Origin of the sequence: Azonexus sp. (assembly GCF_049652925.1) — a bacterium.
Taxonomy (GTDB): domain Bacteria; phylum Pseudomonadota; class Gammaproteobacteria; order Burkholderiales; family Rhodocyclaceae; genus Azonexus.
Genome location: NZ_JBASFI010000012.1, coordinates 227,277 through 283,003, shown reverse-complemented (window position 1 = coordinate 283,003; position 55,727 = coordinate 227,277). Strand labels below are relative to the sequence as shown.

Here is a 55,727-nt window from a genome sequence, read left to right as displayed (position 1 = left end):
GAGCGATAAGGCGGCAACACACGTCGCCAACTTTCTGGCAAAGCGCGGCAAAGGCATTGGCCTGCGCCTCGGCGTGCGGACCAGTGGCTGTTCCGGCATGGCGTACAAGCTGGAATTTGTCGACGAGGTGAATCCTGATGACATGGTGTTTGAACACAATGGCGTCAAGGTCATTGTCGACGCCAAGAGCCTGCCTTACCTGGATGGAATGGAACTCGACTTCGCTCGCGAGGGCTTGAACGAAGGTTTCAAGTTCAACAATCCGAACGTCAAAGATCAGTGCGGTTGCGGCGAATCCTTTAACGTCTGATGGATTTCCGAGCCGACCATTTCTCCCTGTTTGGGTTGAATCCGGGCTTCCGGCTCGATATGTCCGACCTGGATTCGCGCTATCGCGATATTCAGGCGCAGGTGCATCCGGATCGGTTCGCTAATGCTGGTGATGCCGACCGTCGTCTCTCGATGCAGTGGGCCACGCATGCCAATGAAGCCTACCAGACGCTGAAAAAGCCGCTGGAGCGAGCTAAATACATGCTTCATCTGGCTGGCCACGACATTCAGGCGGAGAGCAATACCGCCATGCCCACCGATTTTTTGATGGAGCAAATGGAATGGCGCGAAGCGGTGATGGAGGCTCGCGATGGTGGTGACCACCACGAACTGGAGCGACTGCACAACCGGCTGCGCGGCGATATCAACGCCCGTTATGAAGAGCTCGGCAAAATGTTCGATCAGGGCGAGCTTGCGCTGGCCACGGATCGTGTTCGTCGTCTGATGTTCCTGGAAAAACTTTTGTACGAAATCGACGACGCGCTGGCGTCGCTGGAAGAATAAAAATGGCCCTGTTTCAAATTGCCGAGCCTGGTGAGTCGGCCGCCCCTCATGAACACAAACTTGCCATCGGTATCGACCTTGGTACGACCAACTCTTTGGTTGCCACGGTTCGTAGTGGAATGGCTGTCTGCCTTAACGATGAGCAGGGCCGTCCCTTGCTTCCGTCGGTGGTCCGTTACCATGCCGACAACAGCACGGAAGTCGGTTTTGACGCCCAGACCAAGCAGGCAATCGATCCGCGCAACACGATTGTTTCGGTCAAACGCTTCATGGGGCGCGGGTTGAAGGATATTGCCCACGTTGAATCGATGCCTTACGACTTCATCGAAGCGCCGGGCATGGTCAAGGTCAGGACTATTGCCGGCATCAAAAGCCCGGTTGAAGTTTCTGCTGAAGTCCTGAAAAGTCTCAAGGAGCGCGCTGAGACAGCGCTTGGTGGTGATCTGGTCGGGGCGGTGATTACCGTGCCGGCTTATTTTGACGACGCACAGCGCCAGGCCACCAAGGATGCGGCGCGCCTGGCCGGTCTGAATGTTCTGCGCCTGCTCAATGAGCCGACGGCTGCAGCCATCGCCTATGGCCTTGATAACGCTGCCGAAGGCGTCTATGCGGTCTATGACCTCGGCGGTGGTACTTTTGACATCTCCATTCTCAAGCTGACCAAGGGCGTTTTTGAGGTCATGTCCACCGGTGGTGATTCGGCGTTGGGCGGGGATGACTTTGACCACCGCATCTTTTGCTGGGTTATTGAACAAGCCAAGCTGCAGCCTTTGTCGCCGGAAGATGGGCGTCATTTGATGATGCGTTGCCGCGAGGCCAAGGAATACCTGACCAACAACCCGGAAGCGCAGATCACTGTTCGACTGATCTCGGGCGAAATGGTCGATATCAAGCTCGATGTTCCAACCTTCGCGGCGATTGCCCAGACGCTGATCTCGAAGACCCTGCAGCCGGTCAAGAAGGCCCTTCGTGACGCCGGCTTGCGCGTCGAAGACATCAAGGGCGTCGTTATGGTCGGCGGCTCGACGCGCATGCCGCAGGTCCAGAAGGCTGTCGGCGATTTCTTCCGTCAGGATCCGCTGACCAATCTCGATCCGGACAAGGTCGTTGCCCTCGGCGCTGCGACCCAGGCCAACTTGTTGGTTGGCAACAAGACCGGCAAGGACGACTGGCTGCTGCTTGACGTCATTCCGCTATCGCTTGGCCTCGAAACGATGGGCGGCCTGACCGAAAAGGTCATTCCGCGCAATTCCACCATTCCGACGGCACGGGGCCAGGAATTCACGACTTTCAAGGATGGCCAGACGGCGATGGCGATTCACGTTGTGCAAGGTGAGCGGGAACTGGTGAGTGACTGCCGTTCGCTGGCGCGCTTCGAGCTGCGCGGCATTCCGCCGATGGTGGCTGGTGCGGCGCGTATCCGCGTGACGTTTCAGGTCGATGCCGATGGCCTGCTGTCGGTAGCGGCGCGTGAACAGACGACTGGCATCGAGTCCAGCGTTACCGTCAAGCCGTCCTACGGCCTGACGGATGACGAGATCGCCGGCATGCTCAAGGATTCGATGGAACACGCCAAGGACGACGCAATGAGTCGTGCCCTCAAGGAGGCGCAGGTCGAAGCGCAGCGAATGATCGAGGCTACCGAAGCTGCAATGATGGAAGATCCGCATCTGTTGAATGAGGCTGAAAACGCCAAAATCGTCGCGACCATCGCCAAGCTGCGCGAAACCATCGCTGGCGAGAATCGCCGCCTGATCAATATCGCCATGGACGACCTGGGTTTCGAGACGCAGGCCTTTGCTCATCGTCGCATGGACCAAAGCATCAAAAAGGTGTTGGCCGGCCGCAACGTGGACGACATCAAAATGGGAGAAGACGCATGACGCAATTGATCGTCCTGCCACATCTTGAACTTTGCCCGGATGGCGCCGTCATTGAAGCGGAAGAGGGTAAATCGATTTGTGAGAATCTGCTGGCCAACGAGATCGAACTCGATCACGCCTGCGAAATGTCCTGTGCCTGCACCACCTGCCACGTCATCGTGCGCGATGGCTTCGACTCGTTGGAGCCGGCTGAAGACATCGAAGAAGATCTGCTCGACAAGGCTTGGGGGCTGGAACCCAATTCGCGCCTTGGCTGCCAGGCAATCGTACGGTCAACGCCAATAACAGTCGAAATTCCGAAATACAGCATCAACATGGCGAAGGAAGGGCATCGCAAATGAAATGGACCGACATCAACGATATCGCCATCGAACTGACCGATACCCACCCGGACAAGGATCCGCTGACAGTCAATTTCGTCGATCTGCGTGACTGGGTGATGGCTTTGCCCGGCTTCAACGATGACCCCAAACACTGCGGTGAAAAAATTCTCGAAGCGATCCAGCAGGCGTGGATCGACGAGGTCGCGTAATTCTGGCTGTCGAACCGCTATCCATCACTTGTGAGCAATGCTCGGCCTGTTGCTGCCAGCTTGAAGTCATGCTGATGGAAGGAGATGATGTGCCTCGCCGCTTCTCCACTCAGGACGATTGGGGCGGCTGGGTCATGCGACGCCTCGATGACGGCTGGTGCGCAGCGCTTGATCGTGGCACCATGCGCTGCACAATTTATGATCGCCGACCCGATAATTGCCGGGTGTTTGAAATGGGCGACAGCGATTGCCAGCGCGAACGGGAACTTTTCTACGCCCCCGCCTGAGTTTTTCACTAACCAAACGTTGCCACCCATGTCAGAAAAGCAAGCCAACAATCCACTACATGGCCTGACCCTTGAGACGATTCTCAATCGGCTGGTGGCCACGTATGGATGGGCCGAACTCGGTCAGATCATCGACATTCGCTGCTTCAACCTCGATCCTAGCATTGCTTCCAGCCTGAAATTCCTGCGCCGCACGCCTTGGGCGCGGGAAAAGGTTGAGGCGCTCTACGTTTCTACTGAATTTGACCTGCCATGACCTACGAAGAACATCTCGACGAAGTAACGACACTCATCACCGAAAAATACGACATCGCTGACCAAGCAGCGATCAAGATGGTGATGCGCGCCCAGGCTGACGATTTCTTTACCGGCCATGACGATGATGAGTCAATCTGCACGCTGGATCGCGCTCATCTGGATGCCAAGGCAATTTTCAAGAAGTACAAGTAGCCGGAATGCGCTCGACTCGTGGAACCGCCGCCGTCGCTCGCCTGAATCAACGCAGTGCGGGACGGAATTACGTCATGGTGATTACCAGTAACAGCCATTTCGTCTTGCGCGAGCGGGTCGAGGGCGTCGATAAGGATGTTTCGGAGCCACTGGCGCTCGACGAGTTTGTACGCTTTGTAAACGCGCAAGGGCCGCAGGTCGTGCCGCGGGTTACCAAGAACGATGCCGCTTTTGCCCGGCAACTGGTCAAGAAAGTCTGAAGCCGTATGGCTAAGCTGATCCCGGGTTGGCTGGCCCATTACCCGAAAGACAAGCTGGGCGCGGATATCGCTGCCGGCCTCATTGTTACCATCCTCGTCATTCCGCAGAGTCTGGCCTACGCGCTTCTGGCCGGCCTGCCACCGCAACTCGGCTTGTATGTCAGCATCTTCCCGGTGATTGCCTACGCGCTGCTCGGTAGCAGCATGGTGCAGGCGGTCGGGCCGGTGGCCATTACCGCGATCATGACCTATTCAGTCCTGAGTCCGATTGCGCCCCCTGGTTCATCGCTCTACATCATGTTGGCCGCCGCGCTGTCGCTGCTTTCCGGGCTGATGCTGCTGGCCTGCGGTGCGCTACGCCTGGGTTTCTTGTCACAACTGCTCAGCCGGCCGGTGATCAGCGGCTTCATTTCGGGTTCGGCCGTGTTGATCATCATCAGCCAGCTGAAATATCTGACCGGAGTCGTACCGCACGGGTTGAACAGCGGTGACCTGCTGCTTGACCTGCTTGAAAAACTGCCACAGGCGCATTTGCCGACCTTGGTCATCGGGGTGCTCGCCTTCGCCATCCTTGCCGTCGTTCGCCTGGCATTCGCCGGCTGGCTGGTCCGCGCCGGCCTGAGCAAGGCGCGAGCCGCCTTCATTGTGCGCGTGATGCCGCTGGTCGTCGTCATTGTCGGTACGCTGGTCGTTATCGAAGCGGATCTTGACCGTAGCCAGGGCGTTGCCGTAGTCGGCTCGGTGGTGGCGGGCCTGCCCGGCTTCACCTTCTTCGTACCTAGCCTCGACACCGTGCATCGCCTGCTGTTGCCGGCCTTCGTGATGATGCTGATCGGCATGGTGCAGAGCATCACCATGGCCCAGGCGCTGGCCATCAAGCGGCGTGAGCGGATCGATCCGAATGCCGAACTGGTTGGCCTCGGCGCGGCCAATGTCGTGGCGGGGTTTTACGGCGGCATGCCGGTTGGTGGTGGCCTGTCGCGTTCGGCCATAAATGTCGCGGCGGGGGCTCAGACACCTTTGGCCAGCATTCTGTCGGCGCTCGCCATGATCGGCGTCGTGGCTGGTGCTGCGCAGTGGTTCGAGCGCCTGCCGCTGGCTGTACTGGCTGCCAACATCATGATGGCCGCAATCTCGATGATCGACCTGCAGGCGCTCCGCCAGGCCTGGTCCTACGACCGGGCCGATGCGCTGGCCTTGTTGTGCACCGCCGGTGGCGTATTGCTCTTTGGCCTGGAGGCGGGGATCGGCATGGGTATCGTGCTGTCGATGGCGACGTTGTTGTTTCGCACCAGTGTCCCCCATATCGCGGTCGTCGGGCGGATGCCAGGTACCGAGCATTTTCGCAATGTCGCCCGTTACGCGGTCGAGACGCTGCCCGGGGTGCTATTTGTTCGCATAGACGAGCGACTATTCTTCGGCAATCTGGGCGCTGTCGAGCAACGCTTGACTCAGGAACTGGAACGCGTCGCCGATGCCCATGATCTGGTGCTGGTAATGAGCGGCGTCAACCTGCTCGACACGACGGCAGTCGAGGTTTTCGGCGAAATCAATCAGGATCTTGCCGAGCGCGGCATCAAGTTGCATCTGGCCGAGGTCAAAGGCCCGGTTCAGGACAGGCTGATGAAGTCCGCGCTGTGGAGTGCGCTGACTGGCGAGGTATTCCTGTCAGCCAATGCCGCCTACGAAAAGCTGGCGCCACCCGAAGTGTGGTGTCCGGAAATCTAGAAGCCGTTATTATTCGTCGTCGAACAGCTTGAGCAGTGCGTCCAGACCGCCAAAGTTGATCGCCACATCGGCCTTGGCCCGGGTTGCCGGCTTGGCATGAAATGCCACCGACAACCCGGCCTGGGCCATCATCAGAAGGTCGTTGGCACCATCACCGCAGGCAATAACCTGTTCCTTTTTTAACCCCAGTTCGTCAGTCAGGCGAGCGATGTGATGGGCTTTGGCAGAGGCATCGACGATGTCACCGACTACGCGGCCGGTCAACTTGCCGCCGGATATTTCCAGTTCGTTCGACGTGGCAAAATCAAAACCGAGTTCGATGCGCAGTCGCTCGGTGAAATAGGTGAAGCCTCCGGACAGGATAGCCGTACGCAGGCCAGCGTTCTGGCAGGCTTCGAGCAGTTCGCGGGCACCCGGTGAGAGCAGCAGGCGTTCGCCAAAAACACGAGCCAACACGCGGGCATCGAGCCCGGCGAGCAGAGCCAGGCGCCGGCGCAGGCTTTCCCGATAGTCGATTTCGCCACGCATGGCTGCTTCGGTTACGCTTGAAACCTCTGTTTTCTTGCCGGCGAAATCTGCCAGTTCATCGATGCATTCGATAGTGATAAGCGTCGAATCCATGTCGAAGCAGATCAGTCCATAGTCGGAGAGCTTCTTGCCCGTCTCGACAAATGCCCAGTCCAGCTTTTCGGCTTCGATTAACGGAATCAGGGCGTCGAACTCCGCTGCCCGGCTTGCCTCTTTCAGGCGCACGACCTGCGGTGGGCGCGGCTCAACGCCAGATGCACCGGTCGCGGCGACTATGCGCTCAAGCAGAAAAGTGGGGAGGGCGCCGCCCTGGATGATGAGGTTCATGGTTTTATTTCGAATTTGGCCATTTTTTCCGGTTGACCGTGGCAACGTGTCTGCCATCATTTTTCAGCCGGAAATCACTGAAGAACAGGAGCTGACCCCTATTACTTTCGCATCTCGCCATTTATTGGCGGATAGAGCGTCTTGCGCAAATTGAATAGGTAGCTTCCAGTTCCCACCAGGCCGGCGACAACGCCGAGTGTGACCTTGAGCGAATGCTCCATCATCGAGTCAGGGGCGAAGAATATCCACCAGGCGCCGATGAGCAGGCCAATCAGCACGGCACGCAGATAAATCCAGCGACGAACGGATGGATGACAGGCGATCGGTTGTTCAGGTTGGGCGTTCATGTGTGCGTTCAGCCTGCGGATTTGCTCAGGAAAGACGCTCGGGCAACACATCCCGCAGCATGATGGCGGCGTCGCGGATCATTTTTTCAGTGGTCGCCCAATCGACGCAGCCATCGGTGACCGAGCAGCCGTACTTGAGCTGGCTGAGGTCGGCCGGGATGGACTGGTTCCCGGCTTCGATGTTCGATTCGATCATGACACCGACCAGCGATTTGTTGCCCAGGCGGACCTGATTGACGATGTCGGCCATGACCAGCGGTTGCAGTTCGGGCTTCTTGAAGCTGTTGGCGTGCGAGCAGTCGACGACGATGTTGTGCGGTAGCTTGGCCTTGTCGAGCGCCTGTTCGACCATGGCGACGGAAACAGTATCGTAGTTCGGCCGGCCATCGCCACCGCGCAGCACGATGTGACCGTAGCCATTGCCCTTGGTGCGGACGACGGCGACGCGACCCTGATTGGTCAGGCCGAGGAAGGAGTGCGGCTTGGAGGCGGAGAGGATGGCGTTGACGGCGACGCTGAGGTCGCCGCTGGTGCCGTTCTTGAAGCCGACTGGCGTGGACAGGCCGGAGGACATCTCGCGGTGCGTCTGCGATTCGGTGGTGCGGGCGCCAATAGCGGTCCACGTGATGAGGTCGCCGTAGTATTGCGGCGCGTTCGGGTCGAGCGCCTCGGTGCCTGTCGGCATGCCGATTTCGGCAACCTGGAGCAGGAATTCGCGGGCTTTGGCCATGCCGATGTCGATGCGGAAGCTGTCGTCCATGAACGGGTCGTTGATGTAACCCTTCCAGCCGACGGTGGTGCGCGGTTTTTCGAAATAGACGCGCATGATCAGTTGCAGCGTGTCGCCGACTTCTTCCGACAGCGCTTTCAGGCGACGGGCGTAATCGAGGCCGGCTATCGGGTCGTGGATGGAGCAGGGGCCGACCACGACAAACAGGCGATGGTCCTTGCGATCGAGGATGTTGCGCAGCAAATGGCGACCGTGGGTGACCGTCTTGGCGGCTTTCTCGGAAAGCGGCAGGCGGGCGTGGATATCTTCCGGCGTCGGCATTTCGTCGAAGGCGGTGACGTTGATGTTGTCGATGTGATGTGTGGTCATGGTCATTTGCTCAACTGGCGAATCATGTCTTTCACCGCAACGACCTTGTCGTTCAAGGTCGGGCAGTGGCGTAAAAGGGAAAGTTTATCCTGTCCTGCCAGCTTATAGCTGCGGTCTTTTTGAATCAAATTGATTATCTTGATCGGCTCGATTGGCGGATTTTTCGAAAACTCGGGACTGAACTGGATGGTGATCTGGTCGTTGGTCGCGTCGAGCTTCTGGATGAGCAGCGGCTTGACGAGCAGGCGCAGGCGGTGCGTGGCGAGCAGCGATTGGGCTTGGAGCGGCAGTTCGCCGAAGCGGTCGATCAGTTCTTCCTGCAGCGTATCGATTTCCTCGGTTGTTTCACCGTTGGCCAGGCGCTTGTAGAGGGTCAGGCGTTCGTGCACGTCCGGGCAGTAGGCATCGGGCAGCAGGGCCGGGGTACGCAGGTTGATCTCAGTGCCGATTCCCAGCGGCTGGGTCAGATCGACTGCGGCCAGATGCTTGCCCTGCTTGAGGGCAGCGACGGCGCGATTGAGCATGTCCGCGTACATGTTGAAGCCGACCTCCTGCATTTCGCCCGACTGGTTGTCGCCGAGGACTTCGCCGGCACCCCGAATTTCCAGGTCGTGCATGGCGAGGAAGAAGCCGGAACCGAGTTCTTCCATGGCCTGAATGGCTTCGAGACGCATCCTGGCCTGCTTGGTCAGCGCCTTGTCGTCCTGGACCAGCAGGTAGGCGTAGGCCTGGTGGTGCGAACGGCCGACCCGGCCGCGCAACTGGTGCAGCTGGGCGAGACCGAACTTCTCGGAACGGTTGATCAGGATGGTGTTGGCGTGCGGGTTGTCGATGCCGGTTTCGATGATGGTCGTGCACAGCAGCACATTGGCGCGCTGCCCGGTGAAGTCACGCATGACGCGTTCCAGCTCGCGTTCGTTCATCTGGCCGTGGCCGATGACGATGCGCGCTTCGGGCACCAGCTTGGCCAGTTTTTCCTGCATGTTGTTGATGGTGTCGACCTCGTTGTGCAGGAAGTACACCTGGCCTCCGCGCTTGAGTTCGCGCAGGACGGCTTCGCGGATGATGCCGTCGGAGAAGTTGCTGACGAAGGTCTTGATGGCCAGGCGTTTCTGCGGCGCGGTGGCGATCACCGAAAAGTCGCGCAGGCCTTCCATGCTCATCGCCAGCGTGCGCGGGATCGGCGTTGCGGTCAGCGTCAGGACATCGACCTCGGCGCGCATCGACTTGAGCGTTTCCTTCTGGCGTACGCCGAAACGGTGTTCCTCGTCGATGACGACGAGACCGAGGCGCTTGAACTTGACGTCCTTGCCGATCAGCTTGTGCGTGCCGATGATGATGTCGATCTTGCCTTCGGCCAGTTCCTGCAAGGCTTGCGCGCTTTCTTTGGCGGTCTTGAAGCGGGAGATTTCGGCGATCTTGACCGGCCAGTCGGCAAAGCGGTCGGCGAAGGTCTGGTAATGCTGTTCGCAGAGCAGGGTGGTCGGGCAAAGCACGGCGACCTGCTTGCCGCCGGCCACGGCGCAGAAGGCGGCACGCAGGGCGACCTCGGTTTTGCCGAAGCCGACGTCGCCGCAGACGAGGCGGTCCATCGGCTTGCCGGAACGCATGTCGTCGATGACGGCGGCGATGGCGGTCGCCTGATCGTTGGTTTCCTCAAAGCCGAAACCATCGGCGAAAGCCTCGTAATCAGTTTCCTTGAAATCGAAGGCGTGGCCTTCGCGGGCAGCGCGGGCGGCGTAGAGGGCGAGCAGTTCGGCCGCGGTGTCGTGCGCCTGCTCGGCGGCCTTGCGCTTGGCCTTCTCCCACTGGCCGGAGCCTAGCGTATGCAGCGGCGCGCTCTCCGGATCGGACCCGGAGTAGCGGGAAATGACGTGCAATTGGGCGACCGGGACGAACAGCTTGGCTTCATTGGCGTAATGCAGTTCAAGGAATTCCTGCTCGCCAAGGCCGAGATCCATGCGCACCAGGCCCTGATAGCGGCCAATTCCATGGCTTTCATGGACGACCGGATCGCCGACCTTGAGTTCGGTGAGATCTTTGAGCCAGTTGTCGAAGGTGGCTTTCTTCTGCGCTTCGCGCCGGGTGCGCCGCGGCGAACCGGCGAACAACTCGGTCTCGGTGATGAAGGCGAGCTTTTCGAGCGCGAAGCCTGCCTGCAAGGGGCCGATGCCGAGTGCCAATTGCGCCTTGCCGGTGAGGAAGGCCGGCAGATCGGCAATGGCTTCGGGCTTCAGGCCATGCTCGGCGAACATCGATGCCAGGGTTTCGCGGCGGCCTGCCGTTTCGGCGACCAGCAAGACTCGGCCTGAAAAACCGGCGAGATGATTTTTCAGGGCCCCGAGAGGCGCCTCGCTTCTGCGGTCAACGGCAATATTGGGCAGTTTTCCCGAAGCGTTTTCATTTTTGGCCTCAAATGCCAGTCGACCGTAGGATTTGGCCGCCGTGAAGAAGGCTTCGTCCGACAGGAAGAGTTCGTCGGGCGGCAGCAATGGACGGGATTTGTCGCCCTGCAGCATGTTGTAGCGCGAGCGGGTGTCATTCCAGAAGGCGGCGATGGCTGCCGGTGCATCGCCGTGGGTGACGAAGACGGCGTCCTTGGGCAGGTAGTCGAAAATGCTCGCCGTTTCGTCGAAAAACAAGGGCAGGTAGTACTCGATGCCGGCGCTGGCGATGCCGGTCGAAATATCCTTGTAGATGCCCGACTTCGCCGGGTCGCCCTCGAAACGCTCGCGGAAGCACTGGCGGAAGTGGGTACGGCCCTTGTCATCCATCGGGAATTCACGGGCCGGCAACAGGCGGACTTCGGGCACCGGATAGACGGTGCGCTGGGTATCGACGTCGAAGGTCTTGATGCTCTCGATTTCATCGTCGAACAGGTCGAGCCGGTAGGGGAGTTGCGAGCCCATCGGAAAGAGGTCGATCAGCCCGCCACGAATCGAGTATTCACCGGGCGTCACAACTTGCGTGACGTGCGCGTAGCCGGCCAGCGTGACCTGGCTGCGGAATTTCTCGGCGTCGAGTTTTTGCCCCTTCTTGAAGGCGAAGGTATAGGCGGCGAGGAAAGCCGGCGGTGCAATCCGGTAAACCGCCGTCGAAGCCGGCACGAGCAGGATGTCAATTTCGCCCTGGGTGGCGGCCCACAACGTGGCCAGCCGCTCGGAGACGAGATCCTGATGCGGTGAGAAATGGTCGTAGGGAAGCGTTTCCCAGTCGGGCAGCAGACGGACGCGCAGGGCGGAGCCAAACCACGGAATTTCCTCGAGCAGCCGTTGGGCATCGGCGGCGCTGGCAGTGACGACGGCGAGCAGCTTGCCAGGATGACGCGTGGCGATTTCAGCCAGCGCCAGGGCGTCGGCGGAGCCGGCCAGTAGCGGCAGGTCGATGCGGTAGCCAGGCTTGGGCAGGGCAGGAAGGGAGAGCAAATACCGGGGAGTGGACACTCGGGGGAAGGCGGCGTTTCGGGGCAGGAATTATAGCGTTATACGCCCCGGCGATTTCGTGGTGGCGCTTGTATTCATTCGTCTTGTGAATACAATGACGATGCGATAATTCCATGCGGATTTGTTGGCGTCGCTTCGACGCAGTTCCCCCCAGCCCTGAGTTAAGTCAATTTGGAGATCACATGAATACCAATGCAAAACCCCAGCGTTTCCTGCTGCCCGTGCTTGCCGGCTTAAGCTTGATGGTCAACAGTTTGTCGGCCAGTGCGGCGAATGACTATTTTTTGAAATTCGATGGCATTGACGGCAGCAGTGTCGTGAAAGGCCATGAGAAAGCCATTGAGTTCGATTCGTTCAATTGGGGAATCTCGATTACCCGGCCCCAAGGAGGCTCTGGCGCTGGAAAACCGGTCTTCTCGGATTTTTTCTGGACTCAGGATCCGGTCGATACCAGCGTTGGCGGGCTGACGAGCGCACTCTGGAATGGTCAGTCGATCGCGACGGCAATCGTTGATTTCACGACACAGGTTGGCGGGGGAGCAAGTCAGACTTATTTCCGCTTGAGTTTTGAAAACGTATTCATTACGAGTCTCGATTATTCGGCGAGCAACGGCAGCTTTGTTAACCTGGCCGGAAATTTCGCCTACGACAAAGTGACGCTGGATTACTGGTCGCAAGACAAGACCGGGAAATTCGTCAAGACATCAACGGCGTCTTACGATTTGACGAATGGGGCGGGCTCTGCGCCGGCAGTTGCCGCCCTTTTTGCTCAAGGTCTTGCCGGGCCGCAAATTACCGTGGTGCCTGAGCCGGAAAGTTATGCCATGTTCCTGGCTGGCCTAGGGCTTCTGGGGACGGTTGCCCGTCGTCGGGGCGGCGTGAACGCTGTTTGACATCCTGCAAAGCGGCCGGCTTTTGCGAACTCCCTGAGTAACGGGAACTCGCGGTGGGCCGGGGAAATCCGGCCTCTTTTTCCCACTCCAATTTTTATTACATCTGAAAATAATGAGCGATAGCCAAACGAAGCCGGAGCGCCGCCAGCGGCAAGAACGACGCCGGGCAGACAGCGGCCCGCCGGCAGGTATTCATGATCGGCGGATCAATATCGAGCGTCGTCTGTTCAACCTGGGGCTGGATTCCGGCAAGGCTTGGCTGAGCACGCCAACTCCGACCGGACCGTGGAATGCAAAATCTTTAACCACTGACCTCAATTCTTCAGGTGGGAAGTAGTCAATGCCTGCAAACTGTCTTCTTCACTGATCCCGCTGGATTCAGTGAAATAGCCGCACAACGGGCACTTGAAGCCGGGCGGACAGTCATGTTCGCGAGCGCATTCAGCCTGGGTTTCATCGGTCAGAACCATTTGGCGGACGGCTTCGCAACGAGCTAGTGGGGAATCAAAGAAGGACATCGGAGTCTCCCGAATAATTGAGTACATACTCAGTCTAGTCGGGATGTGGCCAAATGCCATCGCCATGACCGGATTCCACGGTCAACCGGAAAAATGCCCCAAAAACCAAGTCGCGGCGAGTGCGGCCGGGTCTTCGCCGATTTTCACAAGCTGCATGGCGTGACCACCGCCAAGATGTGATGTCGCCCGTTGGTAGGCCGTCTTGCCAACCAGGTCATCTGTCTCCAGGAGCAGAAGCAGTGGTGCGACGAGCAGGTCGAGTGCCTGAGCGCCGGCCCGGTCGATCAGGCCGCCATGGCAGGCGACCGCCCTGACCAGCCTATCGCGCTGGGCGGCGGCGCGGATGGCGGCCGGGGCGACGTCTCCACTGGTAAAAATGGCGAGCGGCAAGGCCTCCATGTCGCCGTCCTTGCGGGTCATGTCGAGGATGTCGATCAGGCGCTGGGTCAAGCGCGGCACGTTTTGCGTGGCGTCGGGAAATTGCACCTCTTGGGCCGTCAGCAGTTCCATGGTCAAGGTGGCGCAGCCGAATTCGGCGAACGATGACGAAATGGCCGCATCCTCGGCCGCATGATGGGCGCGGGCGATCACGACCAAGCCGCGCGGGTTGTCGGGCAGATTCAGCTGGCCGTGCAGCGAGCCGTGCGGAGTTTGCAGCGTGATGAAACGGTTCATGCCGAGAGATGGACGGGAATGCGGTTCGGGCCGAAGGCCTTGCCGTCGCGGCCAAGCGTCTTGCTGAAGCGGCCGGCGATGGAGGTCTGGCAATGCGGGCAACGGCCTTCCGGCGTCAGGTCGTAGCGCTGGATGTCGTACCAGTCGCGAACGATCAGCGCAGCGTGGCAACTTGGGCAGAAGGTGGTGCCGCCTTCCGGGTCGTGCACGTTGCCGGTGAAAACGTGGTGCAGGCCGGCGTCAAGTGCAATGCGTCGAGCCTGGATGAGCGTCGCCGGCGGTGTCGGCGGTATGTCACCCATCTTCCAGTCGGGGTGGAAGGCGGAGAAATGCAGCGGTACATCCGGCCCGAGTTCGCGGGCGACCCAGGTGCTCAGTTCATTGATTTCCTGCGCGCTGTCGTTCTGGCCGGGGATGAGCAGGGTGGTGATTTCCAGCCAGCAGTCGGTTTCGTGGTGGATGTAGGCCAGGATGTCGAGCACCGGTTGCAGGTGGCCGACACAGAGCTTGTGATAAAAACTCTCGGTAAACGCTTTGAGATCGACATTGGCAGCATCCATCACGGCGAACAGCTCGCGGGCCGGTTGCGGATGGATGTAGCCGGCGGTGACGGCAACGTTGCGGATGCCCTGTTCGCGGCAGGCGAGCGCGGTGTCGATGGCGTACTCGGCGAAAATGACCGGGTCGTTGTAGGTGTAGGCGACGGCATCGGCGCCGTAGCGGCGGGCGGCTGCCGCGATCATCTGAGGGCTGGCTGCATCCATCAGGCGGTCCATGTCCTTCGACTTGGAAATGTCCCAGTTCTGGCAGAACTTGCAGGCCAGATTGCAGCCGGCGGTACCGAAGGACAGGATGCTGCTGCCCGGGTAAAAGTGGTTGAGCGGCTTTTTCTCGACGGGGTCGATGCAGAAGCCCGAGGAGCGGCCATAGGTCGTCAACTGCATGGCACCGTTAACCATCTGGCGGACAAAGCAGGCGCCGCGCTGGCCTTCGTGCAGTTGGCAGTCACGCGGGCACAGGTCGCACTGGATGCGACCATTGGGCAGGGCGTGCCACCAGCGGCCGGGGAACAAGGATTCGGCTGGATTCATGATATTGATTCCTTCCATTTCTTGACGGTGTAGCGTTCGAGGTGGACATCGGAGCCCCAGTAATTGGCCGGCAGCCCGGCCTTTTGCTTGAGGTGGGCCATGAAGCTGGCCGGACCGGGCAATTGTTCCCAGACCTGCGGCAGGAAAGTCGACCGGCGATGGCCGGCGGTGAAGATCACGCCATCGATCTCAGGGCGAAGCTGGGCCAGGGCATCAGCTTCGCTGGTAAAAAATATCGCCTCGGCCGGTGTCAGCAGCGAGACTTCGACGCGGGTGATCGGCAACTCATCGGCCGTCAGCGGCTCGAATCGGGGGTCGCGAAAGGCGGCGGCGATGGCGTTTTCCTGAACGTCCTGAGCCAGTGGCCGCCAGGCTTCGAGGCTGCCGATGCAGCCACGCAGGGCGTCACGCTGGGTCAGCGTGACGAAGGTGGCGCCGTGTTTGTGCAGTTCCGGGCAGTCGTCGGTCAGGCTTTGCGCCTCGCCAAGGCGGGCGGCGATGGCATTGCGGGCCAGGGTCAGCAGGGTTGTGCCAAGCTCAGACATGATGGTTGGCCTCGGTAAAGGAAAAAGCGGCATAGCCGACGACACGACTTCTGTCACCAGCCGTATCGCCCGAATTGCACAGACCGAGCAGCGTTGGCTTCAGTCCGCGCTGCTGGGCAGCGAGCAGCAGGCCGTTGATCGGATAGGCGCCGCAGGCTTGTTCCGGGTGGATGTGGGTGTCGAACTGCGCGATATGGCGGCAGGTATCGCTATCTACCCGCTGGGCAGTGGCGTAGGGCAGGAAGTGCGACAGGTCGGAACTGACGACGATCAGTGTTTCCGGACCACCCCACAGCAGGTCGAGGACTTCGGCCACAGCCTCCGGCGAGGCGTGACCGACCGCCAGCGGGACCAGCGTGAAATGCTCGAGGACGCGCTGCAGGAAAGGCAGGTGCACCTCCAGCGAATGTTCGAAGGCGTGAACGTGATCGCTGAAAACGATCTGCGGCAGGTCGGCGATGCTGGCGATGGCCTGGGCGTCGAGCCGGATGCTGCCGAGCGGCGTCGAAAACGCCTCGGCCTCGGGCAGGGCAATACCTTCGACGGCAACGCGGTGGGTCGGGCCGAGCAGAATGACCCGACGAATTGTCGTCGCCCACGGGGCCAGCGTGGCGTAGGCCGTGGCCGCTGTCGAACCGGAATAGACGTAGCCGGCGTGGGGCACGATCAGGGCCTTGGGCTGGCCGTCTGGAGGGGCTTTTGCGTCGGCGAGCAGTTCATCGACGGTGTTCGAGAGCGTGTTCGGGTCACCGGGATAAAAGGCGCCGGCGACAGCGGGAGGACGGGTGTTGATCATGGTCGACTCCTCAAATGATCATCAGCCCGGCCAACATGCCGCCACCGATGGCGAACAGGCCGGGCAGGGCATGGCGGGCCAGCTTGCTGCCGCCGATGCTGACGACCAGCCCGATCTTGAAGACCAGGTTGGCAAGCAGCGCCAGTGTGACGGCGAAGACGGCGTCGCCGCTGACTACCTTGTCGAGATTGAACATGCGCAAGGTGGACAGGACGCTGGCGTCGGCATCGGTCAGACCCGAAACGAGCGCTACGATGTACAGGCCGCTGCTGCCGGCAATGTCCTGCAGCCAGGCTGAGGCAAGGACCACGAGGGCGTAGAGCAGACCGAAGGAAATGGCGGTACGCATTTCAGTCGGATTCTTGACTTCCGGCATGGGCAGCGGACCGGCATCGCTGAGCACCTTCCAGCCGTACAACGACATCACCACGCCGGGCACGATGCCGCAGGCGAAAACGATGGCAATCGGGCTTGCCAGGCCGGGGGCTACGACGCTGGCGACCAGCCACAGGCGGATCATCACCATGACGTTGGCGATCAGGATGACGATGGCCGACATGTGGGTCAGGTCGGCATGGTCGCGGGCGTGGCGCGAAAACATCATGGTTGTTGCGGTCGACGAAGCCAGACCGCCGAAAATGCCGAGCAGCGCCGCGCCGTGGCGGGCGCCGACGATGCGCAGCGCCAGATAGCCAGCCAGGGCCAGACCGGAGATCAGCACGACCATGTACCAGACCTGGCGCGGGTTGATCGCGTTGTACGGCCCGAAATCCTCGCTCGGCAAAATGGGCAGGATGACCAGCGAGAGCACGGCGAACTGCAGGATGGAGTTGATGTCCTTGGGCGTCGTCCGTTCGCTGAACTGGCGGAGTTCGGCCTTGAAATAAAGGAGTACGGTCGTCGTGATGGCGAGCATGACGGCCAGCGTCGAATAGCCGAACCAGACGGCGGCGCCCAGCCCGTAGGTGATGATGATGGCCGCTTCGGAGGTGAAGCCGCGATATTGTTCTTCCTGCTGGGCTGAAAAGTTGGAGGCGATCATGCTGCCCGAGATGACAAGCAGTCCTGCGACGAGCAGCCAGGGGCCACCGCTTTTCTCGCCGAGCAGCGCAAAGAGGCATCCGAGCATGGCGACCAGGGCGAAGGTGCGCAGGCCTGCCGAGGCATCCGGACGCCGTTCGCGCTCCATGCCAATGAGCAGCCCGATACCGAGCGCCGTGGCAAAAGCCTCGACGGGTGCAGCCAGTTCCGGGACCACGAAAGTCATACGAATCCTCTTTTGCGATGGTTCTTAAGTAAAATTAAGTCATGCCACGCCATTACGCAATCGTTCCCGCTGCCGGCAGCGGTTCCCGCTTCGGTAGTGAGAAGCCGAAACAGTACCTCGACCTGCTCGGTCGCCCACTGATTTTCCATACTTTGAAGGCTTTGACCGCCTGCCCGGATATCGAACGGGTGTGGGTCGTGCTGGCGCCGGATGACCCGTGGTGGCCGCGTTACGACTGGAGCGAACTCGGTGCCAAGCTCGAAACCGTGCGCTGCGGCGGGGCAACACGGGCGGAGAGCGTGAGCAATGGCCTGCGCGCGGCGGCGATGGTCGCCGCCGACGATGACTGGATTCTCGTACACGATGCGGCGCGGCCCTGCCTGTCGGCAGCCATGCTCGAAGCCCTGTTTGCCGAATTGGCCGACGATCCGGTCGGCGGCATCCTCGCCGTACCGGTTGCCGACACCATCAAGCGGGCCGATGCCGAACAGCGCGTCGCCGCCACCGAGCCGCGCGATGGTTTGTGGCAGGCGCAGACGCCGCAGATGTTTCGCTACGGTCAACTGGAAAAATCCCTCAAAAATGAAATGGCCGTTACCGACGAAGCCGGCGCCATCGAGGCCATGGGCCTCAAGCCGAAGCTGGTGCGCGGCGATACAACCAATCTGAAAGTCACCTATCCGGCCGATCTCGCCTTGGCTGCGATGATACTGAGGACACGCAAATGAATTTCCGCGTCGGGCAGGGCTACGATGTGCACAAGCTGGTCGAAGGCCGCAAACTGATTCTCGGTGGTGTTGAAATTCCGCATGCGACCGGCCTGCTCGGCCATTCCGACGCTGACGCGCTGCTTCACGCCATCACCGATGCATTGCTCGGCGCCGTCGCGCTCGGCGACATCGGTCGCCATTTTCCCGACACCGACCCGCGCTACAAGGGTGCCGACAGCCGCGTCCTGCTCCGCGCTGCCGTTGCCCTGCTGGCTGAATGCGGTTGGCGGCCGGTCAACGTCGATGCGACGCTGATCGCCCAGCAACCCAAGCTCGCCCCACACGCCGCGGCGATGGTCGCCAACGTTGCCGCCGACCTCGGCATTCCGGCCGACTGCGTCAATATCAAGGGCAAGACCAACGAACGCCTCGGCTATCTCGGCCGGGAAGAAGCCATCGAGGCGCAGGCCATTGCGCTGGTTGAACGTGTCGGCTGAGCGCCGAACCCAGAAACAACCCAAACCGGCCACGGCCAGAGTTTTCTTCGCCCTCTGGCCAACGCCGGAAGTGGCCGATCGTCTCGGCGACATCGCCCACGATAGTGCCCTAGCCTTCGGCGGCCGCGCTACCCGCCGCGACACCATTCACCTGACGCTGGCCTTCCTCGGCAACGTTCCGGAAGCGCGTCTGCCTGAGCTGTCAATTGCCGCCGCCAACGTTGGCGGCGAGCCATTCGCCATCAAAGTCGACCAGCTTGGCTTCTGGCCGCACAACCACTTGCTGTGGGCCGGCTGTCAAGCGCCGTCTGCCCAGCTGAATGGGCTTTCCAGCCAGTTGCGCAAGTCACTTGCGCGGGCTGGGTTCAGGGTCGGTGGCGAAGGCCGCGATTTTGCCCCGCACATTACGGTGGTCCGCCGCGTACCGGAGGCTACTGCGCCGTCCGGAAACCGCCCGCTCCCGTCGATTGAACCGCTGACCTGGCGCAACGATCGTTTTGTGCTGGTTCGTTCGACCCTGACCGAGCTCGGCTCGTCCTACCAGATCATCGACGAATTCCCGCTGTCGGCAGGCCTCAGCGCCTGATCGGCAGCACCAGGCGAACGAGCAGGCCGCCGCCGGGGTCGGGGTTGGGCAGCAGATCGAGGTGACCGTCGTGCAGCCTGGCGATTCGCTCGACGATGGCCAGTCCGAGCCCGGTCCCCGTCGCATCGGTGCGGGCATTCTCTAGCCGGGTGAAGGGGCGTTTGAGGCGCTCGATTTCCGTTTCCGGCACACCCGGACCGCGATCACTGATTTCTATGCAAATTTCCCCGTTGACCGTGGCAGCGGTCAGCGTAATCTCGCCGCCGCCGTATTTGACGGCGTTGTCGATCAGGTTGGTGACGGCACGGGTGATCGCCTTCGGCCGCAGCACCGTTTCGGGCAGGGGCTGAATTGCTGAGGTCAGTGCGTGGCCAACGCAGCGCTGGCGTTCGGCCAGGTCGGAGAGCAGGGCGCCGAGATCGGTCGCCACCGCTGCCTCGCCGGATTCCGTCCGGGCGTAGTCCATGAACTGGGAAATCACCGCCTCCATCTGTTCGATGTCGGCCACCACAGCCTGACGGGCGCTGTCGGCGACACTCATTTCGGCTTCCAGACGCAGCCGGGTGAGGGGGGTGCGCAGATCATGCGAGATGCCGGCCAGTACTTCCGATCTGTCCTTTTCATGGCGTTCGAGATCGGCTGCCATGGTGTTGAAGGCGACGGCCAGACGGCTGAGTTCCTCTGCGCCATCCTCGGGCAGCGGCGCTGGCTTCTGGCCGCGACCGACCGTCTCGGCCGACTTGGCCATGGCCTTGAGCGGCCGGCTGATGCGCGAGGCGATCAGCCAGGCCACCGCCAGGGCCAGGGCTACAGCGAGCAGGCCCCAGGCCAGCCAGTGGCTGGCGAAGTCGCGGGCAGCGCGGTCGCGGGGCAGGACCAGCCAGTATTCTTCATCATCGGCATCGTCGAGGCGGAAACTGACCCAGAAGCCGGGAACCCCGTCGACGCTGGCGGCAATCCGTGTGTGATCGCCCAGGCGAGCGTTTAGCTCGCCTTGCACGAGCCGGAAAAAGCGCGAATCGGGCATCGCCTCGATTTTGTCTTCCGGTTCCGCCGGCAGCAGGCGAATGCCTTCGCGCGTCGAGAATTCGGTGAACAGACCCAGACGCTTCGCCGGTGCTGCAGCAAACAGCGAGGCGCGGATCAGGTTGACGGCCGAAGCCGCCAACTGGGCAGTTTCCCGCGCCCGCGGCTCTGCATCGATATGACTAAACAGGCTGAGCCAGCCCGCCGTGGTCAGCAGCACGAGCATGGCGAGCAGCAGGAAGGTGCGCGCCAGCAGCGTGCGTGGCATCAGCACCCGGACTATTCCTTGGCGGCGCCGTCCGGCACGAAGACGTAGCCGAAGCCCCAGACCGTTTGCAGGTAACGCGGCTGGGCCGGATCGGCTTCGATCAGCTTGCGCAGACGAGATACCTGGACGTCGATGGCGCGGTCGAAGGGGCCTTGTTCGCGACCGCGGGCCAGCGTCATGAGTTTGTCGCGTGATAACGGCTGGCGCGGGTGCTGGAGCAGAACCTTGAGGACGGCAAATTCGCCGGTCGTCAGGGCTTGCAGTTCATTGCCACGGGTCAGCGTGCGGGCGGAGAGATCGACTTCGATGTTGCCGAAGGTGATCTTTTCCTGGTCGTCTTCCGGTGCGCCTGGCGGCTTGCTGCCCTGGCGGCGCAAGACGGCGTGGATGCGGGCGAGCAGTTCGCGCGGGTTGAAGGGTTTGGGCAGGTAGTCGTCGGCGCCCATTTCGAGGCCGACGATGCGGTCGATCTCGTCGCCTTTGGCGGTCAGCATGATGATCGGCGTCCGGTCCCCCTGGCCGCGCAGTCGGCGGCAGATGGTCAGGCCATCTTCACCGGGCATCATGAGGTCGAGAACGATCAGATGGTAATGTTCGCGGGCGCGCAGCTTGTCCATCTGCTGGCCGTCGGCAGCAGCCTTGACCTCGAAACCCTGCTCGCCAAGGTAGCGGGTGAGCAGGTCACGCAGGCGGGCGTCGTCGTCGACGACAAGGATGTGTTGGTGTTGTTGTTCGTTCATGCTGGCAAGGATAAGGGCGGACAGTGAATGGAACGCGGTAAATGGTAACAAGCTTTTGCAGGGGTCGGCCGGGAAACATATTCTTACATTTTGAAGCGTTTGCCCTGCGTCGCCAGATGGACAATGGTGACATCTGAAATCCGTGTCGTACTGAGTGCCATGAAACGTCTTCTCGCCCTTTCGCTGTTGCTGCTGAGCCTCCTTGGCTCGGCCGGTGGCGTCTGGGCGCAGCAAGGCAACTGGCGCGACCTGCCGCCGGAAGACCGGCGCCAGCTGCGCCAGCAGATGCGCGAACACTGGCAGCAGGAACGCGAAATACGTCGCGAGGAAGGCGCACCGCGCTGGCGCGATGTGCCGCCGGAAGACCGCCGCCGCCTGCGCGACGAAATGCGCGAGCAGCGCACGTGGCAGGATCAGCGTGAGCAACGCGGCTGGGGCGAGCAACGCGAACGTCGGGGCGAGGGCCGGGGCTGGCGCCGAGATTGAGTCCCGAGCCGGCGGCGCCTCCGGTAAAATGCCGGCCCATGCTGATCCTCGCTCTCGAAACTTCAACTGAACTTGGCTCCTGCGCGCTCTGGCGCGACGGCGTGGTGGCTGAACGCACCTGCCCGGTGGGCAAGTCGCACTCCGAAACGCTGTTGCCGCTGGTCCGCGAACTGCTGGCCGAAGCCGGCGTGAAGGTCGGACAACTTGACGTGATTGCCTTCGGTGTTGGCCCCGGCGCCTTTACCGGGCTGCGCGTTGCCTGCGGTGCGGCGCAGGGCCTGGCGGTGGCGACCAATCGGCCGCTGATTCCAGTAACCAGTCTCGAGACGATGGCGGCGCTGGCCGGCGCCGAGCGCGTGCTGGCCTTGCTTGATGCGCGGATGGGTGAGGTTTATTCGGGTAGCTATCAACTTATCGACGGTACTTATCGCTTGCTTGGCGAAATTCGCGTCTCGGCGCCGGATGCCGTGTCGCTGCCCACCGAGCCGGGCTGGATCGCCTGCGGCAATGCCATCGCCGCCTATCCTGTCCTTGCTGAGCGCCTGAGCGCGGCCGGCATCGCCGTACAAGCGGATATCTTGCCGACGGCTGCCACGGTGGCCCGCCTGGCAGCACCGCGCGCCGCCCGTGGCGAAGGCATCGATGCCGCGCTGGCTGTGCCGCTCTACATCCGCGACAAGGTCGCCAAGACGGTGGCAGAACGACTCAGCGAAGGCGGGCGGGCTTAAACCTTGAAACCTCAATTGAGCGCCTTGAACATTCCGCCCGAGTTTTTTCCGATGAACGAGCGTGATCTTGATGCGGTGGCGGCCCTCGAAGCCACGCTGCAAACCTTTCCGTGGTCGCGCGGCAATTTCGCTGATTCGCTGACGGCCGGCTACAGCGTCTGGGTGCTGCGTGTGGGCGGCGAGCTGATTGGTTTTTCGGTGGTCATGCGCGTCATCGATGAGGCGCACCTGCTGACCATTGGCGTCTGCAAGCGTTACCAGGGGCAGGGCTACGGCGCGCGGATGCTGCGCCATGCCATGGAGTGCGCCCGGCTCGGTGGCGCCAGCAAGCTGTTTCTCGAAGTCCGCCCCTCCAACGAGCGGGCCGTCGAGCTCTATCGCCATTTCGGATTCCACCAGATCGGCCTGCGCAAAGGCTATTATCCGGCAGTGATCGGGCGCGAAGATGCGCTGATTTTTGACAAGGAATTGGCATGAGTCTTGGCCGCGAGCAGATGCTGGTGGAGATGGGCATTACGCCGATCTGGGTGTTGCGCGATACAGCGCCAGGCGCTCCGGCTGTGGAGGTGCGTGAGGAGGCCGTGGCGGAACCGGAAGCCAGTAGGCTGGCACCGGTACAGACTCCTGCCGTCGCGCCCGAACCAGCCCCGGCAGCCAGGCCGGCGCCCTCTGTTGCACTGCATCGGATGGCGCCGGTCGACAACTTGAACTGGCCGGAGTTGGCCAAACAGGTCGCCGAATGCCGTGCTTGCCAACTCTGTGAGCAACGGAAACAGGCTGTGCTTGGTGTCGGCGATCTCAATCCGGACTGGCTGTTTATCGGCGAAGGTCCGGGGGCCGAGGAGGACGTCAAGGGAGAACCTTTTGTCGGCCAGGCCGGCAAGCTGCTTGATGCCATGCTCGCCTCGCTCGATATCGCGCGCGGCGACCGGGTTTATATCTCCAATGCGGTCAAATGCCGGCCACCTGGCAACCGGACGCCGGAGGCTGCCGAAATGGCCGCCTGCTGGCCGTATCTGGAACGCCAGATCGCGCTGCTCAAGCCGAAGATCATTGTGTTGCTCGGCAAGGCGGCCGTCCATGCCGTGCTGCACGACGACAAGTCACTGGCCTCGCTGCGTGGCAAGCGTTACGAATACGCGGGGATTCCAATGGTGGTGACCTATCACCCGGCTTATCTGCTGCGCAATTTGCCGGACAAGGCCAAGGCCTGGGAAGATTTGCTCTTCGCCCGTCGCCTGCTGCGCGAGGCGGCTGCGCCCGAACTGCCGTTTTAGGCGGTTTCCGCGGATTTCATTTTTGGCCGTTTTTTCCGGTTGACCGTAGCAAACCAGCCAACTGGTCTCAGTGAAACGGCGAATCGTCCAGATGCTGGACGTCGTCCTGCTGTTTCTGGTTCTCGATGTGGCGCAGCCGGATGACGTACATGAGGCCGCTGACGAACAGCCCGAACAGGGTGACCACCCAGTAGATCGACAGATCCATCTTGACCATCAAGTAGTACAGCCCGGTCATGATCAGGATCGAGATGTTTTCGTTGAAATTCTGCACGGCAATCGAGTGGCCGGCGCCCATCAGGATGTGGCCGCGGTGCTGGAGCAGGGCGTTCATCGGCACGACGAAGAAGCCGGACAGGCCGCCGATCAGGATGAGCAGCGGCACGGCCAGCCATATTTCATGAACGAAGTTCATGACCAGCACGATGAGGCCCATGGCGATGCCGAGCGGGATGACGCGCACCGACTTGCGCAGGGTGATGTACTTGGCGGCGGCAATAGCGCCAATCGCCACGCCGACGGCGACGACGCCCTGGAGCATCGAGGCCTTGGACAGGCCAAGGCCAAGCGCGGTTTCCGACCATTTGATGACGATGAATTGCAGCGTTGCGCCAGCGCCCCAGAACAGCGTGGTGACGGCCAGCGAGATCTGGCCGAGACGGTCGCGCCAGAGCAGCGACAGGCAATGATTGAATTCGTGGATTAGGAAGATCGGGTTCTTTTTGAGCGCCTTGTGGTCGACGCCGGTGTCGGGAATGTAAAGATTGAACACGGCGGCCAGAATGTAGAGCACGGCAACGACCGACAGTGCCATTTCGCCAATGCTGTCGACGCCGGTGTCGATGACCGGGAAGTCGAAGGACAGAAGGTGCTGGGCTATCTCCGGGCGGATCAGGGTGCCGCCGATGACGACGCCGAGGATGATGGCGCCGACCGTCAATCCTTCGATCCAGCCGTTGGCGACGACGAGCAGGCGGTGCGGCAGGTATTCGGTCAGGATGCCGTACTTGGCGGGCGAATAGGCGGCGGCGCCAAGCCCGACGACGGCATAGGCGAGCAGCGGATGGGCGCCGAAGAACATCATGCTGCAGCCGATGATCTTGATGCCGTTGCTGATCAGCATGACCCGGCCCTTGGGCATCGAGTCGGCAAAGGCGCCAACGAAGGCGGCGAGCACGACGTAGGAAACGGTGAAGAAGGTCTTGAGCAGCGGTTCGTATTCCGACGGCGCCTGCATCTCGCGCAGCGCGGCGATGGCGGCAATCAGCAGGGCGTTGTCGGCCAGCGCGGAAAAAAACTGCGCGGCCATGATGATGTAGAAGCCGAACGGCACGAAATATTTGTCTCTTATATGACTTTGGGCGAGGTTTATACCACGCTGAGAATTCGGCGCAAGGCTTGCGCGATCGTCGCCGTTATGCATCGTTGCGCTAGCCCCGGTCAAATCATTCAAGCCTATGTAGAGCCGGTTAAGGCTTGATGACAGTCGGTCAATGTCGAATGCGCAGCTGCTATTTCGACACTTCCACGGTCAACTGGAAATTTGGCCCGAAATTGAAGTTGTCCGCCGGAAGCGCGGCGGAATGTGATTGAATATCGGCCGCACCCCTCCAGGAGAGAAATCATGGCTGACCGGCGCTTGCAGGTCTTTCATGCCGTCGCAAAACATCTGAGCTTTACGCGGGCGGCCGACGCCTTGTTCATGACGCAGCCGGCCGTTACCTTCCAGATCAAGCAACTGGAAGAGCAGTACGGCACGCGCCTGTTCGAGCGGCGGCACGGCGGCATTTCGCTGACGCCGGCCGGCGAATTGGTGCTCTCCTACGCTGAAAGGATCCTCGCGCTGTCGGATGAAATCGAGACACGGCTGTCCGAAATGACCGGCGAAATGCGCGGCCCCTTGCTTGTCGGGGCTAGTACGACCATCGCCGAGTTCATGTTGCCGCGCGTTCTGGGCGAATTCAACGCGGCCTACCCGCAGGTCCGCGCCCGGCTCATTGTCGCCAACTCGGAAAGCATCGAGAGCCAGGTCGCCGAACATACCCTTGACGTCGGGCTGATCGAAGTGCCGGCCAAGCTCCCCAGCCTGACCAGCCAGATCTGCTGCGAAGACGAATTGCTGGTCATTTGCGCGCCCGACTACCCGCTGGCCGGCATGGAATCGGTGACGCCGAAAGCGCTCGCCGACTATGAATATATTTCGCGCGAGCCGGGCTCGGGCACGCGGGAAATCACCGACGCCTATTTCCTCGCGCACAAGGTGCCGCCGGCCAGCCTCAAGACGCAGATGGAACTGGGCAGTCCGGAGTCGCTGAAAGGCGTCGTGTCGACCGGCCTCGGTTTCGCCATCGTGCCGAAAGCCGTTGTTGCCAAGGAAATCCAGCTTGGCGAACTGCTTGCCATCCGGCTCGATCCACCGCTCAAACGCAGTCTCTACCTGGTTTTTCAACAAGATCGCTTCCAGTCGCGGCTGACCGGAACCTTCATTGAATTTACCCGAACCAAACTGAAAGAAATGGCTTCATGAAAACCTCGCGTCCCATTCGTGCGCGCATCGCGCCGACGGCGATCCTAAATAACTACCGCCTGGCCAAAAGTCATGCCCCGCAGGCCAAAGCCTGGGCTGTCGTCAAGGCCAACGCCTACGGCCACGGTCAATGGCGGGCTGTCGAAGCGCTGCGCAGCGAAGCCGACGGCTTTGCCCTGCTTGAATGCGAAAATGCCGTTGCCCTGCGCGAAGCCGGCGTCACCCAGCCCATCCTGCTCCTCGAAGGCGTGTTCAGCGCCCGTGATGTGCGGGCCGTCATCGAGCACCGGCTGACCTGCGTCGTTCATTGCCTCGAACAACTCGAACTGCTCGTGCGCAATGGCCAGTTTACGGCACCCGTCTCGCTATATCTGAAGCTCAATACCGGCATGAACCGGCTGGGTTTCACGCCGCAAACGCTGAGCAATGCCTGGGAAATCCTCCAGCAACTGCCGCAGGTGGACGTCACGCTGATGACCCATTTCGCCGAAGCCGATGGCGAGCGCGGTGTCACTGAGCAACTTGAGCGCTTTCGCCGGATGGCTGGTGACTGGTCAGGCCCGGTCAGTCTAGCCAACTCGGCTGCCATCCTGAGCCATCCGACAACGCACGGCGACTGGGTGCGGCCGGGCATCATGCTCTATGGTGCCAGCCCGTTTGCCGGGGTCAGCGCCGAGTCGCTCGGTTTGCAGCCGGCCATGACGCTGGAAAGCGCCATCATCGGCGTCCAGGATCTGGTGGCCGGCGACCGCGTCGGTTACGGCGGCACTTTCACGGCCGACAAGCCGATGCGCGTCGGCGTCATCGCCTGCGGCTATGCCGACGGCTATCCACGCCACGCGCCAAGCGGCACGCCGATTGCCGTCATGGGGAAACGCACGAAAACGGTCGGCCGGGTTTCGATGGACATGATGGCCTGCGACCTGAGCGAGATTCCCGAAGCCGGCATCGGCGCCCCGGTCACCTTGTGGGGCGAGGGCATCGCCGGCAACGTGCCGGCCGATGAAGTGGCCACTGCTGCCGGCACCATCGCCTACGAACTGTTCTGCGCCGTGGCGCCCCGCGTCCCGGTCAGCCTGGACGAGACTGCTACGGTCAACCGGAAATAATGGCCAAAATCAAAACAATTTATAGCTGCACGGAGTGCGGCGCCACGAGCCCCAAATGGCAGGGCCAGTGCCCGGGGTGCAATGACTGGAATACGCTGGTCGAAACCGTCGCTGAAAAGGCGCCGACCAACAGCCGTTTCGAATCGCTGGCGCCAACCGTCAGGCTGCAGAACCTCTCGGAAATCGAGGCGCGCGAAGTTGAACGGATCGCCACCGGCGTCGGCGAATTCGACCGGGCACTCGGCGGCGGGCTGGTCAATGGCGCCGTCGTGCTGATCGGCGGCGACCCAGGCATCGGCAAGAGCACGCTGCTCCTGCAGGCCTTGGCTCACCTGTCGGTCGACAAAAAGGTGCTCTACGTCAGCGGGGAGGAATCCGGCGAGCAGGTGGCCCTGCGCGCCCGGCGCCTTGGCCTCGACACCCGGCGCCTGCAACTGATGGCCGAGATCAATCTCGAACGCATCCTGGCCACGCTGCAGGCCGAAAAGCCAGTCGTTGCGGTCATCGACTCGATTCAGACGCTGTGGTCCGACCAGCTTTCCAGCGCTCCCGGTTCGGTCGCCCAGGTCCGCGAATGCGCCGCACAACTGACCCGGCTGGCCAAGCAGGCCGGCATCACGGTCATCCTCGTTGGTCACGTGACGAAGGAGGGCGCCCTGGCCGGGCCGCGCGTGCTCGAACACATCGTCGATACCGTGCTCTATTTCGAGGGCGACACGCATTCGAGTTTCCGGCTCGTGCGCGCCGTCAAGAACCGCTTTGGCGCAGTCAATGAAATTGGCGTTTTTGCCATGACGGAAACCGGTCTCAAAGGCGTCAGCAATCCGTCGGCGCTGTTCCTGTCACAGCACGGACAGGACGTCGCCGGATCCTGCGTGATGGTGACGCAGGAAGGCACGCGGCCACTGCTCGTCGAAATTCAGGCGCTGGTCGATACCTCTCACGGCAACCCGCGGCGGCTCACGGTCGGCCTCGATCCGCAACGTCTGGCCATGCTGCTGGCGGTGCTGCACCGCCATGCCGGCATCGTCTGCTTCGATCAGGACGTTTTCGTCAATGCCGTCGGTGGCGTCAAGATTACCGAACCGGCGGCCGATCTTGCCGTGTTGTTATCAATAACATCATCATTAAAAAACAAACCGTTACCGTCGAAACTTATAGTGTTTGGTGAGGTTGGTCTGGCAGGCGAAATCCGCCCGGCACCACGCGGGCAGGAGCGTTTGAAGGAAGCCGCCAAGCTCGGCTTCACCCGGGCGCTCATACCAGAAGCGAACCGCCCCAAGCAGGCGATTTCCGGCATGGAAGTCATCTCTGTCAAACGCGTCGAAGAGGCGGTGGCGCGGATTCGCGAGATGGAATAAGCTGCCTGGATAATTCTTTCGGGCCATATGTTCAATCTTTCGCGTTACTTCTCGACGGTCAGCTTCATCCTCATCGTGCTGGCGGCCGGTTTGCTCGGCCCCCTCTACCAGAAGCTCTCGCTGCAGCAAATGCAGGATCTGGCGGAGGGACGCAATGTCGCCATGGCGCAGGTGTTCCAGAATTCGCTACGCGATTCGCTGGATGCGCTGATGAGTGACTCGGTCGGCCGCGACGTCGAATCTCTCACGCAATCCGAAGAGGCTCGCCGGCTCCACGCCAGCGTCCTTGAATTGATGCGCGATACCTCGGTCGTTCGGGTCAAGATTTACAACCGCATCGGCAGCACGGTGTTTTCGACCGATACCGGGCAAATCGGCGAGAGTCGCCTCGACAACCCCGGTTTCCGGGCTGCAATCAGCGGCACAATTGCCAGCGAGCTTTCGCACCGCGACAGCATGAACAGCCTCGACGGGACGCTGTCCGAGGTCGATGTCCTGTCGAGCCATATCCCCATCCGCGGCAAGGACCATTCGGTCGAGGGGGTTTTCGAGCTGTACCAGAACGTCTCGCCGTTCGTCAGCCAATTGCATCGCAACATGTGGCTGGTTACCGGCGGCGTGGCGCTGGTTTTTGCAGCGCTCTACCTCATGCAGTTTCTCGTCGTCCGCCGCGCCCAGGGTATCCTAGAGGATCAGGAGGGGCGTATTGCAGCCGCCCGCGACACGCTCGAAATTCAGGTTGCGGCCCGCACCGACGAACTCAAGCGAACCAACACCCAGCTCGAAGGCGAGATCGTCGAGCGGCGGCAGGCGCAGAGCAAACTCAACTATCTGGCTTACCACGATCCGTTGACGGGGCTGTCCAACCGGCGCAGCTTCATCGAGCGGCTGGAGGAAAGCCTGCGCGAATCGGCCCGGCGCAGCGAGAGGCTGGCCGTACTCTTCATCGATCTCGACCAGTTCAAGCAGGTCAATGATTCGCTCGGCCACGGCGTTGGTGACGAATTGCTGGTCTCGGTCGCGGCACGGCTGTCCGAGCATGTCCGCCTGATCGACATGCTGGCCCGCCTTGGCGGCGATGAATTCATCTGCCTGATGGAGGGCGTGCGCAACGAAGACGAGGTTGAAATACTCGCCCGCGAAATCATCGGCGCCTTCGAATTCCCTTTCAAACTGGAAGACCATGAGCTGTTCCTGACGGCTTCGGTCGGTATCTGCCTTTCACCAGGAGATGGCGACAGCGTGCTTGATCTGCTGCGCAATGCCGACACGGCGATGTATCGGGCCAAGGCACTAGGGCGTGGCAATTTTCATTTTTATACACCGGAAATGACGCGAGATGCGCAGGAACGGATCCGCATGGAAAACCTGTTGCGGCGGGCGCTCGACAACGGCGAACTGTCGGTGCATCTGCAACCCCAGGTTGAAACAAAAAGCGGCCGGCTGGTCGGCGCCGAAGCCCTGGTTCGCTGGAACAGCCCCGAGCTCGGCCTGGTCATGCCGATGCGCTTCATTCCTCTGGCCGAAGATTCGGGGCTGATCGTCGGGCTTGGCAACTGGGTGCTGCGCGAAACCTGCCGGCAGGTCATGCAATGGCGCAAGAGCGGATTCGACTTGCCGCAGGTTTCGGTCAATCTGTCCGCCAAACAACTGGAACGTCCCGAGTTCATCGACGTTCTCGGTCAAATTCTCGACGAAACCGGCATGGACGCTACCAGCCTCAAACTCGAACTGACCGAGTCGGTGGTCATGGCCGTTGGCGATGCCTTTGACTTGCTCGCCCGTCTGCGTGACCTCGGCATCAGCCTGTCGCTCGACGATTTTGGGACCGGCTATTCGTCGCTCAGTTATCTGAAATTGTTGCCGGTTCAGCAATTGAAAATTGATAAATCCTTCATCGACGGCATTGGCAAGAACTCGGGCGACGAGGCGATCATCAGGACGATCATGGAATTAGCGCGCAGCCTTGATTTCGAAGTGGTTGCCGAAGGTGTTGAGACGGTCGGGCAGTCCGAGTTTCTGGCCGGACTCGGCTGTGAACAACTGCAAGGCCATTTGCACGGGAAAGCCGTGCCGGCCCCGGAGTTCCGTACCCGCTGGTCTGTACGTCCATGATCGCCGCCCACGCCTGGCGCACGCTCGGCCGCGAGTTGCGCTCCGGCGAACTGCGCCTGCTCTTCGCGGCGCTGGCCATTGCCGTTGCTGCGGTCACCGCCGTCGGCTTCTTTGCCGACCGGGTCCGTCTGGCGCTGGAGCGCGAGGCGCAGCAGATGATGGGCGGCGACCTGATTCTCATCGCCGATCACGCCTTGCCTGAAGCCTATGCTGCCGAAGCCCGCCGACGTGGCCTCAATCTGGCCGAAACGCGGGTTTTTCCGAGCATGGTCATCGGCCCCGAACAGGCGCAACTGGCCGATATCAAGGCGGTCAGCCCGGGATATCCGCTGCGCGGCCGGGTTGAAACCAGCCAGCGGGCAGGCGAGGAGGGTGCTCCCGCCGAAGGAGGTCCGGCCGTTGGATCTGTTTGGCTGGACGAACGGCTCTCGGCGGCGCTTCAGGTCGTCCCGGGCGGATCGGTGACGGTCGGCGCGCAAAAGCTGCAAGTGGCCGCGATTCTGACCCGCGAGCCGGATCGGGGCGTCAATTTCTTCAGTCTGGCGCCGCGGCTCATGATGCATGCCGACGACCTGCCGGCTACTGGCCTGATCCAGCCCGGCGCGCGCATCCGCTACAGCCTGCTGGCGGCTGGCGAGGCCAAGGCTGTGGCCGGTTACCAAGGCTGGCTTACGCAACGTCTTGAGCGTGGCGAACGGCTCGAAGACACGCGTAACGCACGGCCGGAAATTCGTGGCGCGCTGGACAGGGCCGAGCGATTTTTGGGCCTGTCGACGGTGTTGACCGTGGTGCTGGCGGCCGTCGCCACGGCCATGGCTGCACGGCGTTACATGCAGCGCCATCTCGACGCCTGCGCCGTCATGCGCTGCCTGGGCATGACACAGGGTGGATTGCTTCGCCTGCATGGCTGGCTGTTTCTCTGGCTGGCCTTGCTGGCCGCTGTTGTCGGCAGCATTGTCGGCTATGCGGCGCATTTCGTGCTGATTCACTGGCTCTCGGCCTTGCTCGTGCTCGACCTTCCGGCCCCCGGCTGGTTGCCGCTGCTTGGCGGGCTGGGCGTGGCCGGCGTCTTGCTCTTCGGATTCGCTTTCCCGCCGCTCATGCAACTGGCCAGCGTGCCGACCCTGCGCGTCATGCGTCGCGAACTCGGTCCGCCACAGGCGTCGTCGCTCGGCGGCTACGCCCTTGGGCTGGTCCTGCTGGCCGGCCTGATCATCTGGGTGGCTGGCGATATCCGGCTCGGCGCCTATGCCGTCGGCGGCTTTGTCGTTGCCCTCGGCAGCTTCTGGGTCATCGCCCGGTTGATCATTGCCGCCATCGCCCGCCTGCGTGGCGGCGCCGGTTTCGGCTGGCGCCAGGGGCTGGCCAGCCTGACCCGCCATGCGTCGTCGAGTGCGGTGCAAATCGTCGCCCTGGCAATCGGCTTGATGGCGATGCTGCTGCTGACCGTGATTCGCGCCGAATTGCTCGATGCCTGGCAACAATCGGTGCCGGCAGATGCCCCCAACCGTTTCGTCATCAATATCCAGCCCGACCAGCGCCAGCCCGTAGCCGACATGCTGCGCGCCAGCGGCATCGAGGCCGAACTGCTGCCGATGATTCGCGCCCGCCTGATCCGGATTGGCGGCAAGGAAGTCAGCCCGGCCAGCTTTCCCGAAGACGAACGCGCCCAGCGCCTGATCGAACGGGAATTCAACCTGTCATGGCGCAGCGATCTGCCTGCTGGCAACCGGGTTACCGCCGGCCGCTGGTTCGCGCCGGATGAAGCCGGGCAGGGCCTGGCCTCGGTTGAAGAGGGGTTGGCCAAGACGCTGGGCATACAGCTCGGTGACGAGCTGGTATTCATGGCCGCCGGCGTGGAAAAACGCGTGAAGACGAGCAGCCTGCGCAAACTTTCCTGGGATTCGATGCGCGTCAATTTCTTCGTTCTGACGCCGCCCGGCGTCATTGAAGACGCACCAGCCAGCTACATCACCAGTTTCCATCTGCCGGCCGAACGGGCCGATGCCGCGTCCGAATTGGTCCGGCGTTTCCCCGGGCTGACGATGATCGATGTCGGCGCCATCCTGCGCCAGTTGCAGGGTGTCATCGGCCAGGTGGCCGGCGCCGTCCAGTTCGTTTTCGTGTTTGCCTTGCTGGCCGGCGGCATCGTTCTCTATTCGGCCTTGCTCACCAGCTTCGACGAACGGCGCTACGAACTGGCCGTGATGCGCTCGCTCGGCGCCCAACGGGCGCAACTGCGCCAAGCCATGCTCGTTGAATTGGGCGTCATCGGCAGCGTGGCTGGGTTGATGGCGGCCATCGGCGCCATGCTGCTCGGGCGCATTGTCGGCCAGCAGGCGTTTCAACTGGATCTGTCATTCGGCCTCTGGTTGCCGGTGCTATCGACTGTCGGCGGTGGCTTGCTGGCGGTGCTCATCGGCTGGCTGGCGGTGCGCCAGTTGATCGCCACGCCGCCCTTGCTGGCCTTGCGCAACGGCGCCTAAAACTCGATTTCGGTGATGTTGCGCTGCCCCAGCCGCTGGTAGCGGATGGCTTTGCCCATGCCGTGGATCAAACCAAGGCCCTGGCCGCCGACTTCCACGGTCAACCGGAAATTTTGCCCAAATTCGGAATTGTCGAAAGGCGGCGCATCGTCTTCGTAGCGCAGGGTCAGGATGCCGTCGTTGCGGCCCATAGCGAGGCTAACCTTGTGCTCGCTGTCTCCGTGGTGGCCGTGGGTGATCGTGTTGGTGAACAGCTCTTCGACAACCAGTTGCAGGCGCAGGGTATCGTCGGCGGTAGCGCCCAGCCCAGCCGCCCGTTCAGCCACGCTGGCCATCAGCCCGGGAAGCTCGTCATAGCGCGCGCTGACGGAAATGTCCGTAAAATATGCTGTCATTGAATCATCAAGGTTTTCGCCATGATTAAAGCACATTGGGCTGCGCTTTGTGCGCTGCTCGCCCTGTTGTCCGGTTCGCCCGCCTTTGCTGCCGACCCGGCCGGCATGGTCAAGGTCGCCAAGGGTCAGGTCAGTGTCGAACGCGACGGCAAGAAACTGCCGGCTACCGTCGGCACCCTGATCGAAGTCGCCGATCGCGTGCGCACCGGCGCCGATGGTTCGGTCGGCGTCACGCTGCGCGACAACACCCTGTTGTCGGCTGGCCCGAATTCGCTGATTGTCATCGACAAGTTCGCCTTCGACAACGCGACGCAGGACGGCATCATGTCGATCCGCATCCGCAAGGGAACGCTGTCCGTTGCCTCGGGCAAGATCGCCAAGCGGACGCCGGAATCGGTTGATTTCCATACGCCTACCTCGGTTCTCGGCGTGCGCGGCACCGAGTTCGTTATTGAAGTCGAAGGTGGCCGCGATGAATAAGCCGACTGTTTCTCTCATATTGGTGGCGCTGCTGAGCTTGGCCGGCTGCGCCAGCGAGCGCGTCGTCCTGCTTCCGTCGGCCGATGGCCGGGCCAGCGCCGTTGTAATCCGTGACACCAGTGGCGAGATAGTTCTCGACAAACCCTACGCGGCGACCAAGCGAAGTCTGGATGCCAACAAGGCTTATCAATCGTCACCGGAAGAGGTCAAGGAGCGCTTCGCCCAAGCCTTGGCTGCGCAACCGCCACGGCCTAGCAGCTATGTCCTCTATTTCGAAGCTGGCGGCAATGTCCTGACGCCGGAGTCGCAGGCGGCGCTGGCAACTATCCGCAAGGAAATCGCCGAACGCCCGGCCTCCGAAGTCATGGTCATCGGCCATACCGACCGCGTTGGCAGTGTCGATGGCAATGACCGTTTGTCGAAAACCCGGGCCGAAAGCCTGCGTGACCAGCTGATCGAATCGGGTGTGCCTGCCGACAAGCTGTCAGCCGTCGGTCGCGGTGAGCGCGATCCGCTGGTACCGACCGAAGACGAAGTCGACGAGCCGAAAAACCGGCGGGTCGAAATCAGCGTTCGCTAGCTGCCCAAGCTGCCTGGCCGTGCCACTGCAGCAATAACAAGGTCAGGTCATCCGCTGCTGGATGACCTGCCTCGAAGGTGCGCACGGCATCACGTACTGCAGTAGTGGCGATTTGCAGCTCGGCCCGGGCGTGGTCCTGAATCACCGATTGCAAACGCCCGATGCCAAACATGCCGGCACTGCTGCCGGCTTCGGTGACACCATCGGTAAACAGGCAGATCCGGTCACCTGGCTGCAACTGCAGTTCTGCGGCCACGTAAGGGTAGTCACCGATGGCACAAAGCGGCGGCCCGGCAGTTTCCGTATCGATCCGCGACAGTTGGTCGGCGCGTTGCAGGATGGGCGCATCGTGGCCGGCGCAAACGTATTCCATGCGACCCGAGGCGACATCCAGCACGGCGATGAAGGCCGTGACGAAGAGGAATTCTGCATTCTCGCGACTCAGCTCGAATTCAAGTTCGCGGACGGCCAGCCCAAGATCGGCCTGGCGACGCGTCAGCGTACCGGTCAGTGTCTTCGAGATTGCCATGAACAGGCTGGCCGGCACGCCCTTGCCGGAAACATCGCCGATTGCCACGCAGAGCCGTTGGTCGTCGAGCATGAAACAGTCGTAATAGTCGCCGCCGACGGCCTGGGCGGGTTCGAGGATGGCGGCAATGGAAAATCGCCGCTCTCCAGCGAAAATTGTCGCCGGGTCCGGCAACAGCCCCATCTGGATGCGTCGGGCGGCATCGATTTCACCGGCCACCCTGGCTGCCTCTTCGCGGCTGCGCTGCAGTTGCGATTCTGCTTCTCGCCGCCGGCTGTCAGCAGCAACCAGCGTATTGCCCAGGAGCAGGATGAATACCGGCGCGAGCAGCAGTATCTGGCTAACGCTATCGAACAACCAGCGGCCAGTGAAAAAGGCCAGATAGCCACCGGCAACCAGCAGCAGGCTACAGACGGTGAAACTGAGCACGGCGTAGCGCGGCCGGAGTACAGGAATTGTCACGATGAGGAGCAGGCCACACAGCAGCAGCGTGGTGGTTTCGAGGTGTGTCATCCAGTCCGGACGTTGCAGGGCTGTGCCACTGAGCAGACTTTCGATGACCTGGGCATGGATGTCGATGCCGGGCAGGCTTTCGCCAAGCGGCGTGATGATCCGGTCCTGCAGCCCGGTACTGTTGAAACCGACGATGACGAAGCGGTCGTCGAATATTTCCCGGGGATGCACGCCGGCCAGCACATCGGCGGCTGATAGATAGTAGTTGGCGTTGGCGCGACCGAAATGGAGCAGGACTTCACCGTTAGGCTGTGTCGGCAGTCGATAGTCGCCGATGCGGATTGCCGTCATGCCGCGGCCTCCACTTTCGGGTACGACGGCGCCGCCACCGAGGGCCAGACGGACCATTTCAAGCGGTAGCGAAAGAAAGGGCAACTGGTTGATTGTGGCTATCGTTGGCACGCGGCGCAGTACACCGCGCTCGGAGTTCGCCTGCAATTGAGCCGGGCTGGCATTGATCAGGCCTTCGCCGGCCGCCGATTTTTCGATCAAGGGACGACTGGTCAGCGCCCCGGCGTATTGAGGAAGATGGCGGTCGAGGCTGGTGCCCGGATTGAATTCCGGTAGCGGTCGGGCTGGTTGTGTCGAACCGGGCAGTGCCTTGCTCAGGCCGACGACGGCGAGGGCGGTTGGATGGCCGCTCAAGGCGCGGGCGAGTTCGCGGTCCGGATCGGGCAGCGTAGCCAGGATTTCCGGAGGCAGGTCGGGCATTCGTGCCGACAGGACCTCGGGGCTATAGCGGTCGCGCTCGGCAAAAACGATATCGATGCCCAGCGCCAGCGGCTTGCCGGTTTGGATTTTGTTTACCAGTTGGGCGACCAGGTCGCGCGACCACGGCCACTGGCCATATTTCACCAGACTCTGGCTGTCGATGCCGACAACGATGACCGGCTCGCTGGTGCGGGCCCGTGGCATCTGTCGCTGATACTGATCGAACAGGGCGTCGCGAACGTTGAGCAGTGGCGTACGGTCGATGCCGTTCAGCACCAAGGCGCCAATAATCAGCAACAGCAGGGGAAAGGCCCGGCCACGTCCGGCCTGGATCGCCGCGAGGAGCAGTCCGGCCGGGTGCTTCACAGGTCGATAGTCAGGCCGTCGTAGGCGGAAATGATCTCGAGCGGCGCCCGGCTGCCCCGGGTGATCAGCTCGAGCCGCCGCGTTTCGGCGACCAGACGGGAAAGCTGCTTGTCGTCATGGACCGGCTCGTGGTGAAACAGGACCAGCCGCTTGACGGCGGCCGCCTGACAGAGCTCAACGCCGACGATGTTGCTCGAATGGCCCCAGTCGGCCTTGACCGATACGGCCTCGGCCAGCGAATACATGGCATCGAAAATGACCAGGTCGGCCTTGCGGAAAAAATGAGTGAACTCGGCGTGTTCGTCAGGGTTTTCCAGCTTGTGTTCGGAGTCGGTCGAATAGACGACCGTGCGATCCAGACTTTCAAAGCGATAGCCGTAGGAGTCGCCGGCATGCATCTGGCGCTTGGGCGTCACGTTTATGCCCGAGATATAACGCGTCTCATCGGGCTTCATGACGTCGAATTCGATCTTGGCGCCGGCCATCGCGTAATCGACGGGGAAGTTGGGCGACTGCATCTGCAGGCGGACGGCCTGCTCAAGATTCGCATGGCAACCGTGGACAACAATGCGGTTGCCCGGGATGTACATGGGCGCGAAATACGGGAAGCCCATGAGGTGATCCCAATGCAAATGGGAAATGAAGATGTGGTAGGTCTGCGGATTGGGGACGCCGAAGCGGGCAATCTTTGCCTGACCGAGCGGCCGGGCGCCGCTGCCCATGTCGCAGATGAAATGATCGTTGCTGTCGCCAACGATCTCGACGCACGATGAATTGCCTCCAAAGGTGCCGGCCACGGAAAAGGGCAGCTTGTCGACGAATTCGTCGAGGGCCGTGCGGGTCTTGAAGTTTTTGCCGTTGGCGGCGGTCAGGGCGGCGACGATTTTTTCCCGGACATCGCGATGCGACAGCGAAACCGGCAGCGAACCGCGGGTTCCCCAGAAAACAACTTGATTCATGAGCCGAGAACCTTGCAGGCGCTGTCGACGCTCACGTAGCACGGCACAATCAGGTTGAAACGGCTGATGGCGAATACTTCCTGAACCATGGGCTGCAGGGCGGCAATGGCGAACACGCCTTTTTGTGCCTTGGAGCGACGCGAGGCCATCATCAGCACGCGCAAGCCGGCACTGCTGATGTAGTCCACCCCGGAGAAGTCGAGGAGGACGGATGGGCGCCCCTGGACGCATTGATCAAGCAGGGGATCGAGTGCTTTTGTGAACTCTTCGCTCGTTGTGTGGTCTATTCGTCCGCTGACGGAAACGATCAGGACACCGGCCTGTTCGCGGGTGGGAAGATTCATCATCGCGTAGGGGGAGGGCTCTTGGACAAAGGGCAAGTATGCCATGGCCCCCGGCGCTCTCAGGTAAAATATTGCATGGATTCAAATCAGCAAAACACCCGCCCGCTCTTCGGTTATCGCAAATTCTGGGCACATCGTTTCGGGCCCGCCCCCTTCTTGCCTATGTCGCGCGCCGAGATGGATACTTTGGGCTGGGATTCGTGCGACATCATCCTCGTCACCGGCGACGCCTACATCGACCATCCGAGCTTCGGCATGGCCTTGATCGGGCGTCTGCTCGAGGCGCAGGGCTTTCGCGTTGGCATTCTTTGCCAGCCGGACTGGAATTCTGCGGTCGACTTCAAAAAACTGGGAAAACCGAATCTTTTCTTCGGCGTCACGGCCGGCAATATGGATTCGATGGTCAATCGCTATACGGCTGACCGCAAGATCCGCTCTGACGACGCTTACACGCCGAACGGCGAGCCGAACAAGCGGCCGGACCGGGCGGTGACCGTCTATGCCCAGCGTTGCCGCGAGGCTTTCCCCGGCTGCAACGTCATTGTCGGCTCAATCGAGGCCAGCCTGCGGCGCATCGCGCATTTCGATTACTGGTCGGACAAGGTTCGCCGCTCGGTGCTGCCGGACTCCAAGGCCGACATGTTGTTCTTCGGCAATGCCGAGCGGGCCATCGTCGAACTGGCGCACCGTGTAGCCAAGGGCGAGAAGATCAGCGAAATCCGCGATCTGCGCGGCACGGCCTTCATGGCCCCGTCAGGCTGGTTGCCGTCTGATGACTGGGATGTCATGGATTCGACCTCGGTCGACACGCCGGGCCCGCTGATCAAGCACATCGACCCTTACGCCATGGAGGGCGATTCCAAAAATGGCCAAAATTCCCGGTCGACCGTGGAAGAGGGGGCACCAACGAACGCCCAGCCGATCCGCATCGTTTCGCGCACCGAACGGCTGGCGGCACGCCAGGATAGGCGCGCCCATACCGTCGTTCGGCTGCCGTCCTATGAGCAGGTCAAGGACGATCCGGTGCTCTACGCCCACGCCTCGCGCACCTTCCACCTCGAATCCAATCCCGGCAATGCCCGGGCGCTGGTTCAGGCCCATGGCGAACGCGATGTCTGGCTGAATCCGCCACCGACTCCGCTAACGACGGAAGAGCTCGATCAGGTGTACGAGTTACCCTACGCCCGTCGGCCGCACCCGAGTTACGGCGAAGCCAAGATTCCGGCCTGGGAAATGATCCGTTTCTCGGTCAATATCATGCGCGGCTGTTTTGGCGGCTGCACCTTCTGCTCGATCACCGAGCACGAAGGGCGCATTATCCAGAGCCGTTCCGAAGACTCGGTGATCCGCGAAATCGAAGAAATGCGCGACAAGACGCCGGGCTTCACTGGCATTGTCTCCGACCTCGGCGGGCCGACCGCCAACATGTTCCACCTGACCTGCAAGGACCCGAAGATCGAGTCAGCCTGCCGCCGACTGTCCTGCGTCTATCCGGATATCTGCGAGAACATGAATACCGATCACAGCAAGCTCATTTCGCTGTATCGCAAGGCGCGTTCGCTGAAGGGCGTCAAGAAAGTGCTGATCGGCTCTGGCCTGCGCTATGACCTGGCAGTACGCTCACCCGAATACATCAAGGAACTGGTCACCCACCACGTTGGCGGCTACCTGAAGATTGCGCCGGAACACACCGAGGAACGGCCGCTCTCCAAAATGATGAAACCGGGCATCGGCTCCTACGACCGCTTCAAGCAGCTGTTCGACCGTTTCTCCCGCGAGGCGGGCAAGGAGCAGTACCTGATCCCGTATTTCATTGCCGCTCACCCGGGGACTGAGGACGAGGACATGCTCAACCTGGCGTTGTGGCTGAAAAAGAACAATTTCCGCCTTGATCAGGTGCAGACCTTCATCCCGACGCCGATGGCCATGGCAACAACGATGTATCACAGTGAGCGCAACCCGTTGCGCAAGGTGACGCGTAGCAGCGAACAGGTTGGGACCGTGCGCAACGGCCGCCAGCGCAAGTTGCACAAAGCCTTCCTGCGCTACCACGACCCGGCCAACTGGCCGCTGTTGCGAGAAGCGCTCAAGGAAATGGGGCGGGCCGATCTGATCGGCAATGGCAAAAAACAGTTGATTCCAGCCTGGCAGCCGGCTGGTACGGGCGGTGTGCCGGCTGTATCCACCGGGAATATTCGGCGGACCGGGCCGGCGCCGCGCTCCAGCGTGCAGCGGCAACAAGGCCCCAGGAAAAAATAGTATTCATTGTGGGTTTGACGGGGCTGCGGGAAGTGGTGATACTCTAAAAAAAGCCGCATTTTCCGTAGCTTCGAAAGGCCTTTAGCCCGTTCCTTTTGTCACAAGAACGAGGGGTCTCGACAGCTTGTGCGGCATCAAGACAGGATGGCCGGAGCAGACATGTACAGAGGACGAGACCACGAGAGGGGCGGTTGCCACGGTCGACGGATGACCGATCGGCGGCCAGGTTTCGCCCAGCGCCTTGATCTTCATCTGCTCGACGGAGCTCCGCATCGCCTGTCATGGGAGGATCAGCGGGCGCAATACTGGACGCGCTTGCTGTTCTGCATCCTGGCGCTGATGTATTTCAACTTTGGTGGCGAAGCTCAGGTTCGTTCATGGGCAAGCCTGCCCGTCGTCAATGTCGTGATGACGATTTATGGCATGGAGATCCTGTTTTTCATGTGGCATGCAACGCGTGTGCCGCACGCTCCGTGGCGCCAGCGACTGACCATGTGGGTCGACATTGCTGCTGCTTCGTTCGCCGCGTTGGCCGATTCGACGCTGAGCTCACCTGGTTTCCTTGTTTTCCTGATGGTCATCCTTGGCAATGGCATGCGTTACGGTCTCAGGCTTTTTGGCGAAGCTGTCATCGGCAGCCTGGGGGCTTCGATCCTCATTGTCTGGCTGCGCTTGCCCGATTACCTCGCCATTTTCTCGGTCAGCGCCATCTTTTTCCTAGTGTTCTTTGCCATTGTCGTTCTCTACTCCTATTCGCTGACAGCCAAGATCGAACGGGCTCGCCAGAAGCTCTCGCATGAGAGAAATGTCGATGCGCTGACCGGCATGCTGAACCGGCGAGCATTGATCGAACGAGCTTCCCAGCTTTTCCAGTCCCCTGCGGCGCATGGCGGCAGGATTGTCGTTCTGTTTGCTGATCTGGATGGTTTCAAGAGCGTAAACGATACGCACGGGCACCATGTCGGCGATAAAGTACTGGTTGCCGTGGCCGAACGTATTCTTGACAACGTTCGCGATATCGATCTGGTAGCGCGCTATGGAGGTGATGAGTTCCTGCTCGTCCTGCCACGCACCACGCAGGAGGGCGGTGAAATCGTCGCTCAGCGCGTGCGCCAGCAAATCAACGACTGGGCAAGGCAGAACAATATCGATTTCAACGTTTCGATTGGCGTTGGCAACTACCCGGAACATGGCAGCGATCTGGAGTCCGTCATCGCCTCGGTCGATAAGGCGATGTACCGCAGCAAGTCTGAATATGGACGAGGCGGCATTCTGCATGCCGAAAGCGCAGGCATCTCGTCCTGAGCTCGGCTCTCGGCAATTGTCCTGGCCTCCGTTACACTTGCCAGCTTTCTTACGAACTACTGCGAGTTGATTGATGACCGACCAGGCCACTACGCCCACGACCTATGAAAAAATCGGTGGCGAAGCCACTGTTGCCAAGCTGACTGCACGGTTCTACGAATTGATGGACACCGTTTCCCATTTTGCAGAACTGCGGGCCATGCATCCGGCCGATCTTTCCGGTTCCCGGGACAAACTCTTCATGTTCCTTTCCGGCTGGTTCGGCGGCCCGGATCTGTTTGTCGAGAATTTCGGCCATCCAAAGCTGCGCGCGCGCCACATGCCCTTCGCCATCGGCACAAAAGAGCGCGATCAGTGGGTGGCCTGCATGGTGCTGGCGATGGAAGATGTCGGTCTGAGCGAGGACGTACGCAAGGTGTTGCTGACCAATTTCTTCAATACAGCCGACTTTATGCGCAATAAAGAAGGATAAAAACTCGGCTGGGGATGTTGCGGCGCACCATCGGTGATAGAATCACGCCTTTGATTTTTCAGGCCTTCCCATGTCCGCTCGTCCGATCCGCAACATCGCCATCATCGCGCACGTTGACCACGGTAAAACCACCCTGGTTGACCAGCTGCTCCGCCAGTCCGGCACCTTCGCCGCTCACCAGCAACTGGTCGAGTGCGTCATGGACTCCAACGACTTGGAAAAAGAGCGTGGCATCACGATTCTTTCCAAGAACACTGCGGTCGAGTACGAAGGCGTTCACATCAACATCGTCGACACCCCGGGTCACGCGGACTTCGGTGGTGAAGTCGAGCGCGTGCTGGGTATGGTCGATGGCGTGGTCCTGCTGGTCGATGCCGCTGAAGGCCCGATGCCGCAGACCCGTTTCGTCACCAAGAAGGCACTGGCCCTTGGCCTGCGTCCGATCGTGCTGGTCAACAAGGTTGACCGCGATGGCGCCGATCCTGATCAGGCCGTCAATCTGACCTTCGACCTGTTCGATAAGCTCGGCGCTACCGACGAACAACTCGATTTTCCGATCGTTTACGCTTCCGGCCTCAACGGCTGGGCGGCCATGGAGCTGGATCAGCCCCGCGAAAACATGATTCCGCTGTTCGACACGATTCTGCGTCACGTGCCGGCTCCGGATACCGACACCGAAGCGCCCCTGCAACTGCAGATTACTGCCCTTGATTACTCGTCCTACGTCGGTCGTATCGGCGTTGGCAAGATCAATCGCGGCAAGGTCAAGACCGGTCAGAACGTGCTGGTCATGTTCGGTACGGAAGAAGAAGCGGCCGAACACGAGCGCACCCCGATCAAGGCCAAGATTGGCCAGGTTTTCGGCTACAAGGGCCTGAACAAGATCGAGCTCGAAGAAGGCCACGCTGGCGACATCGTCCAGATCACCGGTATTGAAGATCTGGTTCTGGGCTGTACCGTCACCGATCCGGAACAGCCGGAATCGCTGCCGCTGCTCAAGATTGACGAGCCGACTCTGTCCATGCAATTCATGGTCAATACCAGCCCGCTGGCCGGTACTGAAGGCAAGTTCGTCACCAGCCGCCAGATCCGTGATCGTCTGCATAAAGAACTGCTGACCAACATGGCGCTGCGTGTCCATGATACCGGTAACGGCGATGTGTTCGACGTGGCTGGCCGTGGCGAACTGCACCTCGGCATCCTGCTCGAGAACATGCGTCGCGAAGGTTATGAACTGGCTGTTGGTCGCCCTCGTGTCGTCAAGAAGACCATCAACGGTGTCGAGTGCGAGCCGTATGAGCTGCTGACGGTTGACGTCGAAGAAGACACCCAGGGTGGCGTCATGGAAAGCCTCGGCATGCGCCGTGGCGACCTGCAGGACATGGTGCCGGATGGTCGCGGTCGCGTCCGTATCGAATACCGCATCCCGGCCCGTGGCCTGATCGGTTTCCAGGGCGAATTCATGAACCTGACCCGCGGCAACGGCCTGATGAGCCACGTCTTCGACGAATACGCCCCGGTCAAGGACGGTACGGTTGCGGAACGTCGCAACGGCGTTCTGATCTCCCAGGACAACGGCGAAGCCGTCGCCTACGCGCTGTGGAAGCTGCAGGATCGCGGCCGCATGTTCGTGGTGCCGGGCGACAAGCTATATGAAGGCATGATCATCGGCATTCACAGCCGTGAAAACGACCTCGTGGTCAATCCGATCAAGGGCAAGCAACTGACCAACGTTCGCGCTTCTGGTACCGACGAAGCCGTTCGTCTGGTGCCGGCCGTCCAGCTCAGCCTGGAAGCAGCCGTCGAGTTCATCGAAGAAGACGAACTGGTCGAACTGACGCCGAAGTCGATTCGTCTGCGCAAGCGTTACCTGACCGAAATTGAGCGCAAGCGTGCGGTGCGCGGTCTGTAAGGATGTAGCATGAGTTTCTGCCAACCCTGTCGTACTTGGGTCGGACAGCACAAAAAGGCGGCCCGTTGGGTCGCCTTTTTGCTTTTGTTGTCGCTTTTCTTTACGCTACTAGGCCAATTTACGACACCGATTAGCGCCATCGGTTTCTGCAAGGTTTACCCGTAAATTCCACGGTCAACCGGAAAAAAACGGCCAAAATTGAAATCAGCCGCCGGTCATCGACATGAAGCGGACGACCTGCGGTGCATCCATCTGCTGGGTAAAGTCGTGCCCGTAGGGCTTGATGCCCATGCTGTCGATGATGGCCTGGCGCAAGGCAGCATCATCGTTTCCGGAACGTAATGTCGGCAGCAGATTGGCTGCGTCGTTCTGGCCGAGACAAGGATAAAGCTCGCCCTTGGCGGTAATCCGGACACGGTTGCAGCTGTCGCAGAAGTTGTGGCTGTGCGGAGAAATGAAACCGATACGTGATTCGCTACCGGGAATGCGCCAATAGCGCGCCGGCCCTCCAGAGTCCTCGGAGGAAGGAGTCAGCTCAAAATGGTGCGACAGATTTTCCCGGGTTTCCTCGGACGAAATGTAGGTGTTGCTTCGCCCGTGTATCTCGCCCAGCGGCATTTCCTCGATAAAGGAAATATCCAGTTCATTTTTGATGGCGAAGCTGACCAGATCGACAAACTCATCGTCGTTGGTGCCGCGCATCATCACGACATTCAGCTTGGTGCGCCGAAATCCAGCTTGTCGGGCCGCCTCGATGCCGCGCAGAACCTTGGACAGATCGCCGATTCGGGTGATCTTCCTGAAGCGTTCCGGATTCAAGGTGTCGAGACTGATGTTGATGCGCTTGACGCCCGCTGCTCGCAAGGGAGTGGCAAAGCGGTCAAGTTGCGAGCCGTTGGTGGTCAGCACCAGATTTTCCAGACCGGGCAGGGCGCCAAGGCGTTCGATCAACCACATGGCATCCTTGCGCACGAGCGGCTCACCACCGGTGATCCGCAGCTTGGTGACGCCCAGGCCGACGAACACCGAAGCAACGCGCAAACACTCTTCAAGACTCATCACCGAATGGCGTGGCAGAAATGTCATTTCCTCGGCCATGCAATACGTACACCGGAAATCGCAGCGGTCGGTAATGGACAGGCGAACGTAGGAAATACGCCGCCCGTATTTATCGAGCAGGGTGCCTTCCTGATACCCCATTGCAGTGGGGTCGATGCGTGGCGTGAAGTCGGCAAGGCCGACAGGTGTTACTTCCTGCCGAAGTGTTTCATTTTGCATGGCGGATGATTCATGATGGCCTACAAGGAGTAGAGCTACTGTCAGGACGGCAATTATCGATGGGTGACTGTCCTCGAACAAGTAGAGACATCAAAAATCCAGAAAGTTTCTTGCCGCGAGAAATTGATCGGTCTGGCTACCGGTTTCAGCTCTCCGGAGTGGTCAGGAAACCGCTCGCTTCGGAGATGCCATGAGGATGATGCTATGATCTCCGCTTCAACATTGCGCGATATGGCAATAAACACTCGGAGAGCTTGAAAATGACACAACAAAACAAAAAGCCCAACCAATTTGGCTGGGCTTTCTGATGTGTTTTTCTGGCTCCCCGACCTGGGCTCGAACCAGGGACCTACGGATTAACAGTCCGGCGCTCTACCAACTGAGCTATCGAGGAACAGAGAGGCGCATTATAGGAGTAGAATCCTCTGCTGTCAAGCATCTTGTCGTTTTTTAAGAAGAATAATCAGGTTTATGGATTCCAATTTGGTTTATGCAAAAACGCCGATTGGCGATGAGGCGGTTCGCCAGAGCACACGCGTTGTCCAGCGCAATCTGCGTATGGTTTTGGTGCAGGTCGACGGAAAAATGAGCGTTGAGGAGTTGACCGCAAAAATCGGAAATCCCCGGCTGGTTCAATCAGCATTGCGTGAACTTGAAGAGGGCGGCTATATCGCGCCGACAATTGCTGCTGTGTCGGTATGGGAAGAAAGCAAAAAGGCGGCTAGACAGGAGGCCGCGCAGGAACAGATATCGCCGATTCCTCCGATGTCGCAGTTCTCGACTTTTGGGCCCAAGTCACTAGGCCCTGAGTCGAAGAGGGGCGAGAGCGCGGCGAGCAATTTTTCCTCATTCGGCAAGCCCATTCTTCCTTCACCAACCCAGCCTGAAAGTGAGGTTGTTCAGCCTGTTGTTGCTGAAAGCCGCGATCCGGAATTTCGTCCGTACCGGCAAGGCATGTCAGCAGGTCGCAAGGCGCTTTTGACGGTTGTAGCGATCCTCTCACTTCTGCTCGCTACGGTTGTTTTTTATCCCTATGAGCAGTTCAAGCCGGCTATCGAGGCGTCAGCGATGCGGATGCTCAATGCCACGGTAAAAATTGACCAGGTTGGCATAGCGCTTTTCCCTAGTCCTTCGCTAAAACTGACGGGGGTAAATATCGGTGAATCGGCGGGAGGAAGGATTGCCGAAATCCGAATTTCATCGCCTCTTTCACTACTGGGCAGCCCACCATATCACGTGGCAAAAGTTGAAGTCTCGGGGGCCACATTGCCTGCCAACCATCTCCTGGCATTCCCAATGTTCATGGGGGAAGTGGCTGGCAGTCAGGGGATGATCATTAAAAAATTGGTCATCGACCATTTGCAACTGGGGTTGGGTGACAGCCTTGTTTTCAGCGATCTTTTTGGCGAGCTTGCATTTCGCCCTGATGGAGCCCTTGAAAAAGCTACGTTTGAGACAGTCGACCGCAGCATGCTCGTCTATGCCCAACCAGGGGAGCAGGGACTGGCCCTGAGCATCGAAGGGCGGGCCTGGACGCCGGCGGGAACAGCGGTTTCATTCGCATCTCTGCAAGCCAAAGGGCTATTGCAGCAGAACAAGTTGCTGATTCAGAACATCGATACAACTTTCCTGGGTGGCATTCTGCGAGGAAACTGGCTTCTAGACTGGAGCAACGGCTTGTCAATGGCGGGCGATGGCACCTTGAGCCGGCTCGATAGCCGCAAGGTTAGCGGCGCTTTTGCGCCTTCCCTGAAAGTCGACGGTGATATGAGCGGGACGATACGTCTGCGTTCCAATGCACGTGACTGGGATGGTCTGTGGGGCAATGTTGAGGCAGTGTTGAGCACGGAAATCACCCGCGGCACTTTGCATGGCGTAGACCTTGGCGAGGCGGTTCGGCGTAGTGGGGTGTCCGAGGTGCGTGCAGGCTCAACCAAATTCGACCGGTTGCGGTCGACGGTTAACATCACACCGAAGCAGGTTGTCGGTCGCGATGTCAGGATGGATGCGGGCATGGTGACCGCGGTTGGTCAGTTCACTTCCGGACGTAACGGGCAGGTCGATGGCAATATGGCTGTCACCATGCAGACATCAGTATCCAGCCAAAATGCGTCAGTTCATGTTTTTGGCACGCTGCCTGACCTGAGCGCGACAACCCGAAAATAAAAAAGGCGGAACCGGAGTTCCGCCCTTCTAGAGTTTGGCTGCCTAAGCAGTCAGGCCTTGGTGACTGCCGCAATTGCCTTGGCGACGTAATCCAGATTCTTGGTATTCAGCGCAGCCAGACAAATACGTCCTGTTGATACGGCGTAGATACCGAACTCTTCACGCATGCGATCAACCTGGGCAACGGTCAGACCGGTGTAGGAGAACATGCCGCGCTGCTGGGCAACGAACGAGAAATCCTGCGCGACGCCTTGGGCCTTGATGGCATCGACCAGGCCGGTACGCATGGCGCGGATGCGGTCACGCATCCCAGCCAGTTCAGTTTCCCACATCTGGCGCAGCTCTGCCGAGGCAAGCACGCCAGCAACCAGTGCGCCACCGTGGGTCGGCGGGTTGGAGTAGTTGGTACGGATAACGCGCTTGACTTGCGACATGACACGGGCAGATTCGTCCTTGCCGGCGGTGACGATGGACAGCGCACCGACGCGCTCGCCATACAGCGAGAAGTTCTTGGAGAACGAGCTGGAGGCGAAGAATTGCAGGCCGGAGGCTGAGAATGCACGGACTGCCACTGCGTCGGCATCGATGCCGTCGGCAAAGCCCTGGTAGGCCATGTCGAGGAACGGAACGAGGCCGCGATCCTGACAGATGGCGACGATTTCGGCCCACTGCGCATCCGACAGATCAGCGCCGGTCGGGTTGTGGCAGCAGGCATGCAGCAGGATGATCGAGCCGGCAGCAAGGCCATTCAGGCAGGCTTTCATGCCGGCAAAATTGACGCCACGCGTTGCCGCATCGTAGTACGGGTAATTTTCAACCACAAAACCAGCTGATTCGAACAGGGCGCGGTGATTTTCCCAGGAAGGGTCGCTGATATAAACCTTGGCATCCGGGTTCAGACGCTTCAGATAGTCGGCACCGATTTTCAGTGCACCGGTGCCACCAAGGGCTTGAGCGGTGATAACCTGACCGTTGGCGATCAATGCTGAGTCCTTGCCGAGCAGCAGGTTCTGTACAGCGGTGTTATAGGCTGGATTGCCTTCGATCGGCTGATAACCACGCGGCAAGGCTGCTTTGACGCGGGTATCCTCGGCGGCCTTGACAGCGGCTAGCAGCGGAATCTTGCCGTTATCGTCAAAATACACGCCAACACCGAGATTGACCTTGGTGGTGCGCGCATCGGCATTGTAGGCTTCATTCAGACCGAGGATAGGATCGCGCGGGGCCATTTCCACCGCAGCGAAGATCGAAGAGGACATAGGAACTCCGTGAAATAATACAAACAATATTCGCGCAGCCGATTTGCCGTGCGACGAAAAACCTAAGAATTTTAGCATGAGCGAAACCAACAACATCACTCCGGTTGCCTGCTTTGATGGCAGTCCCTTTCGATTGCACCAACCTTTCCCTCCTGCTGGTGACCAGCCGGAGGCAATCCGGCTGCTCGTAGAGGGACTGGAGGATGGGCTGTCATTCCAGACCTTGCTCGGTGTCACGGGTTCCGGCAAGACTTACACGATGGCCAACGTCATCGCGCGCACGGGTCGTCCAGCATTGGTGCTGGCACCGAACAAGACGCTGGCTGCCCAGTTGTATTCCGAGTTCAAGGAGTTTTTTCCCGAGAATGCAGTTGAGTACTTCGTCTCCTACTACGACTACTATCAGCCGGAAGCCTATGTACCATCACGCGACTTGTTCATCGAAAAGGATAGTTCAATCAACGAGCACATTGAACAGATGCGCTTGTCCGCTACCAAGAGCCTGATCGAACGGCGAGATGTCGTCATCGTCGCCACCGTTTCCTGCATTTACGGCATTGGTGATCGCGACGAATACCACAACATGATCCTGACCATGCGCGTTGGCGACAGGCTTGATCAGCGTGCCATCGTCAAGCGACTGACCGACATGCAGTACGAGCGTAACGAGATGGACTTCCATCGAGGCACCTTTCGCGTTCGCGGCGACATTATCGACATCTTCCCGGCGGAACATGCCGAACACGCCATTCGCGTTTCGTTGTTCGATGACGAGGTCGAAGCGTTGCAGTTTTTTGACCCCTTAACCGGTCATCTGCTGCACAAGGCGCTTCGCTTCACGGTTTTTCCTGCATCGCATTACGTGACACCGCGTGGAACTGTTCTGCGTGCCATTGAAGCGATCAAGGATGAACTGCGCGAACGCATCGACTTTTTTTCCCGCAACAACAAGTTGGTAGAGGCACAACGCATCGAGCAGCGCACCCGATTTGATCTGGAAATGCTTGATCAGATTGGTTTCTGCAAGGGGATCGAGAATTACTCGCGACATTTTTCCGGGCGCAAGGCGGGTGAGTCGCCACCGACGCTGATTGATTATCTGCCGGCCGATGCGCTGATGTTTATCGATGAGTCGCATGTCAGCATTGGGCAAGTTGGCGGGATGTACAAGGGTGACCGCTCGCGCAAGGAAAATCTGGTTGATTATGGTTTCCGCCTCCCGTCAGCGCTCGATAACCGTCCGTTACAGTTCAATGAGTTCGAGGCGCATATGCGCCAGACCATCTTCGTTTCGGCCACGCCTGCCGATTACGAGCAACAGCACGCTGGGCAGGTAGTTGAGCAGGTGGCTCGGCCTACTGGCTTGATAGATCCCGAGGTAATCGTTCGGCCGGCATCGACGCAGGTTGACGATCTACTGGAGGAGATTGGCAAACGGGTTGCGGTAGGCGAACGGGTGCTGGTCACGACGCTGACCAAACGCATGTCCGAGGACTTGACGGATTTCCTTGCGGATAACAGCATCAAGGTTCGCTATCTGCACTCCGACATCGATACTGTCGAGCGGGTCGAAATTATTCGCGACCTGCGCCTGGGTGAGTTCGATGTTCTCGTCGGGATCAATCTGCTGCGTGAAGGGCTGGATATTCCGGAGGTTTCTCTGGTTGCCATCCTCGATGCCGACAAGGAAGGGTTTTTGCGTTCAGAGCGATCATTAATTCAGACAATCGGCCGCGCTGCACGCCATATCCATGGCACAGCGATCCTCTATGCTGATACGATTACACGGTCAATGCAGTACGCCATTGCCGAAACAGGGCGGCGGCGGGAGAAGCAAATCGGCTTCAACCTGGAGCACGGGATTACCCCACGCGGCGTGTCCAAGAAGATCAAGGACATCATCGATGGGGTTTATGATGCGGAATCGGCCCAAAACGAACAGAAGGCCGCTCAGCAGTTGGCCGTATACGAGGCCATGGATGAAAAGACGGTGGCCAGGGAAATCAAGCGGCTCGAGAAATCGATGCTGGAGTGCGCGAGAAACCTGGAATTCGAAAAAGCGGCGGCAGCCCGCGACGAACTTTTCCGGCTCAGGGAGCGGGTGTTCGGTGCGGCGCAACACGACCCTGACGGAGAGACAATATGAGCTATCGCGTGCTACTTGTCTGCATGGGCAACATTTGCAGATCACCGACAGCTGAAGTGGTTTTTAGATATTTTATAAAAATCAATAATTTGGGTAGTAAAGTTGAAGTTGATTCTGCTGGAACGCACGGCTATCATGTTGGCGAAGCTCCCGACTCCCGGACGCAGCGGGCTGCGTCTGCACGGGGTTACAACCTTTCCCAGCTACGTGCTCGAAAGGTTGCTCGGCAGGATCTCGACTATTTCGATCTCATCCTGGCCATGGACAAGAGCAATTTGGATAGCCTGATGCGCATGGCTACACCGGAGCAACAGAAGCGCATCGGATTATTCATGGATTACTCCCAGAATTTCGACGATGACGAAGTGCCTGATCCTTACTATGGCTTGGGCCATGGCTTTGACCTCGTCCTGGACATGGTCGAGGATGCTTCACTGGGTCTGGTCGAGGAAATAAAAAAGAAACTAGAAGATTCCTGAACCGTTGCCAAGAACAAGAAGGGGCTCCCGTGGGAGCCCCTTCTTCGTTACGTCATTGACGTATTATTTGCCAGTTTCAACCAATACGAGCGGCTCGTTTTCGGTTTGCTCGGTGACGGACCGTTGTTTGCGCGGACGTCCCAGTTTGACCGGAGGCTCAGCTTCGGCAATGGCGACAGCAGGAGCGGTGGTCTGAACCAGAACCAATCCGCTTTCAGCCAAAGCCGAAGTAAGGTCAACCGGTTCAGGAGCAACAATGGTTGACTGGACAGAGGCGGTTTCGGCGATTTGCGGAGTGTTGTCCGCAATGGCTTCGACAGCCGCAGCTTCAATTACTGAAGCCTGAACCGATGCAGGTTCCGGTTCGGCTTGCGCAGGTGCGATAACAGAGTCAGGAACTGCAATTTCAGACTCAATCATTGCCGGAGTTGACTCGATTGCCGGAGCGATTGCCTGTACCGCGGCGACTGCTTCGGCTGCAGGGATGACAACGATCACCGGCTCCTGGCTGGCTTGTTCTACATTTTCCCGAATAGGGGTAACTACCTCGCCAGTTTCAACAACGGGTGTCACAGTTTCTGCTTCGGGGCGACGCTCACCACGACCGCGACCGCCACGACGTCCCCGACGACGATTTCCTTGGTCTTCACTGCCATTGGCCTCTTGTGCTTCATTGCCGACCAGCGGGGCGACGGATGCAGACAGGTCTGCTCCAGGTGCCTGTTGCGCTAACTTGTTCTCTACGGCTTCTGCTTGCGGACGCTCGCCACGACCCTTGCGTTCACCACGCGGACGGCGTTCCTGACGTTCGGGGTTGCCTGCGGTCGACTCGTCTGAAGGTGCCTTTTCTGCATTGCGCTCATTGCGGTTGCCGCGATCCTTATTCCGTTCGCCGCGCTCTCCACGTTCTTCTTCGCGCTTGTTCCCGTTACGGCCGCCGCGGCGGCCATCGCGGTCTCGACGACCATCACCGCGACCTTCGCGGGGCTTCTTCGCCGGTTCGGGAGCGACAACTGTTTCGACAGGCTTTGCTGGAGTGCGGAACCACGAAAAAAGCTTGGAGAAAATGCCTGCTTCCCGCTCGATTGGGGCCGCAACCGGCGTGTCGGTTTTCTCCGGGAGGTTAGGCGCGGGCTGGTCGGGCGAAATACCCTTGATTGCCGCTTCCTGTCGGGGTTTGACTACCTCTTGCTGAGTTGCCTGTTTAATGGCTTCCTCAAGAGGCATGTCGACCATCCTGTAGGACGGCTCGCGGATGTCATCCTGATTCAGGTCGTCGTGGCGCAGGCGGGTGATGGTATGGGCCGGCGTTTCGAGATGGATGTTCGGGATGAGCAGGATGGTGACCTTGTGGCGCAACTCGATGGCTTGGATATCCGGGCGCTTTTCGTTGAGCAGGAAAGTGGCGACATCAACCGGAACCTGAACATGAACGGCGCCAGTGTTTTCCTTCATCGACTCCTCTTCGAGGATGCGCAGAATGTGCAGCGCAGCCGATTCGGTCGAGCGGATGTGACCTGTCCCGGTGCAGCGCGGGCAGGGGATGTAGCTGGTTTCTGCCAAGGCCGGACGCAGGCGCTGACGGGAGAGTTCCATTAGGCCGAAGCGGCTGATCTTGCCCATCTGAACGCGGGCGCGGTCGAAACGCAGGCCGTCGCGCAGACGGTTTTCGACATCGCGCTGGTTCTTCTGGCTTTCCATGTCGATGAAGTCGATGACGATCAGGCCGCCAAGGTCGCGCAAGCGCAGTTGGCGGGCCAGTTCGTCAGCCGCTTCCTGGTTGGTCTTGAGTGCGGTTTCTTCGATATCGGCCCCCTTGGTCGAGCGACCGGAGTTTACGTCGACAGCGACCAGTGCTTCTGTGTGGTCAATGACGATGGCTCCACCGGACGGCAGATTGACCTGACGAGCGAAGGCTGTTTCGATCTGGTGTTCGATCTGGAAGCGCGAGAACAGTGGCACGTCATCACGGTAGCGTTTGACGCGATTGACGTTGCCCGGCATGACGGTACCCATGAAGGCGCGGGCTTGCTCGTATACTTCGTCGGTGTCGATGAGGATCTCGCCGATATCGGGCTGGAAGTAGTCGCGGATGGCGCGAATGACCAGACTGCCTTCAAGGTAGATCAGGAAAGCGCCGCTTTGCTGCTGGGCGGCACCGTCGATGGCGGTCCACAGTTGCAATAGGTAGTTCAAGTCCCATTGCAGTTCTTCGGCCTGGCGGCCAATAGCAGCAGTACGGGCGATCAGGCTCATGCCGTTGGGCACTTCGAGCTGGTCCATGACGTCACGTAGTTCAGCGCGTTCGTCACCATCGACGCGACGGGACACGCCGCCGCCACGCGGATTGTTCGGCATTAGTACAAGATAGCGGCCGGCCAGCGAAACGTAGGTGGTCAGGGCGGCGCCCTTGTTGCCACGTTCGTCCTTGTCGACCTGGACGATCAGCTCCTGGCCTTCCTTCAGCGCATCCTGGATTCGGGCGCGGCCGGCTTCTGTGCCAGGCAGAAAGAAGGCGCGGGAGACTTCCTTGAAGGGAAGAAAACCGTGGCGATCAGCACCGTAGTCGACGAAGCAGGCTTCGAGCGACGGTTCGATGCGGGTAATTACACCCTTGTAGATGTTGCTTTTGCGTTGTTCCTTGGCGGCGGATTCAATGTCGAGATCAATCAGTTTCTGACCATCGACAATGGCGACACGGAGTTCTTCCGCCTGTGTCGCATTGAATAGCATGCGTTTCATTATTTTCGGGCTCCAGCGCACAGCAGCACGCTGCAACGAAACGCCCGGGCAGGCAGCGACAGTTTCAGTTATCGGGTTGCGTCATGAGTGATGGTTGGCAAAGGCGATGGTGAATGTGCTGATCAACAAACGGCCGCGTGCTTTTTATTGAAATGCGCGACCTGAAAATTCCTGCAACGGGCAATCCGTGCGTGCTTACAGTGGGCTTATCCATTAACATCACTACTTTTGGTGAGTGAACTTAACCAGTCGTTTTACGTTGGTCTGGCCTGGGCAGTTGGCACAGGTGAGACTTTCGAGCCTGCCGCCTGGCGGTCGCGCTTTTAGCGCGAGGGCATAAACGGTCTGATGGTTCGGCATCTCTTGCAAACCGAGACGTAGAACGCAGGCAGTATATTAGAAAATGACCGGGGTAGGTAACAATTCAGTCACGCACGCAGTGATCGGCGAAGAAGAAGAGGGGCAGCGCCTCGACAACTTTTTGATTCGACGTTGCAAGGGGGTTCCGAAGAGTCATATCTACCGGATTTTGCGGAGCGGAGAAGTACGGGTGAATAGCGGCCGGGTTGATGCAACCTATCGCCTTTGCACCGGCGACAACGTACGAATTCCGCCGATCCGCATTGCCGAGCGGCCGCAGAATGAGGTCGACGAAGCGGCCAAGGAACGTGTCGATCTGCCGATTATCTATGAAGACGAGGCGATGCTTGTCATAGACAAGCCGGAAGGTATTGCCGTTCATGGTGGTAGCGGTGTCAGTTTTGGTGTGATCGAAGCTTTGCGTCGGCAGCGACCGCAAGCCAAGTTCCTCGAACTGGCGCACCGACTCGATCGAGAAACCTCCGGCGTGCTGCTCGTTGGCAAGAAGCGACTGGCCTTGACTGCGTTGCACGACATGTTCCGCGAACATGGTGCGGGGGCTGACAAGCGCTACCTGGTTCTGGTCAAGGGGCGCTGGATGAATGCCACCCAGCACGTGAAATTGCCTCTCCACAAGTATCTGACTGAGGGGGGGGAGCGCCGTGTTTCAGTTAACCCCGAGGGCAAGGCTTCACACACTATCTTCCGCTTGCTGGCTCGCTGGTCGGATATGAGCCTGCTCGAAGCGCAACTGAAAACCGGGCGCACGCACCAGATTCGCGTTCATCTGGCGCATCTCGGTTTTCCCATTCTTGGCGACGAGAAATATGGTGATTTCGCGTTGAACAAGAATCTCAAACGCGATGGCCTGAAGCGCATGGCATTGCATGCCTGGCGGATGGCTTTTCGCCACCCGTTGACGGCTGCGCCAGTCGAATGCATAGCACCGTTGCCGGATAGCTTCGGTAGCTACATTGCTACGGTCAACCGGAAAAAAGACCCAGAATTCAAATCCGATAATCTGGAAGAAATACTGAATAAACGATGAAATAT

The 55,727-nt window shown here is 60.1% G+C and carries 54 protein-coding genes and 1 tRNA gene (2 of these 55 cut by a window edge); 35 read left to right on the top strand and 20 right to left on the bottom strand.

Annotated elements, in window-relative coordinates; genetic code table 11:
* The 10 genes from iscA to WBK19_RS05445 all read left to right on the top strand — a co-directional run.
* Window positions 1–310, top strand: partial view of an iron-sulfur cluster assembly protein IscA gene (iscA, locus tag WBK19_RS05490; protein WP_226405457.1) — the 3' portion only. Its footprint begins 14 nt before the window's first position; only the last 310 of its 324 coding nucleotides appear in the window; its start codon lies off the left edge, out of view; its stop codon occupies window positions 308–310.
* A complete protein-coding gene (hscB, locus tag WBK19_RS05485; RefSeq protein WP_511287701.1) occupies window positions 310–834 on the top strand; it encodes a Fe-S protein assembly co-chaperone HscB in 525 nt (174 codons plus the stop codon). The genes iscA and hscB overlap by 1 nt, the downstream gene beginning before the upstream one ends.
* A 2-nt stretch (window positions 835–836) precedes the next feature.
* Window positions 837–2,717 carry a Fe-S protein assembly chaperone HscA gene (gene hscA / locus WBK19_RS05480; RefSeq protein ID WP_511287699.1) on the top strand — a complete coding sequence of 627 codons (1,881 nt, stop codon included), beginning with the start codon at window positions 837–839 and terminating at the stop codon, window positions 2,715–2,717.
* The gene (fdx, locus tag WBK19_RS05475) at window positions 2,714–3,058 is read left to right on the top strand and encodes an ISC system 2Fe-2S type ferredoxin (protein ID WP_226405460.1); all 345 of its coding nucleotides are present in this window, start codon (window positions 2,714–2,716) and stop codon (window positions 3,056–3,058) included. Before hscA ends, fdx begins: the two co-directional genes overlap by 4 nt.
* Complete coding sequence (gene iscX / locus WBK19_RS05470; protein ID WP_511287697.1) at window positions 3,055–3,249, top strand: Fe-S cluster assembly protein IscX; 195 nt, start codon at window positions 3,055–3,057, stop codon at window positions 3,247–3,249. The genes fdx and iscX overlap by 4 nt, the downstream gene beginning before the upstream one ends.
* Window positions 3,228–3,536 (top strand): YkgJ family cysteine cluster protein, encoded by a 309-nt coding sequence (locus WBK19_RS05465; RefSeq protein WP_511287695.1) that lies wholly within the window; start codon window positions 3,228–3,230, stop codon window positions 3,534–3,536. The genes iscX and WBK19_RS05465 overlap by 22 nt, the downstream gene beginning before the upstream one ends.
* A 28-nt stretch (window positions 3,537–3,564) precedes the next feature.
* Complete coding sequence (locus tag WBK19_RS05460) at window positions 3,565–3,792, top strand: VF530 family protein (RefSeq protein ID WP_511287693.1); 228 nt, start codon at window positions 3,565–3,567, stop codon at window positions 3,790–3,792.
* Entirely contained in the window at window positions 3,789–3,986 is a 198-nt protein-coding gene (locus WBK19_RS05455; RefSeq protein ID WP_511287691.1) for a hypothetical protein, read from the top strand. The genes WBK19_RS05460 and WBK19_RS05455 overlap by 4 nt, the downstream gene beginning before the upstream one ends.
* A 74-nt stretch (window positions 3,987–4,060) precedes the next feature.
* On the top strand, window positions 4,061–4,246 hold the full coding sequence (locus tag WBK19_RS05450; protein WP_511287689.1) for a hypothetical protein: 186 nt from the start codon (window positions 4,061–4,063) through the stop codon (window positions 4,244–4,246).
* Between the two features lie 6 nt (window positions 4,247–4,252).
* Complete coding sequence (locus WBK19_RS05445) at window positions 4,253–5,974, top strand: SulP family inorganic anion transporter (RefSeq protein ID WP_511287688.1); 1,722 nt, start codon at window positions 4,253–4,255, stop codon at window positions 5,972–5,974.
* 9 nt (window positions 5,975–5,983) lie between these two features.
* Here WBK19_RS05445 and serB read toward each other — a convergent pair whose 3' ends face one another.
* From serB to mfd, 4 genes are all read right to left on the bottom strand, one after another.
* The gene (gene serB, locus WBK19_RS05440) at window positions 5,984–6,829 is read right to left on the bottom strand and encodes a phosphoserine phosphatase SerB (RefSeq protein ID WP_511287686.1); all 846 of its coding nucleotides are present in this window, start codon (window positions 6,827–6,829) and stop codon (window positions 5,984–5,986) included.
* A gap of 101 nt (window positions 6,830–6,930) precedes the next feature.
* Window positions 6,931–7,176 (bottom strand): hypothetical protein, encoded by a 246-nt coding sequence (locus WBK19_RS05435; RefSeq protein ID WP_511287684.1) that lies wholly within the window; start codon window positions 7,174–7,176, stop codon window positions 6,931–6,933.
* Window positions 7,177–7,201: 25 nt separating this feature from the next.
* Window positions 7,202–8,275, bottom strand: coding sequence for a 3-deoxy-7-phosphoheptulonate synthase (locus tag WBK19_RS05430; RefSeq protein WP_511287682.1), 1,074 nt, complete (start codon window positions 8,273–8,275; stop codon window positions 7,202–7,204).
* 2 nt (window positions 8,276–8,277) lie between these two features.
* Window positions 8,278–11,718 carry a transcription-repair coupling factor gene (gene mfd / locus WBK19_RS05425; protein WP_511287680.1) on the bottom strand — a complete coding sequence of 1,147 codons (3,441 nt, stop codon included), beginning with the start codon at window positions 11,716–11,718 and terminating at the stop codon, window positions 8,278–8,280.
* 182 nt (window positions 11,719–11,900) lie between these two features.
* Here mfd and WBK19_RS05420 point away from each other — a divergent pair, with 182 nt between their 5' ends.
* Complete coding sequence (locus tag WBK19_RS05420; protein WP_511287678.1) at window positions 11,901–12,611, top strand: Hcp family type VI secretion system effector; 711 nt, start codon at window positions 11,901–11,903, stop codon at window positions 12,609–12,611.
* 112 nt (window positions 12,612–12,723) lie between these two features.
* Window positions 12,724–12,948 carry a hypothetical protein gene (locus WBK19_RS05415; protein ID WP_511287676.1) on the top strand — a complete coding sequence of 75 codons (225 nt, stop codon included), beginning with the start codon at window positions 12,724–12,726 and terminating at the stop codon, window positions 12,946–12,948.
* A 262-nt stretch (window positions 12,949–13,210) separates the two neighbouring features.
* Here the strand turns inward: WBK19_RS05415 and WBK19_RS05410 are convergent, their stop codons facing one another.
* Genes WBK19_RS05410 through WBK19_RS05390 form a run of 5 tightly spaced genes read right to left on the bottom strand, consistent with a single transcriptional unit; the run spans window position 13,211 to window position 17,503 of the window.
* A complete protein-coding gene (locus WBK19_RS05410) occupies window positions 13,211–13,804 on the bottom strand; it encodes a hypothetical protein (protein ID WP_511287675.1) in 594 nt (197 codons plus the stop codon).
* Complete coding sequence (amrS, locus tag WBK19_RS05405; RefSeq protein WP_511287673.1) at window positions 13,801–14,895, bottom strand: AmmeMemoRadiSam system radical SAM enzyme; 1,095 nt, start codon at window positions 14,893–14,895, stop codon at window positions 13,801–13,803. The genes WBK19_RS05410 and amrS overlap by 4 nt, the downstream gene beginning before the upstream one ends.
* Window positions 14,892–15,440, bottom strand: a complete 549-nt coding sequence (gene amrA / locus WBK19_RS05400) for an AmmeMemoRadiSam system protein A (protein ID WP_511287671.1) — start codon at window positions 15,438–15,440, stop codon at window positions 14,892–14,894. Before amrA ends, amrS begins: the two co-directional genes overlap by 4 nt.
* A complete protein-coding gene (gene amrB / locus WBK19_RS05395) occupies window positions 15,433–16,236 on the bottom strand; it encodes an AmmeMemoRadiSam system protein B (protein ID WP_511287669.1) in 804 nt (267 codons plus the stop codon). The genes amrA and amrB overlap by 8 nt, the downstream gene beginning before the upstream one ends.
* 10 nt (window positions 16,237–16,246) lie before the next feature.
* Window positions 16,247–17,503, bottom strand: a complete 1,257-nt coding sequence (locus WBK19_RS05390; RefSeq protein WP_511287667.1) for an MgtC/SapB family protein — start codon at window positions 17,501–17,503, stop codon at window positions 16,247–16,249.
* A gap of 41 nt (window positions 17,504–17,544) precedes the next feature.
* Between WBK19_RS05390 and ispD the strand changes: the two genes are divergently transcribed.
* Genes ispD through thpR form a run of 3 tightly spaced genes read left to right on the top strand, consistent with a single transcriptional unit; the run spans window position 17,545 to window position 19,296 of the window.
* Window positions 17,545–18,231, top strand: a complete 687-nt coding sequence (gene ispD / locus WBK19_RS05385) for a 2-C-methyl-D-erythritol 4-phosphate cytidylyltransferase (protein WP_511287665.1) — start codon at window positions 17,545–17,547, stop codon at window positions 18,229–18,231.
* On the top strand, window positions 18,228–18,710 hold the full coding sequence (gene ispF / locus WBK19_RS05380) for a 2-C-methyl-D-erythritol 2,4-cyclodiphosphate synthase (protein WP_511287663.1): 483 nt from the start codon (window positions 18,228–18,230) through the stop codon (window positions 18,708–18,710). Before ispD ends, ispF begins: the two co-directional genes overlap by 4 nt.
* Complete coding sequence (thpR, locus tag WBK19_RS05375; protein WP_511287661.1) at window positions 18,685–19,296, top strand: RNA 2',3'-cyclic phosphodiesterase; 612 nt, start codon at window positions 18,685–18,687, stop codon at window positions 19,294–19,296. Before ispF ends, thpR begins: the two co-directional genes overlap by 26 nt.
* Here the strand turns inward: thpR and WBK19_RS05370 are convergent.
* Window positions 19,286–20,590 carry an ATP-binding protein gene (locus WBK19_RS05370; protein WP_511287785.1) on the bottom strand — a complete coding sequence of 435 codons (1,305 nt, stop codon included), beginning with the start codon at window positions 20,588–20,590 and terminating at the stop codon, window positions 19,286–19,288. The genes thpR and WBK19_RS05370 overlap by 11 nt on opposite strands.
* Before the next feature lie 11 nt (window positions 20,591–20,601).
* Window positions 20,602–21,330, bottom strand: a complete 729-nt coding sequence (ompR, locus tag WBK19_RS05365) for an osmolarity response regulator transcription factor OmpR (protein ID WP_511287659.1) — start codon at window positions 21,328–21,330, stop codon at window positions 20,602–20,604.
* Between the two features lie 159 nt (window positions 21,331–21,489).
* On the opposite strand from ompR, the gene WBK19_RS05360 reads away from it, so the two are divergent.
* From WBK19_RS05360 to WBK19_RS05345, 4 genes are read left to right on the top strand one after another with little or no spacing between them, the layout of a single operon-like run.
* Window positions 21,490–21,816 carry a hypothetical protein gene (locus WBK19_RS05360; RefSeq protein ID WP_511287657.1) on the top strand — a complete coding sequence of 109 codons (327 nt, stop codon included), beginning with the start codon at window positions 21,490–21,492 and terminating at the stop codon, window positions 21,814–21,816.
* Window positions 21,817–21,854: 38 nt separating this feature from the next.
* On the top strand, window positions 21,855–22,544 hold the full coding sequence (gene tsaB, locus WBK19_RS05355) for a tRNA (adenosine(37)-N6)-threonylcarbamoyltransferase complex dimerization subunit type 1 TsaB (RefSeq protein ID WP_511287655.1): 690 nt from the start codon (window positions 21,855–21,857) through the stop codon (window positions 22,542–22,544).
* A 15-nt stretch (window positions 22,545–22,559) separates the two neighbouring features.
* Entirely contained in the window at window positions 22,560–23,021 is a 462-nt protein-coding gene (gene rimI / locus WBK19_RS05350; protein WP_511287653.1) for a ribosomal protein S18-alanine N-acetyltransferase, read from the top strand.
* Entirely contained in the window at window positions 23,018–23,821 is an 804-nt protein-coding gene (locus tag WBK19_RS05345; RefSeq protein ID WP_511287651.1) for a uracil-DNA glycosylase, read from the top strand. Before rimI ends, WBK19_RS05345 begins: the two co-directional genes overlap by 4 nt.
* Before the next feature lie 67 nt (window positions 23,822–23,888).
* Here WBK19_RS05345 and lplT read toward each other — a convergent pair whose 3' ends face one another.
* Complete coding sequence (gene lplT, locus WBK19_RS05340; protein ID WP_511287649.1) at window positions 23,889–25,154, bottom strand: lysophospholipid transporter LplT; 1,266 nt, start codon at window positions 25,152–25,154, stop codon at window positions 23,889–23,891.
* 291 nt (window positions 25,155–25,445) lie between these two features.
* Between lplT and WBK19_RS05335 the strand changes: the two genes are divergently transcribed.
* The 5 genes from WBK19_RS05335 to WBK19_RS05315 are packed head-to-tail and all read left to right on the top strand — an operon-like array spanning window position 25,446 to window position 33,419.
* Window positions 25,446–26,348, top strand: coding sequence for a LysR family transcriptional regulator (locus tag WBK19_RS05335; protein ID WP_511287647.1), 903 nt, complete (start codon window positions 25,446–25,448; stop codon window positions 26,346–26,348).
* Window positions 26,345–27,457: an alanine racemase gene (alr, locus tag WBK19_RS05330; protein ID WP_511287645.1), complete on the top strand. Its 1,113-nt coding sequence runs from the start codon at window positions 26,345–26,347 to the stop codon at window positions 27,455–27,457. Before WBK19_RS05335 ends, alr begins: the two co-directional genes overlap by 4 nt.
* On the top strand, window positions 27,457–28,818 hold the full coding sequence (gene radA / locus WBK19_RS05325) for a DNA repair protein RadA (protein WP_511287643.1): 1,362 nt from the start codon (window positions 27,457–27,459) through the stop codon (window positions 28,816–28,818). The genes alr and radA overlap by 1 nt, the downstream gene beginning before the upstream one ends.
* A gap of 27 nt (window positions 28,819–28,845) precedes the next feature.
* Window positions 28,846–30,933: a putative bifunctional diguanylate cyclase/phosphodiesterase gene (locus WBK19_RS05320; protein ID WP_511287641.1), complete on the top strand. Its 2,088-nt coding sequence runs from the start codon at window positions 28,846–28,848 to the stop codon at window positions 30,931–30,933.
* On the top strand, window positions 30,930–33,419 hold the full coding sequence (locus WBK19_RS05315; RefSeq protein WP_511287639.1) for an ABC transporter permease: 2,490 nt from the start codon (window positions 30,930–30,932) through the stop codon (window positions 33,417–33,419). Before WBK19_RS05320 ends, WBK19_RS05315 begins: the two co-directional genes overlap by 4 nt.
* Here the strand turns inward: WBK19_RS05315 and WBK19_RS05310 are convergent.
* Window positions 33,416–33,814 (bottom strand): ATP-binding protein, encoded by a 399-nt coding sequence (locus tag WBK19_RS05310; protein WP_511287637.1) that lies wholly within the window; start codon window positions 33,812–33,814, stop codon window positions 33,416–33,418. The two genes, WBK19_RS05315 and WBK19_RS05310, sit on opposite strands and share 4 nt — an antisense overlap.
* 21 nt (window positions 33,815–33,835) lie before the next feature.
* Here WBK19_RS05310 and WBK19_RS05305 point away from each other — a divergent pair, with 21 nt between their 5' ends.
* Together WBK19_RS05305 and WBK19_RS05300 are read left to right on the top strand one after the other, a co-directional pair.
* A complete protein-coding gene (locus WBK19_RS05305; RefSeq protein ID WP_511287635.1) occupies window positions 33,836–34,294 on the top strand; it encodes a FecR family protein in 459 nt (152 codons plus the stop codon).
* Window positions 34,287–34,874 (top strand): OmpA family protein, encoded by a 588-nt coding sequence (locus tag WBK19_RS05300; protein ID WP_511287633.1) that lies wholly within the window; start codon window positions 34,287–34,289, stop codon window positions 34,872–34,874. Before WBK19_RS05305 ends, WBK19_RS05300 begins: the two co-directional genes overlap by 8 nt.
* On the opposite strand, the gene WBK19_RS05295 is transcribed toward WBK19_RS05300, so the two are convergent.
* From WBK19_RS05295 to WBK19_RS05285, 3 genes are read right to left on the bottom strand one after another with little or no spacing between them, the layout of a single operon-like run.
* A complete protein-coding gene (locus tag WBK19_RS05295) occupies window positions 34,861–36,993 on the bottom strand; it encodes a CHASE2 domain-containing protein (protein WP_511287631.1) in 2,133 nt (710 codons plus the stop codon). The two genes, WBK19_RS05300 and WBK19_RS05295, sit on opposite strands and share 14 nt — an antisense overlap.
* The gene (locus tag WBK19_RS05290; protein ID WP_511287629.1) at window positions 36,990–37,952 is read right to left on the bottom strand and encodes an MBL fold metallo-hydrolase; all 963 of its coding nucleotides are present in this window, start codon (window positions 37,950–37,952) and stop codon (window positions 36,990–36,992) included. Before WBK19_RS05290 ends, WBK19_RS05295 begins: the two co-directional genes overlap by 4 nt.
* Window positions 37,949–38,299 carry an STAS domain-containing protein gene (locus WBK19_RS05285; RefSeq protein WP_511287627.1) on the bottom strand — a complete coding sequence of 117 codons (351 nt, stop codon included), beginning with the start codon at window positions 38,297–38,299 and terminating at the stop codon, window positions 37,949–37,951. The genes WBK19_RS05290 and WBK19_RS05285 overlap by 4 nt, the downstream gene beginning before the upstream one ends.
* A 72-nt stretch (window positions 38,300–38,371) precedes the next feature.
* Here WBK19_RS05285 and WBK19_RS05280 point away from each other — a divergent pair, with 72 nt between their 5' ends.
* The 4 genes from WBK19_RS05280 (at window position 38,372) to typA (ending at window position 44,244) form a co-directional block, all read left to right on the top strand.
* Window positions 38,372–40,555 carry a YgiQ family radical SAM protein gene (locus tag WBK19_RS05280; RefSeq protein ID WP_511287625.1) on the top strand — a complete coding sequence of 728 codons (2,184 nt, stop codon included), beginning with the start codon at window positions 38,372–38,374 and terminating at the stop codon, window positions 40,553–40,555.
* Between the two features lie 159 nt (window positions 40,556–40,714).
* Window positions 40,715–41,860 carry a GGDEF domain-containing protein gene (locus tag WBK19_RS05275; RefSeq protein WP_511287623.1) on the top strand — a complete coding sequence of 382 codons (1,146 nt, stop codon included), beginning with the start codon at window positions 40,715–40,717 and terminating at the stop codon, window positions 41,858–41,860.
* 73 nt (window positions 41,861–41,933) lie between these two features.
* Window positions 41,934–42,332, top strand: a complete 399-nt coding sequence (locus WBK19_RS05270; protein WP_511287621.1) for a group II truncated hemoglobin — start codon at window positions 41,934–41,936, stop codon at window positions 42,330–42,332.
* 70 nt (window positions 42,333–42,402) lie between these two features.
* Window positions 42,403–44,244 carry a translational GTPase TypA gene (gene typA, locus WBK19_RS05265; RefSeq protein WP_511287619.1) on the top strand — a complete coding sequence of 614 codons (1,842 nt, stop codon included), beginning with the start codon at window positions 42,403–42,405 and terminating at the stop codon, window positions 44,242–44,244.
* A 204-nt stretch (window positions 44,245–44,448) separates the two neighbouring features.
* On the opposite strand, the gene moaA is transcribed toward typA, so the two are convergent.
* Both moaA and WBK19_RS05255 read right to left on the bottom strand, forming a co-directional pair.
* The gene (gene moaA / locus WBK19_RS05260) at window positions 44,449–45,522 is read right to left on the bottom strand and encodes a GTP 3',8-cyclase MoaA (protein WP_511287617.1); all 1,074 of its coding nucleotides are present in this window, start codon (window positions 45,520–45,522) and stop codon (window positions 44,449–44,451) included.
* 318 nt (window positions 45,523–45,840) lie between these two features.
* Window positions 45,841–45,916, bottom strand: a tRNA-Asn gene (locus WBK19_RS05255).
* A 77-nt stretch (window positions 45,917–45,993) separates the two neighbouring features.
* Here WBK19_RS05255 and WBK19_RS05250 point away from each other — a divergent pair.
* Window positions 45,994–47,688, top strand: a complete 1,695-nt coding sequence (locus WBK19_RS05250; protein ID WP_511287615.1) for a hypothetical protein — start codon at window positions 45,994–45,996, stop codon at window positions 47,686–47,688.
* 50 nt (window positions 47,689–47,738) lie between these two features.
* Here WBK19_RS05250 and WBK19_RS05245 read toward each other — a convergent pair whose 3' ends face one another.
* Entirely contained in the window at window positions 47,739–48,947 is a 1,209-nt protein-coding gene (locus WBK19_RS05245) for an amino acid aminotransferase (RefSeq protein ID WP_511287613.1), read from the bottom strand.
* Window positions 48,948–49,023: 76 nt separating this feature from the next.
* Between WBK19_RS05245 and uvrB the strand changes: the two genes are divergently transcribed.
* Both uvrB and WBK19_RS05235 read left to right on the top strand, forming a co-directional pair.
* Window positions 49,024–51,093 carry an excinuclease ABC subunit UvrB gene (uvrB, locus tag WBK19_RS05240; protein ID WP_511287611.1) on the top strand — a complete coding sequence of 690 codons (2,070 nt, stop codon included), beginning with the start codon at window positions 49,024–49,026 and terminating at the stop codon, window positions 51,091–51,093.
* Window positions 51,090–51,572 (top strand): low molecular weight protein-tyrosine-phosphatase, encoded by a 483-nt coding sequence (locus tag WBK19_RS05235; RefSeq protein WP_511287609.1) that lies wholly within the window; start codon window positions 51,090–51,092, stop codon window positions 51,570–51,572. The genes uvrB and WBK19_RS05235 overlap by 4 nt, the downstream gene beginning before the upstream one ends.
* Before the next feature lie 63 nt (window positions 51,573–51,635).
* Here the strand turns inward: WBK19_RS05235 and WBK19_RS05230 are convergent, their stop codons facing one another.
* Entirely contained in the window at window positions 51,636–54,314 is a 2,679-nt protein-coding gene (locus WBK19_RS05230) for an Rne/Rng family ribonuclease (RefSeq protein ID WP_511287607.1), read from the bottom strand.
* 403 nt (window positions 54,315–54,717) lie between these two features.
* On the opposite strand from WBK19_RS05230, the gene WBK19_RS05225 reads away from it, so the two are divergent.
* Together WBK19_RS05225 and WBK19_RS05220 are read left to right on the top strand one after the other, a co-directional pair.
* Window positions 54,718–55,722, top strand: coding sequence for an RluA family pseudouridine synthase (locus tag WBK19_RS05225; protein WP_511287605.1), 1,005 nt, complete (start codon window positions 54,718–54,720; stop codon window positions 55,720–55,722).
* A protein-coding gene (locus WBK19_RS05220) for an HAD family hydrolase (RefSeq protein ID WP_511287603.1) crosses the window boundary here: on the top strand, window positions 55,719–55,727 show its start. The gene runs 642 nt beyond the window's last position; only the first 9 of its 651 coding nucleotides appear in the window; it begins with the start codon at window positions 55,719–55,721; its stop codon lies off the right edge, out of view. Before WBK19_RS05225 ends, WBK19_RS05220 begins: the two co-directional genes overlap by 4 nt.

Excerpts from the sequence above, each read along its gene's own strand:
- radA (WP_511287643.1), top strand. The coding sequence starts at position 27,457 with ATGGCCAAAATCAAAACAATTTATAGCTGCACGGAGTGCGGCGCCACG.
- WBK19_RS05420 (WP_511287678.1), top strand. The coding sequence starts at position 11,901 with ATGAATACCAATGCAAAACCCCAGCGTTTCCTGCTGCCCGTGCTTGCC.
- WBK19_RS05235 (WP_511287609.1), top strand. The coding sequence starts at position 51,090 with ATGAGCTATCGCGTGCTACTTGTCTGCATGGGCAACATTTGCAGATCA.
- WBK19_RS05250 (WP_511287615.1), top strand. The coding sequence starts at position 45,994 with ATGGATTCCAATTTGGTTTATGCAAAAACGCCGATTGGCGATGAGGCG.
- WBK19_RS05225 (WP_511287605.1), top strand. The coding sequence starts at position 54,718 with ATGACCGGGGTAGGTAACAATTCAGTCACGCACGCAGTGATCGGCGAA.
- WBK19_RS05370 (WP_511287785.1), bottom strand. The coding sequence starts at position 20,590 with ATGCCACGCACGCTGCTGGCGCGCACCTTCCTGCTGCTCGCCATGCTC.
- WBK19_RS05280 (WP_511287625.1), top strand. The coding sequence starts at position 38,372 with ATGGATTCAAATCAGCAAAACACCCGCCCGCTCTTCGGTTATCGCAAA.
- WBK19_RS05315 (WP_511287639.1), top strand. The coding sequence starts at position 30,930 with ATGATCGCCGCCCACGCCTGGCGCACGCTCGGCCGCGAGTTGCGCTCC.
- WBK19_RS05245 (WP_511287613.1), bottom strand. The coding sequence starts at position 48,947 with ATGTCCTCTTCGATCTTCGCTGCGGTGGAAATGGCCCCGCGCGATCCT.
- serB (WP_511287686.1), bottom strand. The coding sequence starts at position 6,829 with ATGAACCTCATCATCCAGGGCGGCGCCCTCCCCACTTTTCTGCTTGAG.
- uvrB (WP_511287611.1), top strand. The coding sequence starts at position 49,024 with ATGAGCGAAACCAACAACATCACTCCGGTTGCCTGCTTTGATGGCAGT.
- WBK19_RS05430 (WP_511287682.1), bottom strand. The coding sequence starts at position 8,275 with ATGACCACACATCACATCGACAACATCAACGTCACCGCCTTCGACGAA.
- hscA (WP_511287699.1), top strand. The coding sequence starts at position 837 with ATGGCCCTGTTTCAAATTGCCGAGCCTGGTGAGTCGGCCGCCCCTCAT.
- ispD (WP_511287665.1), top strand. The coding sequence starts at position 17,545 with ATGCCACGCCATTACGCAATCGTTCCCGCTGCCGGCAGCGGTTCCCGC.
- WBK19_RS05270 (WP_511287621.1), top strand. The coding sequence starts at position 41,934 with ATGACCGACCAGGCCACTACGCCCACGACCTATGAAAAAATCGGTGGC.
- ompR (WP_511287659.1), bottom strand. The coding sequence starts at position 21,330 with ATGAACGAACAACAACACCAACACATCCTTGTCGTCGACGACGACGCC.
- WBK19_RS05290 (WP_511287629.1), bottom strand. The coding sequence starts at position 37,952 with ATGAATCAAGTTGTTTTCTGGGGAACCCGCGGTTCGCTGCCGGTTTCG.
- iscX (WP_511287697.1), top strand. The coding sequence starts at position 3,055 with ATGAAATGGACCGACATCAACGATATCGCCATCGAACTGACCGATACC.
- hscB (WP_511287701.1), top strand. The coding sequence starts at position 310 with ATGGATTTCCGAGCCGACCATTTCTCCCTGTTTGGGTTGAATCCGGGC.
- typA (WP_511287619.1), top strand. The coding sequence starts at position 42,403 with ATGTCCGCTCGTCCGATCCGCAACATCGCCATCATCGCGCACGTTGAC.
- WBK19_RS05345 (WP_511287651.1), top strand. The coding sequence starts at position 23,018 with ATGAGTCTTGGCCGCGAGCAGATGCTGGTGGAGATGGGCATTACGCCG.
- moaA (WP_511287617.1), bottom strand. The coding sequence starts at position 45,522 with ATGCAAAATGAAACACTTCGGCAGGAAGTAACACCTGTCGGCCTTGCC.
- WBK19_RS05305 (WP_511287635.1), top strand. The coding sequence starts at position 33,836 with ATGATTAAAGCACATTGGGCTGCGCTTTGTGCGCTGCTCGCCCTGTTG.
- WBK19_RS05335 (WP_511287647.1), top strand. The coding sequence starts at position 25,446 with ATGGCTGACCGGCGCTTGCAGGTCTTTCATGCCGTCGCAAAACATCTG.
- amrS (WP_511287673.1), bottom strand. The coding sequence starts at position 14,895 with ATGAATCCAGCCGAATCCTTGTTCCCCGGCCGCTGGTGGCACGCCCTG.
- ispF (WP_511287663.1), top strand. The coding sequence starts at position 18,228 with ATGAATTTCCGCGTCGGGCAGGGCTACGATGTGCACAAGCTGGTCGAA.
- WBK19_RS05435 (WP_511287684.1), bottom strand. The coding sequence starts at position 7,176 with ATGAACGCCCAACCTGAACAACCGATCGCCTGTCATCCATCCGTTCGT.
- WBK19_RS05310 (WP_511287637.1), bottom strand. The coding sequence starts at position 33,814 with ATGACAGCATATTTTACGGACATTTCCGTCAGCGCGCGCTATGACGAG.
- tsaB (WP_511287655.1), top strand. The coding sequence starts at position 21,855 with ATGCTGATCCTCGCTCTCGAAACTTCAACTGAACTTGGCTCCTGCGCG.
- WBK19_RS05455 (WP_511287691.1), top strand. The coding sequence starts at position 3,789 with ATGACCTACGAAGAACATCTCGACGAAGTAACGACACTCATCACCGAA.
- WBK19_RS05390 (WP_511287667.1), bottom strand. The coding sequence starts at position 17,503 with ATGACTTTCGTGGTCCCGGAACTGGCTGCACCCGTCGAGGCTTTTGCC.
- amrA (WP_511287671.1), bottom strand. The coding sequence starts at position 15,440 with ATGTCTGAGCTTGGCACAACCCTGCTGACCCTGGCCCGCAATGCCATC.
- fdx (WP_226405460.1), top strand. The coding sequence starts at position 2,714 with ATGACGCAATTGATCGTCCTGCCACATCTTGAACTTTGCCCGGATGGC.
- WBK19_RS05460 (WP_511287693.1), top strand. The coding sequence starts at position 3,565 with ATGTCAGAAAAGCAAGCCAACAATCCACTACATGGCCTGACCCTTGAG.
- WBK19_RS05410 (WP_511287675.1), bottom strand. The coding sequence starts at position 13,804 with ATGAACCGTTTCATCACGCTGCAAACTCCGCACGGCTCGCTGCACGGC.
- alr (WP_511287645.1), top strand. The coding sequence starts at position 26,345 with ATGAAAACCTCGCGTCCCATTCGTGCGCGCATCGCGCCGACGGCGATC.
- WBK19_RS05360 (WP_511287657.1), top strand. The coding sequence starts at position 21,490 with ATGAAACGTCTTCTCGCCCTTTCGCTGTTGCTGCTGAGCCTCCTTGGC.
- WBK19_RS05445 (WP_511287688.1), top strand. The coding sequence starts at position 4,253 with ATGGCTAAGCTGATCCCGGGTTGGCTGGCCCATTACCCGAAAGACAAG.
- WBK19_RS05320 (WP_511287641.1), top strand. The coding sequence starts at position 28,846 with ATGTTCAATCTTTCGCGTTACTTCTCGACGGTCAGCTTCATCCTCATC.
- WBK19_RS05285 (WP_511287627.1), bottom strand. The coding sequence starts at position 38,299 with ATGATGAATCTTCCCACCCGCGAACAGGCCGGTGTCCTGATCGTTTCC.
- WBK19_RS05275 (WP_511287623.1), top strand. The coding sequence starts at position 40,715 with ATGTACAGAGGACGAGACCACGAGAGGGGCGGTTGCCACGGTCGACGG.
- WBK19_RS05230 (WP_511287607.1), bottom strand. The coding sequence starts at position 54,314 with ATGAAACGCATGCTATTCAATGCGACACAGGCGGAAGAACTCCGTGTC.
- WBK19_RS05415 (WP_511287676.1), top strand. The coding sequence starts at position 12,724 with ATGAGCGATAGCCAAACGAAGCCGGAGCGCCGCCAGCGGCAAGAACGA.
- WBK19_RS05450 (WP_511287689.1), top strand. The coding sequence starts at position 4,061 with ATGGTGATTACCAGTAACAGCCATTTCGTCTTGCGCGAGCGGGTCGAG.
- amrB (WP_511287669.1), bottom strand. The coding sequence starts at position 16,236 with ATGATCAACACCCGTCCTCCCGCTGTCGCCGGCGCCTTTTATCCCGGT.
- WBK19_RS05300 (WP_511287633.1), top strand. The coding sequence starts at position 34,287 with ATGAATAAGCCGACTGTTTCTCTCATATTGGTGGCGCTGCTGAGCTTG.